The 52,291-nt window shown below is 60.0% G+C and carries 63 protein-coding genes, 2 tRNA genes and 1 pseudogene (2 of these 66 running past the window's edge); 42 read left to right on the top strand and 24 right to left on the bottom strand.

Translation table 11 applies throughout. The annotated features are described in order from the left end of the window. Both ACR3FC_RS04800 and ACR3FC_RS04795 read left to right on the top strand, forming a co-directional pair. Nucleotides 1–496: the 3' portion of a pirin family protein gene (locus ACR3FC_RS04800; protein ID WP_480476805.1), read on the top strand. Its footprint begins 497 nt before the window's first position; only the last 496 of its 993 coding nucleotides appear in the window; its start codon lies off the left edge, out of view; it ends in the stop codon at nucleotides 494–496. A 45-nt stretch (nucleotides 497–541) separates the two neighbouring features. Beyond that, nucleotides 542–1,516, top strand: coding sequence for a 2-dehydropantoate 2-reductase (locus tag ACR3FC_RS04795; RefSeq protein ID WP_480473643.1), 975 nt, complete (start codon nucleotides 542–544; stop codon nucleotides 1,514–1,516). A 9-nt stretch (nucleotides 1,517–1,525) separates the two neighbouring features. On the opposite strand, the gene ACR3FC_RS04790 is transcribed toward ACR3FC_RS04795, so the two are convergent. The 3 genes from ACR3FC_RS04790 to hrpB form a co-directional block, all read right to left on the bottom strand. Beyond that, nucleotides 1,526–3,004 carry an inorganic phosphate transporter gene (locus tag ACR3FC_RS04790; protein ID WP_480473642.1) on the bottom strand — a complete coding sequence of 493 codons (1,479 nt, stop codon included), beginning with the start codon at nucleotides 3,002–3,004 and terminating at the stop codon, nucleotides 1,526–1,528. A gap of 89 nt (nucleotides 3,005–3,093) precedes the next feature. After that, the gene (locus tag ACR3FC_RS04785) at nucleotides 3,094–3,552 is read right to left on the bottom strand and encodes an NUDIX hydrolase (protein WP_480473641.1); all 459 of its coding nucleotides are present in this window, start codon (nucleotides 3,550–3,552) and stop codon (nucleotides 3,094–3,096) included. A 192-nt stretch (nucleotides 3,553–3,744) separates the two neighbouring features. Further along, nucleotides 3,745–6,198: an ATP-dependent helicase HrpB gene (hrpB, locus tag ACR3FC_RS04780; protein ID WP_480473640.1), complete on the bottom strand. Its 2,454-nt coding sequence runs from the start codon at nucleotides 6,196–6,198 to the stop codon at nucleotides 3,745–3,747. Nucleotides 6,199–6,371: 173 nt separating this feature from the next. Here hrpB and meaB point away from each other — a divergent pair, with 173 nt between their 5' ends. From meaB to ACR3FC_RS04760, 4 genes are all read left to right on the top strand, one after another. Next, nucleotides 6,372–7,343, top strand: a complete 972-nt coding sequence (gene meaB, locus ACR3FC_RS04775; protein WP_480473639.1) for a methylmalonyl Co-A mutase-associated GTPase MeaB — start codon at nucleotides 6,372–6,374, stop codon at nucleotides 7,341–7,343. Between the two features lie 232 nt (nucleotides 7,344–7,575). After that, complete coding sequence (rpmB, locus tag ACR3FC_RS04770; protein WP_008756960.1) at nucleotides 7,576–7,863, top strand: 50S ribosomal protein L28; 288 nt, start codon at nucleotides 7,576–7,578, stop codon at nucleotides 7,861–7,863. A gap of 369 nt (nucleotides 7,864–8,232) precedes the next feature. Then, complete coding sequence (locus tag ACR3FC_RS04765) at nucleotides 8,233–8,622, top strand: hypothetical protein (RefSeq protein WP_480473638.1); 390 nt, start codon at nucleotides 8,233–8,235, stop codon at nucleotides 8,620–8,622. A gap of 38 nt (nucleotides 8,623–8,660) precedes the next feature. Beyond that, nucleotides 8,661–9,134 (top strand): copper chaperone PCu(A)C, encoded by a 474-nt coding sequence (locus tag ACR3FC_RS04760; RefSeq protein ID WP_480473637.1) that lies wholly within the window; start codon nucleotides 8,661–8,663, stop codon nucleotides 9,132–9,134. 92 nt (nucleotides 9,135–9,226) lie between these two features. Here ACR3FC_RS04760 and ACR3FC_RS04755 read toward each other — a convergent pair whose 3' ends face one another. Further along, nucleotides 9,227–9,835: an HdeD family acid-resistance protein gene (locus ACR3FC_RS04755; RefSeq protein ID WP_480473636.1), complete on the bottom strand. Its 609-nt coding sequence runs from the start codon at nucleotides 9,833–9,835 to the stop codon at nucleotides 9,227–9,229. 62 nt (nucleotides 9,836–9,897) lie between these two features. Beyond that, on the bottom strand, nucleotides 9,898–10,596 hold the full coding sequence (locus ACR3FC_RS04750; protein ID WP_480473635.1) for an NAD-dependent deacylase: 699 nt from the start codon (nucleotides 10,594–10,596) through the stop codon (nucleotides 9,898–9,900). Between the two features lie 27 nt (nucleotides 10,597–10,623). Here ACR3FC_RS04750 and ACR3FC_RS04745 point away from each other — a divergent pair, with 27 nt between their 5' ends. Then, nucleotides 10,624–11,067, top strand: coding sequence for a low molecular weight protein-tyrosine-phosphatase (locus tag ACR3FC_RS04745; protein ID WP_480473634.1), 444 nt, complete (start codon nucleotides 10,624–10,626; stop codon nucleotides 11,065–11,067). Here the strand turns inward: ACR3FC_RS04745 and ACR3FC_RS04740 are convergent. Beyond that, nucleotides 11,064–12,017 (bottom strand): LysR family transcriptional regulator, encoded by a 954-nt coding sequence (locus ACR3FC_RS04740; protein WP_480473633.1) that lies wholly within the window; start codon nucleotides 12,015–12,017, stop codon nucleotides 11,064–11,066. The two genes, ACR3FC_RS04745 and ACR3FC_RS04740, sit on opposite strands and share 4 nt — an antisense overlap. Nucleotides 12,018–12,082: 65 nt before the next feature. After that, complete coding sequence (locus ACR3FC_RS04735; RefSeq protein WP_480473632.1) at nucleotides 12,083–12,391, bottom strand: hypothetical protein; 309 nt, start codon at nucleotides 12,389–12,391, stop codon at nucleotides 12,083–12,085. A gap of 274 nt (nucleotides 12,392–12,665) precedes the next feature. Between ACR3FC_RS04735 and ACR3FC_RS04730 the strand changes: the two genes are divergently transcribed. Both ACR3FC_RS04730 and lepA read left to right on the top strand, forming a co-directional pair. Continuing rightward, nucleotides 12,666–13,196: a hypothetical protein gene (locus ACR3FC_RS04730; protein WP_480473631.1), complete on the top strand. Its 531-nt coding sequence runs from the start codon at nucleotides 12,666–12,668 to the stop codon at nucleotides 13,194–13,196. A 119-nt stretch (nucleotides 13,197–13,315) separates the two neighbouring features. Then, entirely contained in the window at nucleotides 13,316–15,115 is a 1,800-nt protein-coding gene (lepA, locus tag ACR3FC_RS04725; protein WP_480473630.1) for a translation elongation factor 4, read from the top strand. A 249-nt stretch (nucleotides 15,116–15,364) separates the two neighbouring features. Here lepA and ACR3FC_RS04720 read toward each other — a convergent pair whose 3' ends face one another. Further along, nucleotides 15,365–15,934 carry a hypothetical protein gene (locus ACR3FC_RS04720; RefSeq protein WP_480473629.1) on the bottom strand — a complete coding sequence of 190 codons (570 nt, stop codon included), beginning with the start codon at nucleotides 15,932–15,934 and terminating at the stop codon, nucleotides 15,365–15,367. A 516-nt stretch (nucleotides 15,935–16,450) separates the two neighbouring features. On the opposite strand from ACR3FC_RS04720, the gene ACR3FC_RS04715 reads away from it, so the two are divergent. Beyond that, nucleotides 16,451–16,804, top strand: coding sequence for a hypothetical protein (locus tag ACR3FC_RS04715; protein ID WP_480473628.1), 354 nt, complete (start codon nucleotides 16,451–16,453; stop codon nucleotides 16,802–16,804). Between the two features lie 116 nt (nucleotides 16,805–16,920). Here ACR3FC_RS04715 and ACR3FC_RS04710 read toward each other — a convergent pair whose 3' ends face one another. From ACR3FC_RS04710 to ACR3FC_RS04695, 4 genes are all read right to left on the bottom strand, one after another. Beyond that, on the bottom strand, nucleotides 16,921–17,643 hold the full coding sequence (locus ACR3FC_RS04710; RefSeq protein WP_480473627.1) for an SAM-dependent methyltransferase: 723 nt from the start codon (nucleotides 17,641–17,643) through the stop codon (nucleotides 16,921–16,923). Nucleotides 17,644–18,122: 479 nt separating this feature from the next. Continuing rightward, on the bottom strand, nucleotides 18,123–18,539 hold the full coding sequence (locus tag ACR3FC_RS04705; protein WP_480473626.1) for a type II toxin-antitoxin system Phd/YefM family antitoxin: 417 nt from the start codon (nucleotides 18,537–18,539) through the stop codon (nucleotides 18,123–18,125). 830 nt (nucleotides 18,540–19,369) lie between these two features. After that, nucleotides 19,370–19,507: an entericidin A/B family lipoprotein gene (locus ACR3FC_RS04700; protein ID WP_209505735.1), complete on the bottom strand. Its 138-nt coding sequence runs from the start codon at nucleotides 19,505–19,507 to the stop codon at nucleotides 19,370–19,372. Between the two features lie 60 nt (nucleotides 19,508–19,567). Further along, the gene (locus ACR3FC_RS04695) at nucleotides 19,568–19,909 is read right to left on the bottom strand and encodes an ArsR/SmtB family transcription factor (RefSeq protein ID WP_480473625.1); all 342 of its coding nucleotides are present in this window, start codon (nucleotides 19,907–19,909) and stop codon (nucleotides 19,568–19,570) included. 358 nt (nucleotides 19,910–20,267) lie between these two features. Here ACR3FC_RS04695 and ACR3FC_RS04690 point away from each other — a divergent pair, with 358 nt between their 5' ends. From ACR3FC_RS04690 to ACR3FC_RS04665, 6 genes are all read left to right on the top strand, one after another. Then, complete coding sequence (locus ACR3FC_RS04690; protein WP_480473624.1) at nucleotides 20,268–20,900, top strand: ATP-dependent Clp protease proteolytic subunit; 633 nt, start codon at nucleotides 20,268–20,270, stop codon at nucleotides 20,898–20,900. A gap of 132 nt (nucleotides 20,901–21,032) precedes the next feature. Further along, the gene (clpX, locus tag ACR3FC_RS04685) at nucleotides 21,033–22,301 is read left to right on the top strand and encodes an ATP-dependent Clp protease ATP-binding subunit ClpX (protein ID WP_480473623.1); all 1,269 of its coding nucleotides are present in this window, start codon (nucleotides 21,033–21,035) and stop codon (nucleotides 22,299–22,301) included. 192 nt (nucleotides 22,302–22,493) lie between these two features. Further along, entirely contained in the window at nucleotides 22,494–22,856 is a 363-nt protein-coding gene (locus tag ACR3FC_RS04680; RefSeq protein ID WP_480473622.1) for a RidA family protein, read from the top strand. An 80-nt stretch (nucleotides 22,857–22,936) separates the two neighbouring features. Further along, nucleotides 22,937–23,320, top strand: coding sequence for an NADH:ubiquinone oxidoreductase subunit NDUFA12 (locus ACR3FC_RS04675; protein ID WP_267364687.1), 384 nt, complete (start codon nucleotides 22,937–22,939; stop codon nucleotides 23,318–23,320). Between the two features lie 11 nt (nucleotides 23,321–23,331). Continuing rightward, nucleotides 23,332–23,784 (top strand): outer membrane lipid asymmetry maintenance protein MlaD, encoded by a 453-nt coding sequence (gene mlaD / locus ACR3FC_RS04670; RefSeq protein WP_267364689.1) that lies wholly within the window; start codon nucleotides 23,332–23,334, stop codon nucleotides 23,782–23,784. Next, nucleotides 23,781–24,152, top strand: a complete 372-nt coding sequence (locus tag ACR3FC_RS04665; protein WP_480473621.1) for a DUF2155 domain-containing protein — start codon at nucleotides 23,781–23,783, stop codon at nucleotides 24,150–24,152. The genes mlaD and ACR3FC_RS04665 overlap by 4 nt, the downstream gene beginning before the upstream one ends. On the opposite strand, the gene aat is transcribed toward ACR3FC_RS04665, so the two are convergent. From aat to ACR3FC_RS04645, 4 genes are all read right to left on the bottom strand, one after another. Beyond that, nucleotides 24,098–24,739 carry a leucyl/phenylalanyl-tRNA--protein transferase gene (aat, locus tag ACR3FC_RS04660; protein WP_245222579.1) on the bottom strand — a complete coding sequence of 214 codons (642 nt, stop codon included), beginning with the start codon at nucleotides 24,737–24,739 and terminating at the stop codon, nucleotides 24,098–24,100. The two genes, ACR3FC_RS04665 and aat, sit on opposite strands and share 55 nt — an antisense overlap. A 48-nt stretch (nucleotides 24,740–24,787) precedes the next feature. After that, entirely contained in the window at nucleotides 24,788–26,137 is a 1,350-nt protein-coding gene (gene accC, locus ACR3FC_RS04655) for an acetyl-CoA carboxylase biotin carboxylase subunit (protein ID WP_480473620.1), read from the bottom strand. 9 nt (nucleotides 26,138–26,146) lie between these two features. Then, nucleotides 26,147–26,641, bottom strand: coding sequence for an acetyl-CoA carboxylase biotin carboxyl carrier protein (gene accB / locus ACR3FC_RS04650; protein ID WP_480473619.1), 495 nt, complete (start codon nucleotides 26,639–26,641; stop codon nucleotides 26,147–26,149). A gap of 151 nt (nucleotides 26,642–26,792) precedes the next feature. Continuing rightward, nucleotides 26,793–27,329, bottom strand: a complete 537-nt coding sequence (locus ACR3FC_RS04645) for a LuxR C-terminal-related transcriptional regulator (protein ID WP_209505755.1) — start codon at nucleotides 27,327–27,329, stop codon at nucleotides 26,793–26,795. A 209-nt stretch (nucleotides 27,330–27,538) separates the two neighbouring features. Between ACR3FC_RS04645 and ACR3FC_RS04640 the strand changes: the two genes are divergently transcribed. The 5 genes from ACR3FC_RS04640 (at nucleotide 27,539) to ACR3FC_RS04620 (ending at nucleotide 33,439) form a co-directional block, all read left to right on the top strand. Next, nucleotides 27,539–28,831: a helix-turn-helix domain-containing protein gene (locus tag ACR3FC_RS04640; RefSeq protein WP_480473618.1), complete on the top strand. Its 1,293-nt coding sequence runs from the start codon at nucleotides 27,539–27,541 to the stop codon at nucleotides 28,829–28,831. Between the two features lie 77 nt (nucleotides 28,832–28,908). Beyond that, on the top strand, nucleotides 28,909–29,289 hold the full coding sequence (locus tag ACR3FC_RS04635; protein WP_480473617.1) for a response regulator transcription factor: 381 nt from the start codon (nucleotides 28,909–28,911) through the stop codon (nucleotides 29,287–29,289). Then, nucleotides 29,289–29,594: a hypothetical protein gene (locus tag ACR3FC_RS04630; protein ID WP_480473616.1), complete on the top strand. Its 306-nt coding sequence runs from the start codon at nucleotides 29,289–29,291 to the stop codon at nucleotides 29,592–29,594. Before ACR3FC_RS04635 ends, ACR3FC_RS04630 begins: the two co-directional genes overlap by 1 nt. After that, nucleotides 29,594–32,272, top strand: coding sequence for an ATP-binding protein (locus ACR3FC_RS04625; protein ID WP_480473615.1), 2,679 nt, complete (start codon nucleotides 29,594–29,596; stop codon nucleotides 32,270–32,272). The genes ACR3FC_RS04630 and ACR3FC_RS04625 overlap by 1 nt, the downstream gene beginning before the upstream one ends. Before the next feature lie 78 nt (nucleotides 32,273–32,350). Continuing rightward, nucleotides 32,351–33,439, top strand: a complete 1,089-nt coding sequence (locus ACR3FC_RS04620; protein ID WP_480473614.1) for a FliM/FliN family flagellar motor switch protein — start codon at nucleotides 32,351–32,353, stop codon at nucleotides 33,437–33,439. A 12-nt stretch (nucleotides 33,440–33,451) separates the two neighbouring features. Here the strand turns inward: ACR3FC_RS04620 and ACR3FC_RS04615 are convergent, their stop codons facing one another. Genes ACR3FC_RS04615 through ACR3FC_RS04600 form a run of 4 tightly spaced genes read right to left on the bottom strand, consistent with a single transcriptional unit; the run spans nucleotide 33,452 to nucleotide 35,653 of the window. Next, complete coding sequence (locus tag ACR3FC_RS04615) at nucleotides 33,452–33,883, bottom strand: protein tyrosine phosphatase family protein (protein ID WP_480473613.1); 432 nt, start codon at nucleotides 33,881–33,883, stop codon at nucleotides 33,452–33,454. Nucleotides 33,884–33,892: 9 nt separating this feature from the next. Further along, nucleotides 33,893–34,327: a DUF6691 family protein gene (locus ACR3FC_RS04610; RefSeq protein WP_267366618.1), complete on the bottom strand. Its 435-nt coding sequence runs from the start codon at nucleotides 34,325–34,327 to the stop codon at nucleotides 33,893–33,895. Further along, a complete protein-coding gene (locus ACR3FC_RS04605) occupies nucleotides 34,327–34,755 on the bottom strand; it encodes a YeeE/YedE family protein (RefSeq protein WP_267366620.1) in 429 nt (142 codons plus the stop codon). The genes ACR3FC_RS04610 and ACR3FC_RS04605 overlap by 1 nt, the downstream gene beginning before the upstream one ends. Nucleotides 34,756–34,789: 34 nt before the next feature. Further along, nucleotides 34,790–35,653: an MBL fold metallo-hydrolase gene (locus ACR3FC_RS04600; RefSeq protein ID WP_480473612.1), complete on the bottom strand. Its 864-nt coding sequence runs from the start codon at nucleotides 35,651–35,653 to the stop codon at nucleotides 34,790–34,792. A gap of 244 nt (nucleotides 35,654–35,897) precedes the next feature. Between ACR3FC_RS04600 and ACR3FC_RS04595 the strand changes: the two genes are divergently transcribed. Then, nucleotides 35,898–36,113 carry a hypothetical protein gene (locus tag ACR3FC_RS04595; RefSeq protein WP_480473611.1) on the top strand — a complete coding sequence of 72 codons (216 nt, stop codon included), beginning with the start codon at nucleotides 35,898–35,900 and terminating at the stop codon, nucleotides 36,111–36,113. Between the two features lie 9 nt (nucleotides 36,114–36,122). Here ACR3FC_RS04595 and ACR3FC_RS04590 read toward each other — a convergent pair whose 3' ends face one another. After that, nucleotides 36,123–36,341, bottom strand: a complete 219-nt coding sequence (locus tag ACR3FC_RS04590; protein ID WP_209505778.1) for a hypothetical protein — start codon at nucleotides 36,339–36,341, stop codon at nucleotides 36,123–36,125. 246 nt (nucleotides 36,342–36,587) lie between these two features. Here ACR3FC_RS04590 and ACR3FC_RS04585 point away from each other — a divergent pair, with 246 nt between their 5' ends. Next, a complete protein-coding gene (locus ACR3FC_RS04585; RefSeq protein WP_480473610.1) occupies nucleotides 36,588–36,851 on the top strand; it encodes a DUF2312 domain-containing protein in 264 nt (87 codons plus the stop codon). Nucleotides 36,852–37,172: 321 nt separating this feature from the next. Here the strand turns inward: ACR3FC_RS04585 and ACR3FC_RS04580 are convergent. Continuing rightward, nucleotides 37,173–37,247 (bottom strand) — tRNA-Thr (locus ACR3FC_RS04580). Between the two features lie 83 nt (nucleotides 37,248–37,330). Between ACR3FC_RS04580 and ACR3FC_RS04575 the strand changes: the two genes are divergently transcribed. The 16 genes from ACR3FC_RS04575 to ACR3FC_RS04500 all read left to right on the top strand — a co-directional run bounded on the left by ACR3FC_RS04575 (nucleotide 37,331) and on the right by ACR3FC_RS04500 (nucleotide 47,975). Beyond that, nucleotides 37,331–37,486: a hypothetical protein gene (locus ACR3FC_RS04575; RefSeq protein WP_209505784.1), complete on the top strand. Its 156-nt coding sequence runs from the start codon at nucleotides 37,331–37,333 to the stop codon at nucleotides 37,484–37,486. A gap of 6 nt (nucleotides 37,487–37,492) precedes the next feature. Continuing rightward, nucleotides 37,493–38,761 (top strand): UDP-N-acetylglucosamine 1-carboxyvinyltransferase, encoded by a 1,269-nt coding sequence (gene murA, locus ACR3FC_RS04570; RefSeq protein ID WP_480473609.1) that lies wholly within the window; start codon nucleotides 37,493–37,495, stop codon nucleotides 38,759–38,761. Then, complete coding sequence (locus tag ACR3FC_RS04565; protein ID WP_480473608.1) at nucleotides 38,758–39,234, top strand: DUF2948 family protein; 477 nt, start codon at nucleotides 38,758–38,760, stop codon at nucleotides 39,232–39,234. The genes murA and ACR3FC_RS04565 overlap by 4 nt, the downstream gene beginning before the upstream one ends. Further along, complete coding sequence (locus ACR3FC_RS04560; protein ID WP_480473607.1) at nucleotides 39,235–39,756, top strand: GNAT family N-acetyltransferase; 522 nt, start codon at nucleotides 39,235–39,237, stop codon at nucleotides 39,754–39,756. 61 nt (nucleotides 39,757–39,817) lie between these two features. Then, nucleotides 39,818–41,119: a histidinol dehydrogenase gene (gene hisD, locus ACR3FC_RS04555; protein ID WP_480473606.1), complete on the top strand. Its 1,302-nt coding sequence runs from the start codon at nucleotides 39,818–39,820 to the stop codon at nucleotides 41,117–41,119. Between the two features lie 98 nt (nucleotides 41,120–41,217). Further along, nucleotides 41,218–41,697: a UPF0262 family protein gene (locus ACR3FC_RS04550; RefSeq protein WP_171722821.1), complete on the top strand. Its 480-nt coding sequence runs from the start codon at nucleotides 41,218–41,220 to the stop codon at nucleotides 41,695–41,697. Between the two features lie 3 nt (nucleotides 41,698–41,700). Then, nucleotides 41,701–42,159: an arsenate-mycothiol transferase ArsC gene (locus tag ACR3FC_RS04545; protein WP_209505795.1), complete on the top strand. Its 459-nt coding sequence runs from the start codon at nucleotides 41,701–41,703 to the stop codon at nucleotides 42,157–42,159. Then, on the top strand, nucleotides 42,156–42,554 hold the full coding sequence (locus ACR3FC_RS04540) for a ketosteroid isomerase-related protein (protein ID WP_480473605.1): 399 nt from the start codon (nucleotides 42,156–42,158) through the stop codon (nucleotides 42,552–42,554). Before ACR3FC_RS04545 ends, ACR3FC_RS04540 begins: the two co-directional genes overlap by 4 nt. Then, nucleotides 42,547–43,140, top strand: coding sequence for a GNAT family N-acetyltransferase (locus ACR3FC_RS04535; RefSeq protein ID WP_480473603.1), 594 nt, complete (start codon nucleotides 42,547–42,549; stop codon nucleotides 43,138–43,140). The genes ACR3FC_RS04540 and ACR3FC_RS04535 overlap by 8 nt, the downstream gene beginning before the upstream one ends. 215 nt (nucleotides 43,141–43,355) lie before the next feature. Then, the gene (locus tag ACR3FC_RS04530) at nucleotides 43,356–44,693 is read left to right on the top strand and encodes a metal-dependent hydrolase family protein (RefSeq protein ID WP_171127174.1); all 1,338 of its coding nucleotides are present in this window, start codon (nucleotides 43,356–43,358) and stop codon (nucleotides 44,691–44,693) included. 154 nt (nucleotides 44,694–44,847) lie between these two features. After that, entirely contained in the window at nucleotides 44,848–45,723 is an 876-nt protein-coding gene (locus tag ACR3FC_RS04525; protein ID WP_480473602.1) for a carbon-nitrogen hydrolase family protein, read from the top strand. A 91-nt stretch (nucleotides 45,724–45,814) separates the two neighbouring features. Next, on the top strand, nucleotides 45,815–46,033 hold the full coding sequence (gene infA, locus ACR3FC_RS04520) for a translation initiation factor IF-1 (RefSeq protein WP_005978431.1): 219 nt from the start codon (nucleotides 45,815–45,817) through the stop codon (nucleotides 46,031–46,033). Nucleotides 46,034–46,044: 11 nt separating this feature from the next. Beyond that, entirely contained in the window at nucleotides 46,045–46,623 is a 579-nt protein-coding gene (locus tag ACR3FC_RS04515; RefSeq protein WP_480473601.1) for a Maf family protein, read from the top strand. Beyond that, nucleotides 46,620–47,642: a ribonuclease E/G gene (locus tag ACR3FC_RS04510; protein WP_480473600.1), complete on the top strand. Its 1,023-nt coding sequence runs from the start codon at nucleotides 46,620–46,622 to the stop codon at nucleotides 47,640–47,642. The genes ACR3FC_RS04515 and ACR3FC_RS04510 overlap by 4 nt, the downstream gene beginning before the upstream one ends. After that, entirely contained in the window at nucleotides 47,639–47,821 is a 183-nt protein-coding gene (locus ACR3FC_RS04505) for a DNA gyrase inhibitor YacG (protein ID WP_480473599.1), read from the top strand. The genes ACR3FC_RS04510 and ACR3FC_RS04505 overlap by 4 nt, the downstream gene beginning before the upstream one ends. Before the next feature lie 79 nt (nucleotides 47,822–47,900). Further along, nucleotides 47,901–47,975: transfer RNA gene (locus ACR3FC_RS04500), tRNA-Phe, on the top strand. 164 nt (nucleotides 47,976–48,139) lie between these two features. Here ACR3FC_RS04500 and ACR3FC_RS04495 read toward each other — a convergent pair. Beyond that, nucleotides 48,140–48,864, bottom strand: a protein-coding gene (locus tag ACR3FC_RS04495; RefSeq protein ID WP_480476803.1) for an IS5 family transposase whose coding sequence is annotated in 2 segments (ribosomal slippage) — nucleotides 48,140–48,591 and nucleotides 48,591–48,864 — 726 coding nt in all. Because the reading frame shifts where the segments join, the coding sequence is not laid out codon by codon here. Between the two features lie 128 nt (nucleotides 48,865–48,992). On the opposite strand from ACR3FC_RS04495, the pseudogene ACR3FC_RS04490 reads away from it, so the two are divergent. Further along, a pseudogene (locus tag ACR3FC_RS04490) lies at nucleotides 48,993–49,361 on the top strand (integrase core domain-containing protein); the annotation flags it as partial. A gap of 27 nt (nucleotides 49,362–49,388) precedes the next feature. Here the strand turns inward: ACR3FC_RS04490 and ACR3FC_RS04485 are convergent. After that, on the bottom strand, nucleotides 49,389–50,336 hold the full coding sequence (locus tag ACR3FC_RS04485) for a LysR family transcriptional regulator (RefSeq protein ID WP_480473598.1): 948 nt from the start codon (nucleotides 50,334–50,336) through the stop codon (nucleotides 49,389–49,391). Between the two features lie 128 nt (nucleotides 50,337–50,464). On the opposite strand from ACR3FC_RS04485, the gene ACR3FC_RS04480 reads away from it, so the two are divergent. Both ACR3FC_RS04480 and ACR3FC_RS04475 read left to right on the top strand, forming a co-directional pair. Continuing rightward, complete coding sequence (locus ACR3FC_RS04480; RefSeq protein ID WP_480473597.1) at nucleotides 50,465–51,469, top strand: TAXI family TRAP transporter solute-binding subunit; 1,005 nt, start codon at nucleotides 50,465–50,467, stop codon at nucleotides 51,467–51,469. An 89-nt stretch (nucleotides 51,470–51,558) separates the two neighbouring features. After that, nucleotides 51,559–52,291, top strand: partial view of a TRAP transporter permease gene (locus ACR3FC_RS04475; RefSeq protein WP_480473596.1) — the 5' portion only. Its footprint extends 1,481 nt past the window's final position; the window shows 733 of its 2,214 coding nt (coding positions 1–733); its start codon is at nucleotides 51,559–51,561; the stop codon falls past the right edge of the window.

Below are 52,291 nucleotides of genomic sequence, written 5' to 3'. Positions count from 1 at the left end.
CGCACGGCTGATCCTCGGCACTGCTTATGGCGAATCCAGCCCCGTGACGATGCTGTCCGAGACCTTTTATCTGGATGTTGAACTCGCCCCCGGCGCGACTTTCCCGCTGCCCGACGACCACGAGGATCGCGGTGTCTATGTCACGCAAGGATCAATCGAGATTGCTGGCGACACATTCGACGAAGGCCGCATGATGGTGTTCCGCCCCGGTGACAGGTTGTCGGCCCGAGCGGGTCCGCAGGGTGCGCGGCTGATGCTGCTGGGCGGCGCCACTTTGAACAAGGATCGCTATATCTGGTGGAATTTCGTCTCATCCTCGAAAGAAAAGATCGAGACGGCGATTCATGAGTGGAAAAGCGCCGATTGGGTCAATGGCGCCTTCCATCTTCCGGCAGGGGATAACCGCGAATTTATTGCCATTTCAGAACAGCTTGAGCGCACAAAGCCCCGGCTGGCCCGCCCGCGAGCGGCGTCAGGGGCGGGTGGGCTTGTGTAACCGTCCGTTTGCGGTGATCCTTTCTGGTATATCAGAGGGGGTATCATGAAACTTGTCATCGCAGGCGCGGGCAGCATCGGCTGCTACTGCGGCGGTTTACTGGCCCGCTCGGGGCATGCGGTGACCTTGCTGGGCCGTGCCCGTGTACTGGACCCCATTTGCGAACATGGGCTGACGGTCACGAATTACGATGGCCTCAATTACCATATTGCGGCGGAAGCCCTGACACTCAGCACGGATCCCGCCTGCCTGGATCAGGCCGAGCTGGTCATTGTCACCGTCAAATCCGGGGCAACGGCGGATATGGCCGGTCATATCGCGGACGCCGCTTGTTGGGACGCGCCCGTCCTGTCCTGGCAAAACGGGATCGAGAATGCGGCGACCCTGCGCAAGGCGCTTCCCGGTCGCGATGTGCGCGCGGGAATGGTCCCATTCAACGTGGTCCCGAACGGCCCCGCCACCTATCATCGGGCCACGTCGGGCGAAATTGTGATCCAGAACGGCCCCGGCGACCTGGCCACTGCCCTCAGCAGCCCGGACCTGCCCGTTATCGCAAGTGACCGGATCGAGGCGGTGCAATGGGGCAAGCTGGTAATCAACCTGAACAACGCGCTGAACGCGCTGTCAGGCCTGCCGCTTGTGGATCAGCTGCTCAGCCGTGACTGGCGCAACCTCATGGCCGACCAGATGGCCGAGGCGCTGTTGGTTCTCAAGGCGGCCGGGCATCCGGTGGCCTCGACAACGCCGCTTCCGGCGTGGCTGACGCCGCATATCCTGCGCCTGCCGACACCTCTGTTCAGCCGGATCGCGGCGCGGATGCTCACCATCGACCCCACCGCCCGGACCTCGATGGCATATGACCTGATGGCCGAGCGGCAAACGGAAATCGACAGCCTTCAGGGCCATATCATTCGGCTGGGACATGAAACCGGGGTGCCCACCCCCCTGTGCACAAAAGTGTCAGACCTGATCAAACACGCGCCTGATCATCCGCTGTCCCCGGAACAGATCAGGCTCTGATCCCGGTCGTCAGACGAGGCCGGTCAATATCCAGAAAATCACGGCCGACATGGCGGCGGCGGCGGGCACGGTCACGACCCAGGCTGCAATGATCGTCATGAAATGCGACCGCCGCACCAGCTTGCGCCGCCGGAATTCTTCGGGGGCCAGCTTCTGCGCTGTCGCGTTTCTCCCATTGTTCTGTTTCCGCCTGCGATCCGACTGCCATTCGCGATAGAACCCGACGCCAAAGATTGCGCCAACGGCGATATGCGTGGAACTGACCGGCAGGCCCAGCCAGCTGGCCACAATGACAGTGATCGCCGCCGACAGTGCGACGCAAAAGGCCCGCATCGGGTTCAGCTTGGTGATCTGGCTGCCGACCATCCGGATCAACTTGGGCCCGAACAGAAACAGGCCGAACGATATCCCGAACGCGCCGATGATCATCACCCATAACGGGATCGAAACCTTTTGGGCGAAATCTCCGAACTCAGCCGCGTGTACAATCGCCGCCAGAGGGCCGACCGCGTTGGCCACATCATTGGCGCCGTGGGCAAAACTCAGAAACGCGGCCGATATCACCAATGGCAAGCCGAACAGGGTTTTCAGCGACCGGGTCCGGTTCTCCATCCCCTCGGATTTGCGGCGTACCCAGGGAACCGTCAGCGCCCAGACCAGCACGCCGCTGCCCAGACCGATCAGCAGCGCCACCTCCAGTTCGATCTTCACGATCCGCTTCAGACCCTTGACCGACAGATAGGTGGCAAACGCTGCCGCCATCACCGCCACAAGGATCGGCACCCAACGCCGCGCGGCGGCGATCTTGTCGTCCTGATACTGGATCTTGGTCTTGATCAGCGCCAGGAACCCAGCCGCGATCACGCCGCCAAGAACCGGAGAGATCACCCAGCTGGCGGCAATCGCGCCCATCGTGCCCCAGCTCACCGCGCTCAGACCGGCAGCGGCAATCCCCGCGCCCATGACCCCGCCCACAACCGAATGCGTTGTCGACACTGGCGCACCGATCCAGGTCGCCAGATTGACCCACATGGCGGACGAGATCAGCGCCGCCATCATGGCCCAGATGAACACATTGGTGTTCTGCACCGAGGCCGGGTCGATGATCCCCTTCGAGATGGTCGAGACGACGTCGCCTCCCGCAAGCAAAGCGCCCGCGCTTTCGGCAACGGCGGCGATCACGATGGCACCGCCCATGGTCAGCGCGTTCGCACCCACCGCGGGACCCATGTTGTTGGCCACGTCATTGGCACCGATGTTGATCGCCATATAGGCTCCGAACGCGGCGGCAGCCACGACGATATAGGTGCCGTCGGCCCGACCGAACAGCACCGCCGCCATCAATCCGGCAAGCACCATGAACGCCAGTGCAATTCCCGGCGCCAGCAGCGGGCGGGCGACATGAAGATTGGCGATTTCTACGCGCGAGATGCGTTGCAGGTCGCTGTCAAGCGACTGCCAGCGCGGTTTTGAATTTGTGTCAGACATGGGCTTGGTCAAAGTTTCGCAGATCGCCCGCAGCTAACGGTTTCCCGGTTCAGGGGCAAGCGCGCAGCCATCAAATTGTTGCGAAACGGCTACATCTGTCGCAGCAGCGCCTGCAACTCGGGCTCCTGCACCCGTTTGGCGGCTTCTGCCGGTGAAAACCACTGACGTTTGCGCTTATCCACTTCGGGAAAATCATCGGCAAGTTCTCGCACGGAAACCCGGTAGACGCGGGTCAGGACCGACTGTGCCGATCCCCCCTTGAAGATCTTGTCATAGGTGAATTGGCCGATGGGCTCCTTGTCGACCGCTTCTGCACGCACGCCAGCCTCTTCCCACGCCTCCAGCAGGGCCGTCTCCAACCCGTCCAGACCATTGACAGGCCAGCCCTTCGGGATGATCCAGCGCCCGGTTTCGCGGCTGGTGATCAGCAGAACCTCGTCCTGATCCTCATGCCTGCGCGTGCACAGGGCCGCAAACTGCACCCTTTGGGGACGCAGGAACAACGGGCGTCCGACCTCTTCCCAGATATTTCGCAGCCAAGCACTCATGAGATGTTCTTCAAATCCTGTTTCTGTCTTCGAAACCTGTGTGACATAACAACAATAATGCCAGACTTCAATGAAATGTCCGCTTATTTCTGATTATGACCGGTTCTTCGGTCAATTTACTGTGATTTGTGAGATTTCGTGCAACAGCCCCGAAAGCCTGAGCCGCTTGCCGGAAGCAACGCGGCAATGGGTCTATTCCTGCCTGCGTTTGGCCCTCAGCGTCGGGTCGGCCTGTGTCGGGTCTTCGGGCCATGGATGTTTGGGGTATTGCGCCCGCATATCCTTGCGTACATCCGCATAAGACCCGGCCCAGAACCCCGGCAGATCGCGGGTAATCTGGATCGGGCGCTGCGCCGGGGACAGCAGCGTAATCTTCAGGGGCTGTCCGCCAACCACCGGATGCCGGGTCACTCCGAACAGCTCCTGCAACCGAACCGAGATTTCGGGGACCGCCGCGCCATAATCGATTGGTACCTTGCGCCCCAGGGGTGTTTCAAACGATCCTGGGGCGCGCCGGTCCAGTTCCTGGGACTGGGTCCAGTCCAGCCGCGCGCGCAAGGCGGGCAGCGGGTCGAACCGTTTCCAGTCCTCCGCGCTTTTGACACCGGACAGCATCGGCAACAGCCAGTCGTCCAGCTCGGCCATCAGACCCTCGACCGAAAAGTCGGGCAGGTCCACCCCGTCGGCGCGCACCAGTTCCACCCGCGCGGCCAGCCGTGCGGTGGCCCCGTCCAGCCGCAATCCCAGATCGCGCACCCCGTCCAGCATCGCACGCGCCACGGCGGCGTCCGGGACATCCTTCCAGATGCGGTCGTCCAGCGTGATCGCCCCAAACCGCTCCTGCTGTCGTGACACAACCCGCCGCTCACGTTTTGACCAGGCGCAAACCTCGGCCCAATGGATCTGGTCGGCGAACAGTTCGCGGATCTCGCGTTCCGAAATCTGGGTGGCCATCCGCACCTTTGCCTCGCGCGGGTTTCCATCGGTGTCGGTGACAACCAGAAAAGGCGCCGCCGCCAGCGAATCGCCGCTGTCCAGCACGACACCTTTGCCCCCCGACAACACATAACGCGGCGCATCGCCCTTGCGCCGCTGCCCGATACGGTCGGGATAGGCGAGGGCGGCCATGGCAGCAGCGCTCAGATCATCCGTCTTGCTTCCGGCCTGTTTCCTCAACCGTTTGGCCTCGGCATTGATCCGATCCACGGCGCCCATGTTCACCTGCCAGACCCGGTTGCGCTGAAAGGTGCGCACATCCCGCAGTGCCTCTTGCCGCAAGGCGATATCCACCGGCGCGCCGCGCAGGGGGTCGCGCTCGGCCATCAAGGCGGCCAAAGGCGCGGCACTCGGTCCGGCCCGCACCAGCATATGCCCCAGCCGGGGATGCAACGGCAGCGCCGCCAGCGCCCTCCCGTGTTCGGTGATCCGCCCCTTGCCGTCCAGCGCGCCCAGCATCGCCAGAAGGGCGCGCGCCTCGGCCATCGCGCCTTCGGGTGGCGGGGTCAGAAAGGCCAGATCGGCGGCATCCGCGCCCCACAGCGCCAGCTCCAGCGCCAGCCCGGTCAGATCGGCGGCTTCAATCTCGGCAGGCGGGTACGCGGCCAGCGCGCCATCCTCCCCCTTTGACCACAGCCGGTAACACAGCCCTTCTGCCACACGGCCCGCACGACCCGCGCGTTGCGTGGCCTCGGCCCGTGTAACCCGCTCGGTCACCAGCCGGGACATGCCCGAGCCCGGATCAAACCGTGCCCGCCGCGCTTGCCCCATATCCACCACCACCCGGATATCGGGGATCGTCAGCGAGGTTTCGGCAATCGACGTCGCCAGCACCACCTTGCGCCCGGTCTCAACCGGGGAAATCGCTGCGCGCTGGGCCGCAAAGGGCATGGCTCCGAACAGCGGGCGCACCGTGCAACTGGCGGGCAGGCGTCCGGTCAGGGCTGCTTCAGCCCGCCAGATTTCACCTTCACCGGGCAGAAACACCAAGATCCCGCCACCGATGGCGCGGGTCTCGCGCTCGGCCTCAACGACCAGATCGACCAATGCATCCAGCCGCCGTGCCTGAGGCCCCAAGGGCCGGTCCAGCCAGCGCATCTCGACAGGAAAACTCCGGCCTTCCGACGTAACCAGCGGCGCGGCCATCAGGCGCCCCACCGGGTCCGCGTCCAATGTGGCCGACATGGCCAGCAGAATCAGGTCGTCCCGCAGCGCGCCCGTGACCTCAAGGCACAGCGCCAACCCCAGATCCGCGTTTAGCGAGCGTTCGTGGAATTCATCAAAGATCACCGCCCCGATGCCCGGCAGGTCAGGGTCCGATTGCAGCATCCGGGTCAGAATGCCCTCGGTCACCACCTCGATCCTTGTGTCTTTTGACACTTTCGCATCGCCCCGCACGCGATAGCCAACACTCTGGCCCGCGCGCTCTCCCAGCGTCTCTGCCATCCGCTCTGCCGCGGCCCGTGCCGCCAGCCGCCGCGGCTCCAGCATCACGATCCTGCCGCCGCACAGACCCGCCTCCAGCATCGCCAGCGGAACCCGCGTGGTCTTGCCCGCACCGGGCGGTGCTTGCAGCACAGCACGGCCCTGCGCCCGCAGGGTGTCCAGCAGGCCGGGTATGGCATCGTCTATAGGCAGGCGTAGGGTCATCCGGCCTTTATCCGCGATCCCGCAGGTGGCGTCCAGTTTCCGCGCTCACATCAGTAAATCGCCCCGCACGAAATGACGCAGGCTGCGCGATCTTCGCATTTCCTGCCGCCTCCGGTCTGGACAAACACCCCCCAAGCACGGCAACTGTTCCTGCCTCTAGGAACGGGACAAGAATGCAGACAGACAGCCTGAGCGACAGAATTCTGAAGGGCGAGCGCCGGGCGCTGGCGCGTGCGATCACCCTTGTTGAAAGCAACCGCGCCGATCACCGGGCACAGGCCAGCGACCTTCTGGCACAGCTTGCCGGTTCGGGGCGTCAGGCGCTGCGCATCGGTCTGTCTGGCACGCCCGGCGTGGGCAAGTCCACCTTCATCGAAAGCTTTGGCATGATGCTGACCGGGCAGGGGCTGCGCGTCGCGGTTCTGGCGGTCGATCCCAGCTCGGCCCGCTCGGGCGGCTCGATCCTGGGCGACAAGACCCGGATGGAACGCCTGAGCCGCGAGCACAACGCCTTCATCCGGCCCTCTCCCAGCCAGAGCCACCTTGGCGGCGTCGCCCGCCGCACCCGCGAGGCCATCGCCCTGTGCGAGGCCGCAGGCTATGACGTGGTGTTGATCGAAACCGTGGGCGTGGGACAGTCGGAAACTGTGGTGTCCGAACTGTCAGACCTGTTCCTGCTGCTGCTGGCCCCGGCGGGTGGGGACGAGTTGCAGGGCGTCAAGCGCGGCATCATGGAAATGGCGGACATCATTCTGGTCAACAAGGCCGATGGCGACCTGAAAGCCACCGCCACCCGCACCTGCGCGGATTATGCCGGCGCACTGCGGCTGCTGCGCAAACGCCCGCAGGACCCCGAAGGCTTCCCCAAGGCAATGACCGTTTCCGCCGTCGAAGAACACGGGCTGGAACAGGCCTGGGACGAAATGCAAACCCTGACCCAATGGCGCCGCGACACCGGTATCTGGGAGGCAAACCGCGCTGCCCAGGCCCGCTACTGGTTCGATCAGGAGGTCCGCCACGCCCTTCTCGCCCGTCTCGATACACCGCAGGCCCGCGCCGAGATGGAGCGCCTGAATGACGAAGTCTCGCAGGGACGACTCAGCCCGGCGGTTGCTGCCGGACAACTTCTGGACACGCTCGGCTGAAGGGCCGTCATGGCCGCTTCACCTTTTGCCAAATACTCTCGCCAACGGCATGGCCCGTCCGGGCCATTCCTGCATGGCAGGCAAAATGAAAGATTTCGCTTAGCCCGTCTTGACCCTCCGCGCGATTCCCACTACACGCATCCAACCAGTTTTCGGGCGCGACTTCGGGTTGCGCCCCTTGTGATTTGGCCGCGGGTATCTAGCCCGGCCTCCAGAAACAAAGGAAGAAACCATGTCGCGCCGTTGCGAACTGACCGGAAAAGGCCCGATGACTGGCAACAATGTCAGCCACGCCAAAAACAGAACTCGTCGTCGTTTTCTGCCGAACCTGAACGACGTTACCCTGCAGTCCGAAACTCTGGGCCGTGGCGTCAAGCTGCGCATCTCGGCGGCTGCGCTGCGTTCGGTTGACCACCGCGGTGGTCTGGACGCGTTCCTGGCCAAAGCCAAGGACGATGAGCTGTCGGCAAATGCTCTGAAAGTGAAGAAAGAAATCGCCAAGGCGCAAGCTTCGGCCTAAGGTCTTTCACTTAACAGTATTTCAGGCCCTGCACCCTATCGGTGCGGGGCCTTTTCTGTTGGGCCAGTCCCTTTCGGCCTCCATTGTTTTCAATCTGGAACTAATTTTTCGCCATTGGTGAACTTCTTCACATACAGGTTTCCGAATCTGACCTAACGTCACTGTCATCCATCAGGCGGGGGCCACATTATGACGTTAAAAAGTTTTTATCTTTTCTTGTTTCTGGCCGCGGTATTCCGCAAGGCGATTGCAACCTGCACACGGATGCAGCGCTGGGTGAACCGGTCCCATACCAGCTTCACCGCAGACAGGGTGAAAAGACCCGGACTGGATTATTGAAAAACAGCTTCAAGCGCGACCCTTTGGCGCTTGAAGCTTTTCCCGTTGCTGACCTATAGCTGGGTCAGAATGAGACCTTCTGTTACCAGATTTCTGCCTTATGTGCTGACCCTTCTGCTGGTTCTGACCGGGCAGGGGCTGGCCATGTCGCGCGGTATGGACAAGGCGGTGGGTCAGATGGTGCTGTGTACGGGCACCGGCCCGGTTGTCGTCTATATGGACGAAAACGGGCAACCGACCGCCCCGCCGCATTACTGCCCGGACTACGCAATATCCTTGCTGGGGGCCGTTGCGGTTGCCGAACAGGCACTGCCAGCCGCGCCGGAACAGGCGCAACCAGCACCGCTGCGGCATCTGGGCAACCAGATCGCCCTTCCGGTTCCCGCAACCCCGGCCCGCGCGCCTCCTCTAAGCGTTTGAAACCCACCCTTTTCAAACCTTTATACAGGAGAGGCACGATGTCCCTCAAAACCACTCTGCTCGCAACCCTGGCCTCCGTGTCGTTGGCCATCCCCGCCTTTGCCGAAGGCACCATCACGGTTGACGACGCCTATGCCCGGTCCTCGGGCAAGACCGCCATCGCCGGTGCTGCGTTCATGATGATCCATAATCAGGGTGACGCGGATGACCGGCTGATCGGTGTAACCTCGGACGCGGCAGCGCGTGTTGAATTGCACACGCACCAGGTCGATGAAAACGGCGTGGCCAAGATGGTGCATGTCGAAGAAGGATTTGCCATTCCAGCCGGTGAAACCCACATGCTGAAACGCGGCGGCGACCATGTGATGTTCATGGGGCTGACGGCCCCGTTCGAACAGGACGCCAAGGTGCCGGTCACGCTGATCTTTGAAAAGGCAGGCGAGGTCGAGATCGAGATTCCCGTGGATCTGGAGCGTCAGGACAAAGGCGGCCACGGAACGCATTCGAACTAGGGCAACGCCTGTCTTCGGGCCGCGCGGCAGCCCTCATCCATGCGTCAGGCCGGGCTTTGCCCGGCCTGTTTTCCATGAGGCCGCGGATGGCGTTATTTGTTGATGGTTTTCAGGCCGACACGGTCGCCCGCCTGATGGAATCGCGAGGCCAGCCAGAACATGACAGCGGCCATGGCCAGCGCCGAGAATGCGATACCCCAGCCCAGCGCTACCAGCGCCACCGCAGGCCAGATCATCAGGACAAGCCCGACGACAAGCGCGACAAATCCCGATACGCGCATGGAGCCGCGTTGCGGGTCACTTGCATGCATCTGCCCGGCAGCCGCCAAGGATCCGATCCCGATGATCAGCGCCCATGCGCCCAACAGGAAAAACGCCAGTTTCACCGTGCCTTCCGGCCAGATCAGCAGGACAAGCCCGATCAGAAGCGCGCCGATCGCAGCACCTCCCAGCACCCCGCGACGGCCAACACCCAAAAGCGTCAACCCACCGTCGAGGATCAGCAATACACCGACCAGCCGCAGCAGCAGCGCGATGCTGCCCGATGGCCAGAACAGGGCCGCGATGCCCACAAGCCCGGCCAGCACCCCGCGCAGCAGAAAAGTCCACCACAGGCTGGAAAGCTGTTCCCCCAGCATGTCGCGCCCGGCCATGTTGCCGTCATCCAGGATTTCACCGGTGCGGGGGTCTTGATCAGTCATGGGGCATCCTCCAGTCGTTATCGCAGATAGTGTACACAAATTAAGCCAGCGTTGTCTGTAGCTTAAGAATATCCCGCAAGAAGCTGCCCGACCCATCGCGGAACCGTTTCGGATGCCCTGCCGACAATGCGCTCGTCAAAGCCCGACGGCCCGGGCGTCGGCTCCAGATTGATCTCGACCGTCCGCGCACCCGCCGCCTGCGCCTCGTGGACAAAGGCCGCCGCCGGATAGACCTGACCCGAGGTGCCGATGGCGGCAAAGATCGACGCGCTGGCAAGGTGGTCGTAGATGTCGTCCATGTAATAAGGCATCTCGCCGAACCAGACCACATCGGGCCGGGCGGTGGGCTGGCCGCAGGCGGGGCAGGGCTCGGCGACGGCCATCTCAGGCGGGGCGGGCCAGCGATGATCGCACCCGGAACACAGGGCACCCGCCAATGTGCCATGCATGTGGATGACACCCGTCGCACCGCCCGCTTCATGCAGGCTGTCTACGTTCTGGGTCACGATCACGACCTCTGCGGGCCAGCCCTGCTGCAACCGGGCCAGCGCCATGTGGGCCGCGTTGGGCTGCACGGCGGCGGCCTGAACGCGGCGTGCATTGTAAAACCCCTGCACCAAGGCGGGATCGCGGGCAAAGCCCTCGGGTGTGGCCACATCCTCAATCCGGTGCTGTGCCCACAGCCCGCCTTCGTCGCGGAAGGTGCTCAGCCCGCTTTCAACAGAAATCCCGGCCCCGGTCAGAATGACGATCTTTCCCATATCCCCTCCGCGCGTTACACCTTGGCCATGACACACCGTATCCTCTTTGTCTGCCTGGGCAATATCTGCCGCTCTCCCGCAGCCGAGGGCGTCTTTCGCGCCCGCGCACCGCATCATGCAACCGACAGTGCCGGAACCATGGGCTGGCACGCGGGCAATCCGCCCTATGGCCCGATGCAGAAGGCTGCAAACTGCAGAGGCATTGACCTCGGCGACCTGCGCGCGCGCCAGTTCACCGTCGCGGATTTCGACCGGTTCGACCTGATCATCGGCATGGATGCCCAAAACATCGCTGATATTGAAGACCTGCGCCCGTCGGGCAACGGCACGCCGGTTCGCCTGCTGACGGATTTCGCCCCTCAGACCGGTGCCGATCACGTACCCGATCCGTATTACACGCGGGATTTCGACGGCGCGCTGGACCTGATCGAAGCGGCGGTCGAGGGGCTTGCCGCCCATCTGGACACCTAGCCGCCGGTCACCCGCAACTGGCCGCTCAGCCAGGGCAGCTTGGCAACCGCCGGGTCCACGATCTGGTTCTGCATCAGACGCCGGGTCATGCCCGCAACCTCCTGCGGGACCTGATCGGACCACTCGGTGCGCGCCAGCAACGATATGTTGCGCGAGAATTCCCCGAACGGGGCAGGGTGCGCCTCCAGCCCCTCATGGAACCGCGCCGCGCGCATGAAGCCCAGCGGCGTGGTGATCGCCCAGCCCAGACCCCGCGCCACCATGGCCATCAGCGCCATGTGCGAGCCGATCTCGAACCGTTCCTCGAACACCTGCGAGCGGCGCGCCAGATGCGCCTCGATCTGGCGGCTGATCAGCTGTTCGCGGGCATAGCGCAGAAACGGCAGCCGCTCCTGCACGGCCTCGACGCCCCCCGATCCCTGTGGGGCCACCAGAATGAACGGATCGTGGACCAGCGGGTATTCGACCACCCCCTCCAGCACTTCGCCGCTGTGGGCGGTGACCGCCATATGCAGGCGCTGCTCGGCCAGGGCCTCGAACAGATCAAGGCTCGACAGGGTGATCAGCTTGAATTTCGACCGGGTCAGGCTGTCGGCCAGCAAGGTGGCCAGCCGCGGCGTCAGATCATTGTCGAAATCGTCGATCAGCCCGATCGACAGCGTGGTCAGATGCCCCAGATCCATGACCGACAGCTCACTCTGGGCCATGTGCAGCTCGGCCAGAACCGCCTCGGCCCGCGCAAGGAAACTGCGCCCCGCCTGCGTCAGCCGCATCGGTCGCCGCCCGTGATCGACCAATTCGGTCCCCAGCGCGTTTTCCAGATTGCGCAATTGCTGCGATACGGATGGCTGGCTGAGCCCCGTGATCTCGGCAGCCTGTGCCACCGATCCCGTCCGCGCCAAAGCCTCGAACACTTCAAGGCCCCGCAGGGTCAGCCCTTTCATTACCATGCAATACACCTTTCGCTGCGCCTTTCTGGGGCGCAGCGTGGATCAGGTCAAGCATTCTGAACGGGTTAGCTGCAGATCGCCTGCGCCATCTGGCCAAAGTTCTGGTACCGATCCCACAGCGCATCATCGCGCGCGGATTTCGACATCTTCAGCACCTGCGCCTGATGGGGGTCCTTGAACCATTTCGCCACGGTCTTCTGATCACTGCGCGTCAACGCCTGATCCGCCACGCGCTGAATGCAGCTGCACCGGTCCCGCGTCGCGGCCGAGCGGTCCGACGCCATGCACGCCTGCCTGATCTGCGCCGCATCCGCGACCTGAGCCACCGCCGTCAGCGATGCCGCACAAAATGCGATAATGAGGAACTGTTTCATACTCGAGCCTCGTTTTTGCCTGCCCGGACGGGTCTGACGCCCCTCTCGGTCTGCGGCGGAGTATGAATCAAACGGGCGCGCGGATCAATCATACGTTGCGAAAAAGTGATTACACGGTCCGGAAACGATGCATCCCCACCACCCCCGTAGGCCGGGCTTCAGCCCGGCTTTTGCCAACGGCAATCGAATTCGTTGCGCTCTGCGATCCAACTTGATCACCAGTTTCACGCATGTAGGGTGCTTCGGTGAATATCCTAAGAACGCGGAAAGATATATGAAACTGCGGATACCTGCCTACCTGCTTGTTGCGACGCTGATGTCTGTGATCGGAACGGTAGAGCACACCTTCGCTCAAGATCGGTCAGATGAACTAAATAGGCCCGTCAGAGTTCTTGTGGTGGGAATTACTAATCAGCTTCTTCAGGAAGTGAAGGTCTTAGATGCGGACAAGAAAATTGATTTCAGCTTTCCGTCGAGCAATCTGTCAGATTTTGACATGCTTCTTGCACTCGTGGATGAGTTTGAGGAAGCAAGCGAGTTGAAAATAGCCACCGAATTGGGCGTGGAGGAATCGTTTGTTGTGAATGAGGGTGAGGCACCCTTCTCAATTGAAGTAAGTGTGCGTTTTGTTGAAAGAGTTCGACCATTCGACCTGATCGCAGTTGATCGCCGCCAGTTCTACGCAAGAGATATTTCTTGCCACAGCGTTTTTCTCAAAGATCTCATCTTGTCTCCGGATTTTTCTCAAACAGTACAAAGAGAAAGTCACTACAAGCTGACTGAGGATTGTGCGCCGGCCTCATAGTTGTCCGGTTGGTGCAAGTGGACGGATACTCGGAACATCTATCATTGATCAATTGTGGGATCGAACACACTGTTATCCCACCTTGACCAACCCACGATTCCTCTACATATCCCCACTCCATGACAGACCTCGCTCATATCCGCAATTTCTCCATCGTCGCGCATATCGACCATGGCAAATCCACCCTTGCTGACCGGCTCATCCAAGAGACCGGAACGGTCAAGGATCGCGACATGAAGGAACAGCTGCTCGACAGCATGGATATCGAGCGTGAGCGTGGCATCACCATCAAGGCCAACACAGTCCGCATCGACTATACCGCCGACAATGGCGAGAAATACGTGCTGAACCTGATCGACACGCCCGGCCACGTAGACTTTGCCTATGAGGTCAGCCGGTCGATGCGCGCGGTCGAGGGCTCGCTGCTGGTCGTGGACAGCACCCAGGGGGTCGAGGCGCAGACGCTGGCCAACGTCTATCAGGCCATCGACGCGGATCATGAGATCGTGCCGGTCCTGAACAAGATCGACCTGCCCGCGTCCGATTGTGACCGCGTGGCCGAACAGATCGAGGACGTGATCGGCATCGACGCCAGCGACGCCATCCGGGTCAGCGCCAAGACCGGGCAGGGCATCCACGAGACGCTGGAAGCGATCGTGCACAAACTGCCCGCGCCGCAGGGCAATCTGGACGCGCCGCTCAAGGCGATGCTGGTGGATTCGTGGTACGACGCCTATCTGGGCGTCATCGTTTTGGTCCGCATCATGGACGGCACGCTGAAAAAGGGGATGCGGGTCAAGTTCATGTCGAACGGCACTCTGCACCATGTCGACCGCGTCGGTGTCTTCCGCCCGGAAATGCAGATGATCGACAGTCTCGGCCCGGGTGAGATCGGGTTTCTCACCGCCTCGATCAAGCAGGTCCGCGACACCCGCGTCGGCGACACCATCACCAATGACCGGGGTGGCGCCGAAGTCGCCCTGCCGGGCTTCAAACCCGCACAGCCGGTGGTGTTCTGTGGCCTCTTCCCGGTGGATTCATCCGAATTCGAAGACCTGCGCGACGCGATCGAGAAGCTCGCGCTGAACGACGCCTCATTCTCGTATGAAATGGAAACCTCCGCCGCGCTTGGCTTTGGCTTCCGCTGCGGCTTCCTTGGCCTGCTGCACCTCGAGGTCATCCGCGACCGGATCGAGCGTGAATACGATATCGACCTCATCACCACCGCGCCCAGCGTGATCTATCACGTCTACATGAAAGACGGCGTGATGATCGAGCTGCACAACCCCGCCGACATGCCCGACCTGTCCAAGGTCGACCATCTTGAGGAACCGCGCATCAAGGCGACCATTCTGGTGCCCGACGAATATCTCGGCGACGTGCTGAAACTCTGCCAGGACCGCCGCGGCATCCAGATGGACCTGACCTATGCGGGCCAGCGCGCCATGGTCGTCTATGACCTGCCCCTGAACGAGGTCGTCTTTGACTTCTACGACCGCCTGAAATCGGTGACCAAGGGCTATGCCAGCTTCGACTACCAGATGACCGGCTACCGTCAGGACGCGCTGGTCAAGATGTCGATCCTTGTGAATGACGAACCGGTCGACGCGCTGTCGACCATGGTTCACCGCGACCGGGCCGAGATGCGGGGCCGCGCGATGTGCGAAAAGCTCAAGGACCTGATCCCGCGCCACATGTTCAAAATCCCGATCCAGGCCGCCATCGGAGGCAAGGTCATCGCCCGCGAGACCCTGTCCGCCCTGCGCAAGGACGTGACCGCGAAATGTTATGGCGGGGATGCCACCCGGAAACGCAAACTGCTGGACAAGCAGAAGGCGGGCAAGAAAAAGATGCGCCAGTTCGGGAAAGTCGATATCCCGCAGGAGGCGTTTATTTCAGCACTAAAAATGGACAGCTAAGGCTGTCCATTTTTAGTGACGGTGGGCGAAAGCGGTTGGCGCAGCCAACCGGCGTGCCCACACGGTGGGTTGGGAGAGCATTCTCGTTCGGCCAAAAAATGTCACCAACAGGTTTCCGGTTGAGAAAACATGGATCACGAGTTATCTTTTGGTTGGTGGCCTGCTAGATTGTGGGGTGGAATCCACATCTAGCAGGACCGCTGGGAGCAGGCATCGCCCGCTAGGTAACCTCCTTGTGGAAGGGAGGGCCTATTCTCTATCCGAAACCATTGCCAATATCACGTTGGCTAGTTTTCTGGCTTCTGGTTCTGAGAGGTCAAAGGGAATACCACTGATCTTGACGATGACATCTTTTCTAATTGGTATGGGAAGATCGAGACTGGCGATGTTTTCATTTTGATTGTTGTTGAAATTTTCTGTTCCGGGATCCCTTGATGAATGGCCCGAACCAGACCCTCTTTCATTATTATCGGTTCGAATTTCGCGTGGCTTGCGCCCAGAGCTCTTAACTTTGAATCCGGATGGATTTTCTACATACTTGAGAAAGTCGTCAATTGCTGAAGCTGCCCTAGATTTATATGTCTTGAGACTATCAGGCGTATAGTTTCTACCTTCCAGATTCTCAAATCTAATTCCGACTTCATCCATGGAAATGCTGCGTAGGTCACTGCGCTCGGTGCCTTCCAAAACACCCAATATTTTGTTGCAAGCTGCGCGCCTGGCCGCAACTGTTGCTTTGGGCATCAGTCCTTTATCGCTGAGATAGAGTAAAAAGTTATCTAGTTCAGCAGCAGAGTATTTGTTTCTCGATTCGTTCATAGTCAGGCTCCTTACCGCCAGAAATACTCTGGACAAGTTGATGCGTCAACAGAAATTTCTAGGATTTCTATCTTTCTGTTGCTGCTTCGTTCGCAGCTATGATGATGCTTTTGCCGCGAATTGAAGTGCTATGTTCTCGTGTCCAAGTGCCGATCCATCAACCCACCTGCCCGGCGGCACCGCCGGGCCGCGTCATGCTGAAAGCTTGCCTCCGGCATAACCCGCCCGTCGAACCGAAGGTTCGCCTTTGGCGAAACTAACCAAAGGTTTGTCGCCGGCAAAACGGGCGGCGCGTTTGCGCCCCTCTTCGGTTCCATCGACCACTCCGTAGGGCGGGCTTCAGCCCGCCAATCCGCCACTCGCCCATATCCCCGCCCCCAAACCAACGCACATGGATCGGCTGTGTCCGGTGGCGGGCTGAAGCCCGCCCTACGGGGTGGTGTTCAAATTTCGGGAAAATGGCAAACAGTGATACACTCCCGGCATTCCAATCAATTGATAAACGGAGGGATTGCCATGGACGCGCAACTTCGGGCGCAATACGCCATCAGCCGGTTTCAAGACTACCACGTCATCATGCGCACCACGCTGTTCTGCTTTGTCGGTATCGCCGCCATCATCAGCTTTGCGCCCGACGGTTATGCGCTGGCTCAGGCCATTCTGGTCATCGCCACAACCGCCTACGGCATTCTGGCGGGCGGGGCCACTTTGGATGATCTGGTCAATCTGCGTTCTGATATCGACGGGGAATTCGCCAATACCCATTATGCCAAGGGGTTGCAGAACAGGAACACAAAAGGGTTGAAGCTGGTCTCTCACGCGCTGATTGGCCTGACCGGGCTGGTCCTGCTGATCGCAGCTTTTGCCTAGACCGTCGCGACATCCGTAGGGCGGGGTTGGTTTGGCGGTTGTATCTGCGCTTGCGCCGTGTGGGCTCTGGCCGTTCGCGGCCCTCGGGTCTGCGGGTCAACCGCCGAAACCACACCTCACCCGCGCGGCACCAAATGCAACCATTGCATCGGAAAACCGCGCCCTTCGGACAGGATCGGCCATTTGAAATCATCCCCCAACCGGATAATCTCATCCATCTCGGACGTGTCGCGCACGCTTCCGTCCACATAGGCGACATCAAAATACCCGGCGCAGAACGCTTCGATCGCTTTCAGTTTCGCATCGCCATCCTCCACCATCTGGGGGTGCAGTTCGATCAGAAACTCCGATCTGCGGAAATGCGTCAGAAAATCTTCGGTCAACAGGCTGAATTCGACACCCTCGATATCGATCAGAAAGAAGATGTCCGCCGGGTCGGGGGCCACGCTTGCGATATTTGCAACCGTGTCCGTCAGCGCATCCCCAAATACCGTCACGCGGTCGCCCACGCCGTTATGTTCCGCCGTTTCGCGGATGACTTCCCGGCCTTTTGCCGAAACCTCAAAGCACACGCTTTTTTCGAACTGCCCCGCGGCCACCAGCCCGACGCCCCAAAAGCCGTCCGCCGCCCCGATATCCACCAGCACCGGCTTGTCCGAGTTGCTCAGCACCTTCAGGTTCTGCTGCTCATACAGGCCAAAGATTTTCGTGGCCGTATCCGAATGCCCGCCCCAGAATGCGTTTTCGACAAAGCGAAACCCCTTCATCGGCCCGCACAGCACCTGTCCGCGGCTTTGTTCCAGCACGAACAGTGAAAACTCGTTGCGGAACTTGCGCACAACGCTCTTGAACTCTCGATGTTGTCGTTTTGGAAATCGCATGTTCTGTCTGGGGCTTTTCAAGTTGGATCGGACGCCCCGGATGAGGGCAGTTGCCTGAAATCCCTGTTTAAGTTGTGGCGCGCGGTGTTGGAAGGAAAAACGCAATGCGCAATACCCGGCAGGATGGGGTTTTCTTCTTGTCCACCTTTCCCGCGCATGAACCCTTGATGAAGTTTCCTTCAGACAAGTTGTAACCGCCGCGCGCGCATCCAATCTCAGTCACAGGCCAGCACGGCCCGCACCCCAAAGAAGGGTGCCGATCATCAGATCAGAGATTTCCGTAGCCTGCACACCGGGACTGTTTTCGACCCCGTTCCGGCCCGTCAGGTGAACCGAAGCGTTTCCGGCCCGGTCGGGTTGTTAAGGGGTATAAGCCGCCGTTGCTCACGGATTTCGGCGGAGGGGGTGTTGGTATCACCGCCGGGCCGGAACGCTTCTCAGAAACGGAACCAGCGTCTCCAGAGTGAGGAGACAGGCCGGGCGGCCAGTTCACCGCCTGCGACAGGATCCAGACCGCCCCGCGCAAGAATGCGGCGTTCCTCGGCGCGGGTCATCTGGATCTCGCGGACCTTCAGCGCGGCCTCGCGCGCGGTGACATAGCGGCCGTCCGGTCCCGGTTCCATGCCGGGGATGTTGCGCCCCTTCGACCACATCCCGCGCAGCCCCGACAGCGGGTGCTTCCATCCGATCTCGTCGTCATCCTGCAACTGCCAGATCCGGTTGGCCTCGGTCATCGAGACCAGCGCGGCCAGCGGCTTGCCGTGCCGGGTCAGGATGATCACCTCGCGCGGGTCCTGGGCGCGGGTGATCAACGGCCCCAGATGGGCGCGGGCATAGGAAATGGTGCAGCGCATCGGCGAATCTCCGTCTGTACGATTCGTAAGATTGGAGGTCCGAGCGTTGTACAAATCGCACAATTTTGGCCTAACGGTCCGCACGGAGCGTTTTGCACCCGCAGCATCGCGGGAATTTCGGGCGCCGGGGTCACGTCCGGTTTTTTCCGCCCTCAACCCTTCACGGGATCGGGGATTCTCGGGTTATCCACAAAACTCTCCCGCCGGATATCAACATCTTATCCCCGTCTAATTTTCATGCTGCAGTGCTATTTTCTTGTCGGATGCAGGGCGTGGTGCAACAGTCATCTCACCGCACAGGGTCTTCGGAACCGGGGCGGGACGCAAAGGCCAAGGGGGTCTGAGCAGAGGAAGGCGGATCTTAGGATTTGCATTTAACTGCAAAGGCTTACCGGTTGGTGATCAGCCAGATGTGGGTCTCGGACCCAGGTCGGGTGGCCATCTTCTCAAACGGCCAATGCATGTCGCGATGGACCTTAGGGGACAAAGCGGCGGCTGCAGTCTCTCAGGGGGCTGGGGCGACTGGATCGGAGTGCTCCTCGGGGTGCGTCGACCCGGTAAGGCGTCAGGGCGTATCCGTAAGGGTACATGCAAAGACCGCGTCTGCGCACCTGACGCCTTTTCTTATGCCGAAATTCGGTTTCATACAGGCTGCCACTCACCCCTGCCGAACGGGAACGGGGCTCTTCTGCGTGCGCGAAAGAGCCCCGATTTAGTGTCAGATATGCAATGCCGCGTCTATGCACCTGTAGGGCTAGACTACTGCGTGTGGGCGCAATCTTCAACCATATATTGCGTTAATGTCCGGCTCGCCCGCAAGATAAGCGCGTTTACAGGCTTTCCTGCACGTCCGAAGCTGCGTTCTGGATTGCATCCCCGGCCTTTTCGATATCTTTACCCGCGCCTTTGGCGGTTTCGCAGGCGGTGAGTGCAAACAGGCTCAGGCCAATCAGAATTACGCGGATCATGTGTGTCTCCTCAGTGCTCGATACGGATTCGGTAGCACCTTTCTCGACACCAAGCCAGAGCTAGCCTTTGTCCTCACCGCAGAACAGCTCGTACACCACTTCAAGCATCCGGCGCGGGCGGTCATCGGCCAACCTGTAGAAGATGGTTTTGCCCTCTCTGCGCGGTATCACAAGCCCCTCCAGACGCAGGCGGGAAAGCTGTTGCGAAACAGCGGCTTGTCTGGCGGACAACAGCTCTTCCAACTCGGTGACAGATTTCTCACCGGAGACCAGGTGACACAGGATCATCAGTCGGCCTTCGTGACTGATTGCCTTGAGGAAGTTGGACGCGCGTGTCGCATTATCGACCATACGATCCAGGTCGTGTTGCGACATGTCCTGGGACAGCTGTGGAAGTGCCATCGAATGTGTTCCTTGTGAACCCGTTGACCGGGCGTAGTTTCCGTTACGTAAAGCTCGTCGCCTGCGAGCCCCTTCAGTACATGTTTCGATCAATTATTGCTATATGTATGAATCAAAAAACCGTGATCAGAAAAGGGGAACCCGCAGCCGTTTTTCCCGCAGCCCCTTGTGCAGGGCGCAATCACGGATGTGGTGGTACTGCGAGGCAGCGGCAGGTGTGGCATTCTTATTGGCGTTGGTCCACATTCGTTCTGTGTTCTCACCGACACCCCTTGCAGCCCCCCGGAGCCAACACTAAGACTCAGGTAACACTTGTTGGGATAATGTCCCGAGCCACAGCAAAACAGGCAGGTTGCGAATGTTCGATCCCGTAGATACCTACATGAATACGCTTGTCCCCATGGTCGTTGAGCAGACCAGCCGGGGCGAGCGCGCTTACGATATTTTCTCCCGCCTGCTGAAAGAGCGGATCATTTTCATCAACGGCCCGATACACGATGGCATGAGCCATCTGATCGTGGCCCAGCTGCTGCACCTTGAAGCGGAAAACCCCAAAAAGGAAATCTCGATCTACATCAACTCGCCCGGTGGCGTTGTGACCAGCGGTTTGTCGATTTACGATACAATGCAGTATATCAAGCCGAAATGTTCCACTTTGGTGATCGGTCAGGCCGCCTCGATGGGATCGGTTCTGCTGGCCGGTGGCGAGAAAGGGATGCGCTTTTCGCTGCCCAACAGCCGGATCATGGTGCACCAGCCCAGCGGCGGATATCAGGGCCAGGCCAGTGATATCATGATCCACGCGGCCGAGACGCAAAAACTCAAGGATCGCCTTTATGATATCTATGTACGTCATACCGGGCAGACGAAAAAAGCAGTTGAAAAAGCGCTGGACCGTGACAATTTCATGAGCCCGGAAGAGGCCAAGGAATGGGGCCACATCGACGAGATCGTGGAAAACCGCGCAAAAACGGACGCGGATGAGGTCTGAGTTCCGGAGCCTGCGTCACCGGCGCAGGAACCATTTTGAGATTGTAGCGGCCAAAACGCTGGCCTAAGCTGCACGAACAGGCGAAAACGCATCCCCGCCGGGGGTGCTGGGATGAGGCCCGAAAGGTAGATCATGGCGACGAATTCAGGCGGTGACGGGAAAAACACGCTCTACTGCAGCTTCTGCGGCAAAAGCCAGCATGAGGTGCGTAAGCTGATCGCAGGCCCGACCGTTTTCATCTGTGATGAATGTGTCGAACTTTGCATGGACATCATCCGCGAAGAGACCAAGGCCAGCGGGCTGAAGTCTTCGGACGGCGTTCCGACGCCCAAGGATATCTGTGAGGTGCTGGACGATTACGTGATCGGCCAGTCCACCGCAAAACGGGTCCTGTCGGTTGCGGTCCACAACCACTACAAACGTCTGAACCACGCCCAGAAGGCGGGTAATGATATCGAACTGGCGAAATCCAATATTCTGCTGATCGGCCCCACCGGCTGTGGCAAGACGCTGCTTGCGCAGACACTGGCCCGGATACTGGATGTTCCCTTTACCATGGCGGATGCCACCACGCTGACCGAAGCCGGTTACGTGGGCGAGGATGTTGAAAACATCATTCTCAAGCTTTTGCAGGCCAGCGAATACAATGTCGAACGCGCGCAGCGCGGCATCGTCTATATCGACGAAGTCGACAAGATCACCCGCAAATCCGAGAATCCGTCGATCACGCGCGACGTGTCCGGTGAGGGCGTGCAGCAGGCTCTGCTGAAACTGATGGAAGGCACCGTGGCCAGCGTTCCGCCGCAGGGCGGCCGCAAACACCCGCAGCAGGAATTCCTGCAGGTGGACACCACGAACATCCTTTTCATCTGTGGCGGCGCTTTTGCGGGTCTGGACAGGATCATTGCACAACGCGGCAAGGGCTCGGCCATGGGTTTTGGCGCCGATGTGCGTGACAATGACGAGCGCGGCGTGGGCGAGATCTTCAAGGATCTGGAACCTGAAGATCTGCTGAAATTTGGCCTGATCCCCGAATTCGTCGGTCGTCTGCCGGTTCTGGCAACGCTGGAGGATTTGGACGAGGAAGCACTGGTCACCATCCTGACCAAGCCGAAGAACGCCCTGGTCAAGCAATACCAGCGCCTGTTCGAGCTGGAAGATGTTGAGCTGGGCTTCACCGATGACGCGCTGAAGGCGATTGCCAAGAAAGCCATCGAGCGCAAAACCGGTGCGCGCGGCCTGCGGTCAATTCTCGAGGATATCCTGCTGGACACCATGTTCGAACTGCCGGGCATGAAAAATGTCAGCGAGGTTGTGGTGAACGAAGAGGCGGTGATGTCCGACGCGCAGCCGCTGTTCATCTATGCCGATGCGGCCAAGGAATCGGCCTCGGCTGGTTGAGGCCGGTCATTTCGCGGCGGCGGGACTTCAGTTGAACAGGTTCAGGGGGCTCTGCCCCCGCTGCCCTTCGGGCATCTCTCCCGGGGTATTTATAGCCAGATGAAGCTGGGGATCCGTCGCTCGCTCGCGAAGGCATGCGCGGTCAGGCGGCGGGAGCTTAAGTAAGCTTTCGAACAACAAAGGTGACGGGTTATGACAGTGAAGCGCATTTCTTCGGGCGGTGAGTTTGAGGCGAAAGTCGGCTATTGCCGTGCGGTGGTTGCGGGCGGCTGGGTTCATGTCGCCGGGACCGTCGGGCAGGGCGAGGACGTGGTGGCGCAATGCCGGTCTGCGCTGGATGTCATCGGCAAGGCACTGGCTGAGGCGGGCGCAGGTTTTGAAGATGTGGTTCGGGTCACCTACATGTTGCCGGACCGCAATGAGTTCGCGCCGTGCTGGCCGGTTCTGGCCGAGACGTTTGGCGCCAATCCACCGGCTGCGACGATGATCGAATGCGGTTTGATTGATCCGAAGTACCGGATCGAGATCGAAGTGACCGCCATCCTGCCGCAGTGACACTGGAAGCCCAAGGGGCACTGGACCTTGGCGAGCCTTTGGTCCATACCTTCTCTCGACCGAAATGCCGGAGGCAGCCGATGGGAATCCTGAACAGTCTTTTACGAGCCGTGACCTGGTGGAACGGTTCAACACTGAACACGCAGCTTTATACGGCGCGCAAGGGTGTGAAAGTGGGCGAAGACAATGAAGGCAATGTGTTTTATCGCACCGCCGACGACAGCAGGCGCTGGGTGATTTTCAATGGCGAGGCCGAAGCCAGCCGGGTTGACCCCGAATGGCACGGCTGGTTGCACCGCACCTGGGACGAACCCCCGACCGACAAACCGCTGCCGCACAAAGCCTGGGAAAAACCGCATCAGGAGAACCTGACAGGTACGGCGCTGGCCTATGCGCCTGCCGGGTCGCTGCGGCGGGCCAAGCCGGTTGAGCGCAGGGATTACGAGGCCTGGAGCCCGGAATAAACGAGGCGAAGATGTCGACCCATAACTGGACCGAAGTTCTTGTCGGAGGCGTCGTTTTGGCCGGTGCCATTGCGTTTGGCGTCTATGCCAGCCAATCAACCGGCCTGTCGCAAGGTGCTGCGGGCTATGAGCTGGGCGCTTCGTTCCGGTCGCTGGAAGGGGTCGGCGTTGGCACGGATGTCCGTCTTGCCGGGGTGAAAATCGGCACCGTTACCGGGGTCAAGCTGAACCCGGACACCTATCGTGCCGACACGACTTTCTCTGTTGCGGAAGGCGTTCTTGTGCCCGATGACAGCGCCATCGTGATCTCGTCCGAAGGGCTGTTGGGTGGAAACTTTGTCGAAGTCATGCCTGGCGGTTCACCCTTCTTTTTTGAACCCGGAGATGAGATTCAGGATACCCAGGGTGCGGTCAGCCTGATCTCGCTGCTGGTCAAGTTCGTAGCCGGAGATGGCAGCGAATGATGCGCGCCGCCCTGTTTGCCCTGTTGCTGGCTGGTGGAACCGGTGCCGCGGCGCAGCAGAAAGTCAACTCTGGCCCCGGCGCCATGCTGCGGGGGCTCGACAAAGTCAGTGGCCAGACGGTTGATATCGAATTGCAGACAGGTCAGACCGAAGCTGTTTTCGGGCTGGATGTGGCGCTGGGGGATTGCCGATATCCGGTGGATAACCCGACAGGCGATGCCTTTGCCTATCTGACCATTTGGGAAACGGGCAAAGCGGATCAGCTGTTTGACGGCTGGATGATTGCGACCTCTCCGGCGCTGAATGCGCTGGATCACGCGCGGTATGACGTTTGGGTCATCCGCTGTATCACGCCTTCTGCGGACTGAGTGATCGGCGCGGCAAAGTCAGCGCTCTGGTTCAGGGCTTCTTCCAGTTCTTTCTTGTAGGCACCACGCGGGATTTCGATCGCCCCAAGGGACGCCAGATGCGCGGTAAGGAACTGCGTGTCAAACAGGTGAAAGCCGGTTTGCCGCAGCCGGTCCACAAGATAGGCGAGCGCGATTTTCGAGGCGTCCGTGCGGCGCGAAAACATGCTTTCGCCAAAGAACGCGGCCCCCAGCGTCACGCCATAAACGCCGCCCACCAGTGCCGCTCCGTCCCAGACTTCCAGAGAATGCGCATGACCGGACTGGTGCAGCTGGCGATAAAGGGCGTGCAGTTCCGCGTTGATCCAGGTGTCGGATCGGTCGGCGCACCCATCAACAACGCCGGAAAAATCCCGGTTGATTGAAATCTCGAACCCGCAGTTCCGGATGCGGCGGGCCAGACTGCGCGAGATGTGGAACCCGTCCAGCGGAAATATCCCGCGAAACTTGGGGTCAACCCAGAACAGTTCAGGATCGTCGCGGTGTTCGGCCATCGGGAAGATACCGATGGAATACCCGTGCAACAGCAGTTCGGGGGTCAGGCTCATGCCGGTGATAGGGCGACCAGAGGGCGCGGGCCCTCTGGCACATGGCCCTTATTTTTCCATGTTCTCCGCAAGCCAGCGCTCCAGCCAGTGGATGTTGTACTCGCCGCTGTGCAGATCGGGCTCCTGCAACAGGGCGTGGAACAGGGGCACGGTGGTGTCGATGCCGTCTACGATCAGCTCTCCCAAAGCCCGCTTCAGGCGCGCCAGCGCTTCGTTGCGGTCGCGGCCGTGCACGATCAGCTTGGCAATCAACGAGTCGTAATAAGGCGGGATCGAATAGCCGTCATAAAGCGCCGAATCCATCCGCACGCCCAGACCGCCCGGCGCGTGATAGGCCGTGATCTTGCCCGGGCAGGGTGAAAACTTCGGCAGCTTCTCTGCGTTGATCCGGACCTCGATGGCGTGACCGTTGATCTTCAGATCGTCCTGACCGAATGACATCGGCTCACCTGCGGCGACAAGAATTTGTTCGCGCACCAGATCGACGTCAAAGATGCCCTCGGTCACCGGGTGTTCCACCTGCAGGCGTGTGTTCATCTCGATGAAATAGAACTCTCCCTTTTCATACAGGAACTCGATGGTGCCTGCGCCGATATAGTTGATCTTGGCCACCGCGTCGGCGCAGATCTTGCCGATCCGGGCACGCTCTTCGGCGGTGATGCAGGGGCCGGGGGCCTCTTCAAAGACCTTCTGGTGACGGCGCTGCAACGAACAATCGCGCTCGCCCAGATGCACCGCATTGCCCTTGCCGTCGCCAAAGACCTGAATCTCGATATGGCGCGGCGTGGTCAGGTATTTCTCGATATAGACCTCGTCATTGCCAAAGGCGGCCTTGCCTTCGGCGCGTGCGGTCATAAAGGCGCTTTCCATCTCGTCCGCGTTCATCGCGACTTTCATGCCGCGCCCACCGCCGCCAGCGGTGGCTTTGATGATGACGGGATAACCGAATTCCTCACCGATGCGTTTGGCGTCGGCCAGCGTGGGAACGCCACCGTCCGACCCCGGAACACAAGGCACACCCAGCGCCTTCATTGTGTCCTTGGCGGTGATCTTGTCGCCCATGACGCGGATATGTTCCGCGGTGGGACCGATGAACGTGATGCCATGATCTTCGACGATCTGCACGAACTCGGCGTTTTCGGACAAAAAGCCATAGCCGGGATGGATCGCCTGCGCGCCGGTGATCTCACAGGCCGAGATGATGGCGGGCACCGACAGATAGCTTTGCGGGCTGGGCGGGGGGCCGATGCACACCGATTCGTCCGCCATGCGCACATGCATCGCGTCGCTGTCGGCGGTGGAGTGGACGGCAACCGTCTTTATCCCCATCTCGCGTGCGGCGCGGATGACGCGCAGGGCGATCTCGCCTCGGTTGGCTATCAGGATCTTGTCGAACATGGGCCCGCCTTACTCGATGATGACCAGAGGGGTGCCGAACTCAACAGCGTCGCCATCGCCCACCAGCACGCGCTTGATGGTGCCTGATTTGGGGGCGTGGATGTGGTTCATGGTCTTCATCGCTTCGACGATCAGCAGCGTGTCGCCTTCGGACACTGTCGCGCCGACGGAAATGAAAGCGGGCGCTCCGGGTTCCGGCTGCATATAGACCGTGCCCACCATAGGCGAGGTGACAGCGCCCGGATGGCTGGCCGGATCTTCGGCGGCAGCAGGGGCCGCCGCGGGGGCCGCAGCCGGTGCCGCTACGGGGGCGGGCGCTGCTGCAGGAACAGCCATCTGAACCGGAGCGGCCACGGTCTGTGTCATACGGCTGACGCGCACGTTCAGGCTGTCTTCTTCGCCATATTCGCGTTTGACCTGCAACTCGGTCAGATCGTTTTCGCGCAGCAACTCGGCCAGAGCCTTGATGAATGCCACATCCGCTTCGTGTTTGGTGTCTGTCATGAGTATCCTCGACGGTTCCCCTTTGGCCCGTCTGTTTCTTGCGGGCTCTGATCAAATTACGCAGGGTTATAGGCTAAGCGGCGGTGCATGAAAAGCGCCGACTCGCACCATCTGGCATGCGTTTCACGCGTAATTTAAAGGGTCGGACAGGTCACAGGGGCATCCCCGATAATTTGGCGACCAGTTCAGACAGCTTTCGTGCGCCGAATTTTTCAAGCAAACGGGCGCGGTAAGCTTCGATTGTGCGGTAACTCAGTCCCAGCTCTGCTCCGATCTCCTTGGCCGACAGGCCACGGCAGGACAGGATGGCCACTTCGCGTTCACGGATGGTCAGTTCAACCAGCGGTCGTTCCTCGGATATGTCGGAAAAGCTCCAGATGCCGTGGCGGAACGGGTCGTCGGGCGTCAGCGACCGGCCCCGGGCGCGGCACCAGAACAGGTCCCCGCTGCGGCGGCGCATGACACGCTCATCCGTGTAGTACCCGGTGCCGCGCATCACCTGCAGGCTGCGCTCACCGATCCTCTCCCAATCAGCGACCGAAGGGTAAAGGTGCAACAGCGGCATGTTGCGATAGTCGTTTTCTTCTCCGCCAAAGGTGCGGGCAAATTGCAGGTTGCAGCGCCGGATGATCCGGTTTTCCAGCTCAACAAGCCCGATCGGCGCATATTCAAAGGCGGGGTCGCTCATGCGTGTATGGTGCCGGGAAAGCGCGCGGAAATGAAGGGGGGATGCGATGTCTTGCGCCAGATTGACGCCCGAAACAGATGCTGTGGTCTGCGCCAGTTTGTGAAAGTTGTAAATGCCGGTTGAAAAGAAATGATTAACCTACAGAAACAGATGTTATAATCTGAAAACGAATGTGAATTCCGCCGGATCTGAATTCAGGGAAAGTAAGCATGCGCGACACGTTGACAGGCAGCCGCATTCGCGAAAGACGCCAGATTGCCGGGCTGCGGCAGGCCGAACTGGCGCGGCAGGCCGGCGTATCGGCGTCTTATCTGAACCTGATCGAACATAATCGCCGCAGGATCGGGGGCAAGTTGCTGGTCGATATCGCGGCGGCGCTGGGCGTTGAACCTTCGGTCCTGACACAAGGGATCGAGGCAACTCTGGTTTCCGCCCTGCGTGAAGCGGCCGAGGAAGCGGTCGGGCAACAGGCCGAGGTTGACGGGCTTGAGGAGTTTGCCGGTCGTTTTCCCGGCTGGGCCGGTGTTCTGGCGCAGATGCATCGCCGTGTCGTGTCTTTGGAGCGGAACGTCGAAACCCTGTCCGACCGCCTTACGCACGACCCGCAACTGGCCGCGTCGATGCACGAGGTTCTGTCAACCGCCGCCGCGATACGCTCGACCGCCGCGATCCTTGCGGATACCCAAGATATCGAGGCCGAATGGCGCGAGCGTTTCCACAAGAACCTGCATCAGGATGCCGAACGGCTGGCAGGCAGTTCCAAGGCGCTGGTGACCTTCCTCGACGAAAGCGACTCGGCGGTTGATCCACGTGCCGTTCCCCTGGAAGAGGTCGAAGCCTTCTTTGAAACCCGCGGCTACACGATTTCCGAACTGGAAGACGGTGGCGATGTGGACGCGGTTGACCTGAGCGGGCTCAATACCTCGGCGGCGCGCACCGTCGCGCGCGAAGTTCTCAGAATTTATCGCGCAGACGCGCAGGCCCTGCCGCTAGAGGCTGTCAAAGCGGTTGTTCAACAGGGTGATCCGAACCCCATCGAACTGGCGCAGCGGTTCTCGGTTGATTTTGCCACTGTCCTCAGGCGGCTGGCCTTTCTGCCGGATGGCATCCTGTCACAACCGGTTGGCATGGTGCTGTGCGACGCGTCCGGAAGTATCCTGTTTCTCAAACCGATTCAGGGGTTTACCTTGCCCCGGCATGGCGATGTCTGCCCGCTTTGGCCGCTGTTCACAGCCCTCAGCCGTCCGCTGGTGCCGGTGCGCAAGCAGGTCGTCCTGACCGGCAGGTCCTCGGCCCTTTTCGACTGCGTTGCCTATGCCTGGCCGCATGCAGTGTCGGGATACGATCAGGACCCGGCCTATCGCTCGGTCATGGTGGTGCGCCCGGTCAGGGACCCGTCAGACGCGGTGCCGGTCACTCAGGTGGGGCCGAATTGCCGTGTCTGCCCAAACCGCGATTGCAAAGCGCGGCGCGAGCCGTCGATTTTGAGCGAAGGTTTTTGACACGTTCATGACAGACCGCTTAATCTGGCGGGAACCGGTCCCGGGTTGGAAGGCCGGGTATGGGAGGAATTGAACATATGAGCCGAAAGGTTCTGCTGATTGAGGACGAACCGAACATCGCCGAGGCTATCCGGTTCCTGCTGTCGCGCGAGGGATGGCAGGTCGAAACGCATGGCGATGGAACGGATGCGGTTCAGGTGATCCAGGGGGCGCAGCCCGATCTGGTCATTCTGGATGTCATGCTGCCGGGCAAGAACGGTATGGATATCCTTCGGGAACTCAGAAAAATGGAGGAACTGGCAGGCTTGCCGGTTCTGATGCTGACCGCACGGGGTCAGTCGCGCGACCGGGAAATGGCCGAAAACGCAGGCGTCAGCCGCTTCATGACTAAACCGTTTTCCAATGCCGAAGTTCTGACGGCCGTGCGTGATCTTCACGCGCAGGCGACGCGCATTTGATGTCCGGCGAGGGCAACAAGACCAAACCACCGGGCGCACGCCCTTCGCTTTTTCTGGAACGTCAAAGCTATCGCCGTCACAGGTTGACGGATGCTGCCCGGATTTTGCCCTTTCTGGGCGCGGCGCTGCTGGCCCTTCCGTTGCTGTGGCCGGATCGGTCTGGCGGGGATGCGGCTGTGCCCTTGTCTTCGGCGATGTATTACATATTCCTCTGCTGGGGCGCGCTGATCCTGGCCGGGTTTGTCTTTGGGCTGGCCGCCCGCCGCATGGCCGTGCGTGAAGGATCGGACACGGGCGCTGAGTGATGGCCACCATAAATATTCTGATTCTGGTTTGCCTTGGCTATGTCGTGTTCCTGTTCGCGGTGGCCTTCGCCGCGGATCGCATGGCTGCGGCCGGGCGTGGCAAATGGTTGCGTTCGCCCGTGATCTACACGCTGTCCCTGTCGATCTATTGCACTGCCTGGACGTTTTATGGCGCGGTGGGCAACGCCGCGCGGTCGGGGCTGGAGTTTGTCACCATCTACCTCGGTCCGACGCTGGTGATGGTCGGCTGGTGGTGGGGGCTGCGCAAGCTGGTGCGCGTCGGGCGCAGCCAGCGGGTCACCTCGATCGCCGACCTGCTGTCGTCCCGGTATGGCAAGTCGAACACGCTGGCGGTCTGCGTGACCATTCTGGCGGTGCTGGGCGGCACGCCCTATATCGCACTGCAACTGCAATCGATTACCCTGTCCTTCTCGATCTTTGCCGAGGCTGATCCGTCAGGCCTCTACCGTGAAGGGTCCAGCGTGTTTTGGGTCGCGGCTGGTCTGGCCGTGTTTGCCATCCTGTTCGGCACCCGCAATCTGGACGTGAACGAACGTCATCATGGCGTGGTCACGGCCATCGCGGTCGAGGCCGTTGTCAAACTGTTTGCGCTGATCGCCGTGGGCGTTTTCGTGGTGTGGGGGATCGCGGGCGGCATTGGCCCGATGATGGACCGGATCGATGCCTCGGAAATCGGCCAGTGGAACGTCGATGCCGGGCGTTGGACGACGTTCATCTTTCTGTCGGCCGCCGCCTTTATCTGCCTGCCCCGGATGTTTCAGGTGATGGTGGTGGAAAACGATGACGAAGGCCATCTCAGAACCGCTGCCTGGGCTTTCCCGCTCTACCTGCTGTTCATGAGCCTGTTTGTCGTGCCCATAGCCGTGGTCGGTCTGGACCTGCTGCCTCAGGGCGCCAACCCCGATCTGTTCGTTCTGACCGTGCCGCTGTCCCAAGGCAATGACTGGCTGGCAATGCTGTCCTTCATCGGCGGGTTTTCCTCGGCAACCTCGATGGTTATCGTCAGTGCGATGGCCCTTTCGACGATGGTGTCCAACCATGTGGTCATGCCCATCTGGCTGAACACGCAGGAAGGCACCGGCTCGGTATCCGGCGATGTGCGCAACATTGTCCTGATGGCACGCCGTGTTTCCATTGCCGCCATAATCGCGCTGGGCTTTTTCTACTACCGGCTGTCCGGGGGCGGTGCCGCGCTGGCCTCGATCGGGTTGATCGCCTTTGCCGGTATCTCGCAGATTCTGCCAGCGCTGGTTGGGGGGCTGTTCTGGCGCAGGGCGACCCGGACCGGGGCGCTGGTCGGGCTGACCGTTGGCTTTGTGCTGTGGATATACACCCTGCTGCTGCCGGGAATGGGCGGCGCGTGGATGCCCGAAACCGTGCTGCAAAACGGCTTGTTCGGCCTTGGCTGGCTGCGCCCTCATGCCCTGTTCGGGATCGAGGGGATCGATCCGATGGTGCATACGGTGATGTGGTCCTTGTCCCTGAACACGCTTGCCTTCTGCGTCGCGTCCCTGCTCAGCTTTCCCAGCCCGTTGGAACGGTTGCAAGGGGCGCAGTTCGTCAACGTCTTCGATCACTCGGTCGCGCCGCGCGGTTGGTCCGGGTCAGTGGCGCAAAGCGAAGACCTGATGATCATGACGCAGCGCATTCTGGGCACCGGCCCCACACAGGAATTCTTTCAGGCCGAGGCGCAAAAACAGGGTGGCCGTTCGCACCTGCCGGAACCGACGCCGGGCTTTCTCAACCGTCTGGAACGCGAGCTCAGCGGCTCGGTCGGCGCGGCCATGGCCCATGCGATGATCGGCCAGATCGTGGGCGGATCGTCGGTCTCGGTCGAGGATCTGCTGGCCGTGGCCGACGAATCCGCGCAGTTGCTGGAATATTCCGGCCAGCTCGAGGAAAAGTCCTCCGAACTCAGCCGAACCGCACGCCAGCTGCGCGAGGCTAACGCCAAGCTCACCCAGATTTCCGAACAGAAGGACAGCTTTCTGAGTCAGGTCAGTCATGAATTGCGCACGCCGATGACCTCGATCCGGGCGTTTTCGGAAATCATGCGCGACACCGATGGCCTCAGCCGCCAGGAGCAGACCCGCTATGCCGCGATCATTCATGACGAAGCCCTGCGCCTGACCCGGCTGCTCGATGATCTGCTGGATCTGAGCGTGCTTGAAAACGGGCAGGTCAGCCTCAATCTCAGTGATGACAGCCTGCGCTCGGTTCTGGACCGCGCCGTGCCCAGCGCTCTGGCCGGGGCGGACCGGAAGATCACCGTCCGCCGGACCCGCGCGGCCGAACGTATCTTTCTGCATACGGATCTGGATCGGTTGGGGCAGGTGTTCATCAACCTGATCTCGAACGCGCAGAAATACTGTGACGCGGACGATCCGGTGCTGGTCATTTCCGCCCATGATGTCGGCGGGCGGGTCATCGTCGACTTCATCGACAATGGCAGCGGCATCCCACCGGGTGCGCGCTCGATGGTGTTTGAAAAATTTGCCCGCGTGGGCGGCGACAAAGCTGGTGGAGCGGGGCTTGGTCTGGCCATCTGCCGCGAAATCATGCAGCGGCTGGGGGGTGAGATTACCTATCTGCCGGGGCAGGGCGGCGCGGCCTTCCGGATCAGCCTGCCACAGGCCTATCAGCAGGCGGCGCAGTGACGCGGCCATAAAGGACTTGGTAACGCCCGAGGGTGTAAACCGGTTGCCAGGTGCTGGAACAATTGGTGATCGGGCGTCATGTCACAAGATGTCAATGCCGCGTTGGCGCGCAAACTGTCCGTCGGACAAAAGGATCTGGGGGATCGCCCGCGTTCGGTTCTGCGGGCGCTGCGCCTTGGGTTCGCGCGGGCTGCGGGCGACCGGCTGAACCTGCCGCTGGCGGTTATCGGGGCAAAACAATCCAGCCAGTCGCAGGACGTGCCGGGGGACGCGGCGGGGCAGGATTGGCTGCTGCTGGTGTTTGACGGCCCTGAAGGCCGCGCCGCGGCCTGTCTGAACCCGAATGTGGTCTCGGCCATTGTTCAGGCCCAGACCATTGGTCAGGTTCTGCCCGGTGACCCCGGCGCACGCACGTTCACGGATACGGACGCCGCCATCGTGGCTCCCTTGATCGAAGCCGCGTTGACCGGTTCCGCCGCGTTGTTCGACGCCTCATCGGATCAGATTTGCCTTGCGGGGCTGGAATATTCTTTTCGCGCCAAGGATTTGCGCACCCTGTCGCTGGCGATGACGGAAGAGGTGTATCGCATTTTCGAACTGACCGTCGATCTGGCGAACGGAGAGCAGCAGGGCCGCATCTCGGTTTTTCTGCCAGAACATCCTGCAGTCTCGGATGTGGCAGAAGATACCGGGGAAAAGGCTGATCTGCGCATGGATCAGTGTTCGGGCGTGATGCGGGCGGAACTGACCGCCGCGCTGTGCCGCATGCCGCTGCCCCTGTCCGACCTGTCCGACCTGCGGATCGGGGACATTCTGCCGTTGCGCGGGGCGCGTCTGGACCGGACCGAGGTTCTGACGATCGACCGGACACGCGCCGGTATCGGTCGCCTTGGGCAATGCGGTGGTCTCCGGGCCGTGCGGCTGAATGAAACCGCTGCATTGCCAGCCCTGACTGGTTCTGACGCGCAGGACTTCATCGCCAGCAAAAGTGGAACACCACCGCAAGATCACCCGGTTGAACCGGCTGCGCATGATATGCACGCCCAGACCGTCCCGGCCGGGGTGTCAGATCTGACAGATAGCGATCTGATCGTGAACGATTCAGAACGGATGGTCGCGGAAATTACGCAGCTGGCGGGGCTGGCGCCCCCGGAGTCCGCCAGCTAGGTTAAGGGGCACTTAGCCGCCATTGTCGCGCATCTGGTCCAGCATGGGGCGCAGATTGTCCAACTGATACCCGGCTTTGCCGGTCGCACTCAGGATGTCGTCCGTGCTCATGTGGTCGCACTGGCCCAGCGCCCAGACAACCGAACACCGCGTGCCCGAGGCACAATAGGCCAGAACAGGGCCACTGCCGTTTTCCGCCATGTCGCGCTGCCGCTTCACGTTCTCAGGTGTCATCGTCTGGTGGGTCAGCTCCAGCACCTCATATTCCATACCGGCGGCCCGCACCGCTTCGCCGATCGCGTCGGATTGCATGGCCGGGGGAACTTCGGCATTGGGCCGGTTGCAGATCACCTTGGCAAAGCCAGCCTCGGCGATGGCCGGAACATCCTCGACCGTGATCTGCGGCGAGACAGCATAGCGGGGGGTAATCTGACGAATCTCCATGCCAATTCCTTAGGCCGCGTTTGCCGCCCTGTCCAGTTGCGCGCCCAGGGGTGGTGCCACGAACATCCCGGCCGCCATTGCAACCAGAAAGACCAGCCCGCCCAGCCCGCCATAGCTCAGCGAGGCCATTGCCGGTCCGGGGCACAGCCCGGCCAGTCCCCAGCCCATCCCGAACAGAACCGAACCCACGATCAGCCTGCGATCAACCTCGGGCTTTGCAGGGGGTGGAAAGGCTCCGCCGGTCAGGGCGTTTTGCCGTCCGGTTGTCATCCGCCACGCCACAAGCATCGGCAGGATGGCACCGGCCATCACAAAGGCCAACGTCGGATCCCAGTTGCCAAACACATCCAGCCAGCCCTGAACTTTTGTGGTGTCTGTCATGCCTGAAATCAGCAACCCGGCGCCGAACAGCGATCCGGCGATCAATGAAATGAAAAGGCGCATCAGATCACTCCCAACACATGACGCAGCAGCACAAGGGTGACGCCCCCGGCAAGGATATAGAAAACGGTGGCCACGATGCCGCGCAGCGAGAACCGAGAGATCCCGCACACCCCGTGCCCCGAGGTACAGCCATTGGCGATCCGTGTACCGATACCGACCAGCAGCCCGGCCAGAATGACAACACCCAGATTGCTGGTAAGATGCGTCTGAGCCTCGGGCAGGATCAACGGGCGCAGAAGAAGGGGCATTCCGACAAGCCCCGCAATAAAGGCCAGCTTTTCGGCCATGCTCCCCTTGGCGCTGCCATCGACAAGGCCGCCCAGAATGCCGCTTGCGCCCATGATCCTGCCATTGCCCAGCAGGTAAACCGCCCCGGCCAGACCGATCACCAGACCGCCGCACAGCCCCCAGATCCACTCTATATTCATGTGGGAATTCCCTTTGTGATTTGTTGTTCCCGCGTCACAGCTTGTTGACCGGCAGTTTCAGGAAAACATCGCCCTGTTCATCCGCCGGAGGCATCTGACCGGCCCGCATGTTGACCTGCAAAGACGGCAGGATCAGCCGCGGCATGGCCAGCGTGGCGTCCCGCGCGTCGCGCATCTCCACGAATTCTTCGATGCTGCGCCCCTGTCCGATATGGACGTTCAGCGCCTTTTGTTCACCTACCGTTGTCTCCCACGCGTATTCGTCGCGGCCCGGAGCCTTGTAATCATGCCCGACATAGATGCGGGTGTTGTCCGGCAGCGACAGTATCTTCTGGATCGACTGGAACAGCGTAGCCGACGATCCTCCGGGGAAATCACAACGTGCGGTACCAAAATCGGGCATGAACAGTGTGTCACCGACAAATGCGGCGTCGCCAATCACATAGGTCATGCAAGCCGGTGTGTGACCCGGCGTATGCAGCACGTCGCCCCGCATCTGGCCGATGTGAAAACTGTCGCCTTCCTTGAACAGCGCATCAAACTGGCTGCCATCGCGCTGAAACTCGGTTCCTTCGTTGAAAACCTTGCCGAACGTGTCCTGCACGGTGACGATCTGATCGCCAATCCCGATCTTGCCGCCCAGCTCCTGTTGCAGATAGGGGGCCGCCGACAGGTGATCGGCATGGACATGGCTTTCCAGAATCCACTCGACCTTAAGGTCCTGCGCGCGCACAAAATCGATGATCTTGTCCGCCGAGGTTGTCGACGTCCGCCCCGAGGCATGGTCGAAATCCAGCACGCTGTCGATGATGGCGCAGGCCCGCCCCTGAGGTTCATGAACCACATAGGAAACCGTGAAGGTCTGCTCGTCAAAAAACGCTTTCACTTTCGGTGTCATGATCTTCTCCGTTTCGGTCACGCATATCATATATGTGAATTGGAATGTGATGCAATATCGAACCTGCATTTGATGCCGGTCAAAGCAACCGCTGAAATCCTGGCTTAATCTTTAGCCTATCCGCGTCAGATTGCCGAAACTTCGACCATGGCAGGCAATTTCCCGCACAAGGTTACGATATTATCTGCGGGTCGCAATCCCGTTACGTATATTGGGGATACTGGCGCCACTTGGGAGGATGGTTATGACACCGACTGGTCTTTATTCCGAAGCCGAGCAGCTTGAACGTAAGCTTGTAAACGCGGGTCTGGAAACGCGTTTGGCGCTTCAGCCGAGTGTAAGTAAGGTTGTTGACCGAATGCGGCAGCAGGGGATGGAGGTGCCTTCGCGCTTGCGTCGTCTGGATGCGGCCTTGTGCGAAGACGCGATTGAAGCGCAGTTTGATAACTTGCCGGTGTGAACCGGGTGGTCATCCAAGGGATATCCCGAGGATGACCAGCATCAATCCAAGCACGGACAGAAACAGCGAGGCCAGGTTCCAGGGCAGGACCCCCTGAACCACCGCGCGCAGCTCGTCATCCGACAGACCGGCCTTGCGTGCCCGCATCACGCGAAGAATGCACCAGACCAGACCGGCAAGCCCGGCCACAGACAGGGCCGCACCGCCCCAGGTGATGAATTCAAACATGGTTCCCCGCATATCCTCGTGAACTGATCACGCGCTTAACGGATCGGTTGGGGTCATACAAGTGCGCCGGCCCAATGGGTGCTTGCGACCCGGGCGGCAGCACTGTATCCGGCATTCCACACCAGGGTTTCAGCCTCTGGAACAGGCGCGTCAGGCAGGTGCCCCCGATGATCGGGCCACCGCCGTTCACTGCCAACAACAGGCTGTCCACTTCTGGTTGCAGGTCCATAACCGGGAACAAAAAAGATGAGCATGTCTGAAGAAGCAGAAGCAAATTACAAGGTCACCGCGGGCGAGCTGCGCCAGTTTGTGGATCGTATCGAGCGCCTTGAGATGGAAAAGAAAGACATCGCCGACCAGATCAAAGAGGTCTACGCCGAAAGCAAGTCGCGCGGTTATGACGTAAAGGCCCTGCGCAGCATCATTTCCCTCAGAAAAAGGGACAAGGATGACATCGCCGAGCAAGAGGCCGTTATCGAAATGTACAAAGAAGCGCTGGGCATGACCTAAGCCCGACCGCCACGAAACACGCTCCGCCGCAGTCCATCCCCTGGTCTGCGTAGCGGAGAAATATCAGGGTCAGACTCCCCTGTTCCGGGGCCTTCAACCGCAGCTATCATTTCATTTTGCGTGGTCGGTTTCGTCCGACGCCAAGTGATCAGAGCCGTCGCGCGATCCCGCAGGCACTGCACTTGACGCCTCCGGGCTGTATCGAACCGCCCATAAGCCAAACTCGAACCACTAAAGTCTCTGACGCGCCAATGGCCAAAGACGCCGGAACGCCCAAACCCTTCCGGATGAAAGCGTGCTTTTTCACAGGAAAATGAAGGATGGTGCTGCTGGAGAGAATTGAACTCTCGACCTCTCCCTTACCAAGGGAGTGCTCTACCTCTGAGCTACAGCAGCGCTGTGGGCGGGTGATTAGACTCAAACGAAACGCGGCGCAAGGGTGTCTGGACGGTTTTTTTCGCCTCCTGTAGAGAAAGATCATGACGGATAAAAATTCACCCAAAAAACAAGGTAAACCCGGCGATGCGCGCGAGGCGCGGCTGAAGGCGGCGCTCAAGGCCAACATGGCGCGTCGCAAGGCGCAGGCCAAGGCGCGCGCGGCCGCGGGGGACAAGCCTGACAAGGACGAGGGATAAGAGCAGATGGATTCGATTCTGGTAACGGGCAACGGCCCGCTGAACGGTCAGATACCGATTGCGGGGGCCAAGAATGCGTGCCTGACGCTGATGCCCGCAACATTGTTAAGCGAAGAACCGCTGACGCTGACCAATGCGCCGCGGCTGAGCGATATCAAGACCATGACCGCGCTGCTGCAATCGCTGGGGGCCGAGGTGTCGTCGCTGCAAGACGGTCAGGTGATTGCAATGTCCAGCCACAGCCTGACCAGCCAGACCGCCGATTATGACATCGTGCGCAAGATGCGTGCGTCTAATCTTGTGCTGGGCCCCTTGCTGGCGCGGTTCGGGCAGGCGGTCGTGTCACTGCCGGGCGGTTGTGCGATCGGTGCCCGTCCGATGGACCTGCATGTCGAAGGGCTCGAGGCGCTGGGCGCCGAGATTGAGCTGAAGGACGGCTATCTGCACGCCAAGGCTCCGGGTGGTCTGAAAGGGGCCGTGCATCAGATGCGCTTTGCCTCTGTCGGAGCAACAGAAAACATCGTCATGGCCGCCACGCTGGCCAAGGGCACCACGGTGCTCAAGAACGCCGCGCGCGAACCCGAGATCGTCGATCTGGTTGAATGCCTGCGCAAGATGGGTGCCCAGATCTCTGGTGAAGGCAGCTCGACCATCGAAATTCAGGGCGTCGACCGGCTGCACGGGGCCACCCATCAGGTTGTCACCGACCGGATCGAGCTGGGCACCTATATGCTGGCCCCGGCGATTTGCGGTGGCGAGGTCGAACTGCTGGGCGGTCGCATGTCACTGGTCGAATCCTTTGCGGCCAAACTGGATGCGGCAGGCGTCAGCGTTTCGGAAACCGCAGGCGGTCTGAAAGTGGCGCGCAAAAACGGGCGTGTGCGCGCGGTGGATGTGGTGACCGAACCTTTCCCCGGCTTCCCGACCGACCTGCAGGCGCAGATGATGGCGCTGATGTGTACGGCCGAGGGCACCTCGGTTCTCGAAGAACGCATTTTCGAAAACCGCTTCATGCACGCCCCCGAACTGGTGCGCATGGGCGCGCAGATCGAGGTGCATGGCGGCACCGCCACGGTGACCGGGGTCGAGCGTCTGAAAGGCGCGCCGGTGATGGCGACCGACCTGCGGGCTTCGGTCTCGCTGATCCTTGCCGGATTGGCGGCAGAAGGGGAAACAACGGTCAGCCGGGTCTATCATCTGGACCGCGGATATGAACATGTGGTGCGCAAGCTGGAAGGTGTGGGCGCAAAGATTGAACGGATCAAGGGCCAATGACAGACGCAAGTTTTGAAGACGGGCGCGAGGCGCCGCTAAATCTTGGGGCCGAGGATGCAGATGACCTTCAGGTGATCTCGACCCTCGCGCAAGATGCCGTGTTTCCGGTGACCGAGATGAAGTGGCAACCGGCGCAGCGCCGCTTTGGCTTGCTGCTGAACCGCTTTCGCTGGGAAGACAAGGATGCCGCCGCCCGCCGCGACCGCCCGTTTGAACGGGTGCAGTCGGTGCTGGTCTTCGGTTCGGTTCTCTCGGTGTCCAGTCAGGGCATTGATCGCGGTGACACCGACATGATCATGTCACTGCTGTCGGTCGTTTTCGAACCCGGCGAGGATGGCGCGGGCCATGTCCTGCTGACGCTGGCCGGTGACGGCGCGATCCGCCTGACGGTCGAGGCGCTGGATGCCACCCTCAAGGACGTCACGCGCCCTTATCAGGCCCCCTCCGGTCAGGCCCCGTATCATCCCGAATAGATGCAGAACAAGCGCGGCATATCTCAGGCGTTTTCGAAGGTGCCCGAAGGTGTCACTCTGCGTCGCGCCACCGTTTTCGACGTTTTCGACATCAGTCGGGTTCTGATCCGTTCGATCACGCAGCTCTGCGGGGCCGATCATCAGGGTGACCCGCAGGCCATCGCGCAATGGGCCGATAACAAGGACCCGGCCTCGATCCGGGGCTGGATCAAACCTGGATCGCAGATCTGGCTGGCTGAACGGGCCGGGCAGGTGGCCGCCGTAGGCGGTTTGTTGGAAACCGGAGAGATCACTCTGCTTTACATCGACCCGGATCATAAGGGCTGTGGTCTGGGGGCGGCGGTTTTGAATCGGCTGGAACGGGAACTGCTCGCGGCGGGATGTTCCTCAGCCTCGCTTGAGGCAACAAAAACCGCGCAGGATTTCTATCTGCGCCACGGCTGGCAGGCTACCGGCCGGTGCTGCGGCCACGGGGATCTGTCCTGCTTTGCCATGCACAAATCGCTGCACCCCGTGGGCTGAGGGTTGAGGCCGCGCGCTCCGGGCGATATGTCCCAATGCGCAACGCCCGGAGTGCCAGATCATGCCCGTTTTCCTTGATACCACATCGCCCGATTTCGAACCCGCCTTCCGGACCCTGCTCTCGGCCAAGCGCGAGGACAGCCCGGATGTGGATGCGGTTGTGGCGCAGATCATCGACGACGTACGCAACCGGGGTGACGCGGCGGTGATCGAACTGACGGCCAAATTCGACCGGCTGACGCTGACGCCCGAAACGCTGGCCTTCAGCGCGCAGGAGATCGCAGAAGCGGTGGCGCTGGTCGGGGCCGAAGATCGCACGGCGCTGGAACTGGCGGCTTCCCGCATCCGGGCCTATCACGAAAGGCAGATGCCCGAGGATCAGGAATGGACGGATGCGACGGGCGCAACACTCGGCTGGCGCTGGTCTGCTGTTTCGGCCGCAGGGCTTTACGTGCCGGGTGGGCTGGCCTCGTACCCGTCATCGGTGCTGATGAACGCGATCCCAGCCAAGGTGGCCGGTGTGGAACGGCTGGCCATCGTGGTGCCCACCCCGGACGGACAGGTGAACCCGCTGGTGCTGCTGGCAGCAAAACTGTCTGGTGTGGATGAGGTTTATCGCATCGGTGGCGCGCAGGCCGTGGCGGCGCTGGCCTATGGTACCGACACCATCGCGCCGGTCGACAAGATCACCGGGCCAGGCAACGCCTTTGTCGCCGCCGCCAAGCGGCGCGTCTTTGGCAAGGTCGGCATCGACATGATTGCCGGCCCCTCGGAAATTCTGGTCATCGCCGACAAGAACAACGACCCTGACTGGATCGCGCTGGACCTGCTCAGCCAGGCCGAGCATGACGAAAGCGCGCAGTCGATCCTGATCACCGATGACGCCGCATTCGGCCAATCCGTCGCGCAGGCGGTCGAAAAACGGCTGGAAACCCTGCAACGCCGCGCCATCGCTGGGGCCAGTTGGCGTGACTACGGCGCGGTGATCACCGTGCGCAACCTGGACGAGGCCGCCGCCCTGTCCAACCGCATTGCCCCGGAACATCTGGAACTTTGCGTGGCCGACCCGCGCGCGCTGAGCGAAAAAACCATCCACGCCGGAGCCATCTTTCTGGGTCAGTACACACCCGAAGCCATCGGCGACTACGTCGGCGGTCCCAACCACGTGTTGCCCACCGCCCGCTCGGCACGGTTTTCGTCTGGCCTCAGCGTGATGGATTTCCTCAAACGCACCACGCTTAGCCAGATGACCCCCGAAGCCCTGCGTGCCATCGGCCCTGCTGCCGAACAGCTGGCGCAATCGGAAAGCCTCGAGGCGCATGGCCTCTCGGTCACCGCGCGCCTGAACCGCCTGAATGGCTGAAATGACGCAAAGACCGGGCGCATATGGCGTTTCTGTGCGTTGCTCGCCGAATATCATTGTTATAGGTCTGTGCTGACGCAAGGAATGTGACTGTAAAGATGACCCGCATCTCGCATATCGAACTGGATGATAGAAATCTGCCGCCGCCAACGCCCGAGATCGAGCAGGAGCGCAAGGTCGCCATCTATGATCTGCTTGAAGAAAACAGCTTCTCGCTGCCCAAACGCGACGACCGCGTTGTGCCCGAAGGCCCCTATCGCCTTCAGCTTTCGATCCGCGACAAACGGCTTGTCTTCGACATTGAAACCGAGGCCAACGAAAAAGCGGCCGAGTTTCATCTGTCGCTCGGCCCCTTCAGGCAGGTGGTCAAGGATTACTTCCAGATCTGCGAAAGCTATTTTGACGCGGTGAAATCGCTGCCGCCCAGCCAGATCGAAACCATCGACATGGCCCGCCGGGGTATCCACAACGAAGGCAGCCGCGTGTTGCAGGAACGACTGGAAGGCAAGGCAGATGTCGACACCGACACCGCCCGTCGCCTGTTCACGCTGATCTGCGTTCTGCATTTTGGGGGCTGACGCGTGAAGCCTCTGCCGCAGTCGGTCTTGTTCTGTTGCGACCACAACGCGGTTCGGTCCCCGATGGCTGAGGGGCTGATGAAGAAATTCTATGGCACCGGCACCTATGTTCAGTCCGCCGGTGTGCATAACGATCTGGAAATTGACGGCTTCAGCATCGCGGTCTGCCACGAGGTGGGCGTGGAACTGTCCCGCCACCGGTCGCGCTCCTTTGACGAGATGCAGGAATGGGGCGATGACCTCAGCTCGTTCGATCTGGTCGTGGCGCTTTCACCCGCCAGCCAGCGTCAGGCGCTGGAACTGACCCGTGTTTTCCACCTCGATGTCGATTATTGGCCAATAATGGACCCTACCGGGATGGGCGAGACCCGCGAACAAAAGCTACACCACTACCGACAGACCCGCGACCAGATCATTCAGCATCTGAAAGACCGCTGGGGCGAACCTACGGAGGGGACATGAACCAGACCGTCAAAACCTATTTCGATGCCTTCAACGCCGGTGACGTCGATGGCATGCTGGCCTGCCTGTCCGATGACGTGGCCCATCACGTGAACGAAGGTCAGATTCGCGTCGGCAAGGACAAGTTCGCGGCCTTTTGCGCCCATATGAACCGCTGCTACCGCGAAAACCTGACCGACATCGTCGTGTTCGATGCCCAAGGCGGTACCCGCGCCGCGGCCGAGTTCATCGTCAACGGCACCTATCTGGAAACCGACGAGGGCCTGCCCGACGCGCACGGCCAGACCTATCGCCTGCCTGCCGGGTCGTTCTTTGATCTCAGGGACGGCAAGATCACCCGCGTCACCACCTTCTACAACCTTGCAGACTGGACCAAACAGGTCTCGAATGGCTGACGTCAGTGACGTCCGCCCCCTGACCGGAGCGGCACTCGGGGCCGCTCTGGACGATGTCGCCCGCCTGCGGATCAGGGTGTTTCACGCCTGGCCCTACCTCTATGACGGCGATCTGGAATACGAACGCAAATACTTGCAATCCTACCGCGACAGCGACAAGGCCATCGTGGTCGGCGCTTTCGACGGCGACCGCCTGATCGGCGCCTCGACCGGCGCGCCGCTGACCGATCACGCCGACGATTTCGCCGCGGCCTTCGCAGACACCGGGCTCGATCTTTCGCAGATCTTCTATTGCGCTGAATCCATCCTGCTGCCGGACTATCGCGGGCAGGGTGTCGGCCACACATTCTTCGACACGCGCGAGGGGCACGCCCGCGAACTGGGCTTTGCCAAATGCGCCTTTTGCAGCGTGCAGCGCCCCACTGACCACCCGCTGCGCCCCGACCACTACCGCCCGCTGGACACCTTCTGGCGCGCCCGCGGATACAAGCCCTTACCCGGCGCAATCGCCCAATTCTCGTGGAAGGATATAGGGGAGGAGGGAGAAACGCCGAAGCCGTTGCAGTTCTGGATCAGGGATTTGTAGGGTTCGGGTTGGGGGCGGCGCAGCAGGGTTTTTCTGTGTGTTGCCGGAAGTGAATGGAGGCCAGCAAAGCTGCCATTCGCTGCAGGTGCAGTGTTGATCATTTTAAATGGCAGCAGTGCGGACAAAGCCGACCTTGGAGAAAAGCGAGATAATGCTTGAAAAAACTCGCTTCCGCTGGGATGGTTTATCCGACAGAATTTCCTGAGGAATTTCGAATGCATTTTCCCAAACTTGCCGCGGTTTCGTCGATTGCTCTTGCAATAACCAGTTCGCAAGCGATCGCTCAGGACCGGGGACCGATACTGTTCACAAACGTCAACGTGTTTGACGGTGTAAATGAGGAATTGATTGAAAATGCCAATGTCGTTGTAACCGACAATCTGATTACAGAAGTTTCCTTAGAACCCCTTTCAGTCGCTAATGGTATCGTCATCGACGGCGGTGGACGCACGTTGATGCCTGGCCTGATCGACGTACACTGGCACACGCTTTACTGCTGCAATCCGCAGAGCGTGGTTGTGACCGGCGATATTCTTGAGGTCGCGGTGCGGGGTGCCATCGGGTCCGAAGGCACATTAATGCGCGGCTTCACTACGGTGCGCGACGTTGGCGGCAATTCATTTGCCATAAAACGGATGATTGACGCAGGCGAGATCGAAGGCCCTCGTATCCTGCCGTCCGGCCCGCCCGTGACACAAACCGGCGGCCACTTTGACTATCGCCCCTACCAAGCGGTTCCGACGAACGGCGCGGATTCGCAATGGTACTGGTACAGCGTTGGTTTGATGGCGCAGGCTGATGGTGTTCCGGAAGTGGTCAAACGCGCGCGTGAGATCATGCGCATGGGCGCGACCCAGCTTAAAATTTCCACCGGCGGCGGGGTGTCATCTACCTATGACCCTCTGGATGTACGCCAATACACCAAGGCCGAAATCGAGGCATTCGTAGAGGTGGCTGACACCTACAACACCTATGTTGCATCTCATGTCTTCACGGACGAGGCAGTGGAGATAGCCGTTGCCGCTGGCGTTAAGTCCATCGAGCATGGCTTCTTGATGAGCCGCGAAACGATGGAACTGATGCGCGACAACGACGTGTGGTTGTCAGTGCAGCCTCTTCTGGATGACGAGGATGGCTTTTCTTTCGACGACCCTGTTAGCCAGCAGAAATGGATCGACGTCACCAACGGTACAGATTTCACCTACAAAACGGCGAAAGAAGTTGGCGTGAAAGTCGCTTTCGGCACCGACATCCTGTTCGATCCCAAACTGGCCGAACGTCAAGGCGCGTTCCTTGCCAAGTTGCAGCGCTGGTACACGCCATACGAGGTGCTGAAAATGGCGACTTCAACCAATGCTGAACTGCTCAAACTCTCAGGCCCGCGCCACCCCTATCAACAAGGCGATTTGGGTGTAATCGCAAAGGGCGCTTATGCCGACTTAATCCTTGTGGACGGCAATCCGCTGCAAGATATCGACCTGATCGCAGACCCGCATGAGAATTTCGATTTGATCATGAAAGACGGCAAAGTCTACAAGAACACGCTGGACTGAGTTCCAGATGAAGTCCTTTGCTCAAAGCCAACTTTGTAACAACTGCTTTGGGCTCTTCCCCCCCCTTCACCCATCCCCAGAATCAGATTGATCTGTACACGCGGCGGCTCTCACGGTTTAGTGCCTCGACGCATCGGCTCAGGGGATCCCATCAATGAAAGTCGCAACCGCAGCGTATAATCTCTACTGGCTCGACAGCTGGGCGCAGTACGAGGACAAGCTGGACCGTTGGGTTGCCGAAGCTGCCGGGCAGGGGGCCGGGCTGCTGGTGTTCCCCGAATACGGCGCGATGGAGGTGTCGACGCTCGATGGTGCCGACGTGGCGGGTGATCTCGAACGCTCGATCCGCGCGGTTTCGGACCGGTTCGAGGATGTACAAAATTTGCACTCGCGCCTCGCAAGTGCGTACAAAACGTACATTCTGGGCGCATCGGCCCCGATTGTGGATGGGTCCGGCCGCCCGGTGAACCGCGCCGCGTTCTACGCCCCGGACGGTGGCCGCGACCATCAGGACAAGCAGATCATGACCCGCTTTGAACGCGAGGACTGGGACATTGCGCCGGGTGGTCCACTCAAGCTGTTCGACACCGCACTGGGTAAAATCGGTGTTCTGATCTGCTATGACAGCGAGTTTCCCCTGCTGGGCCGCGCACTTAGCCACGCGGATATGATCCTTGTACCGTCCTGCACCGAAGCGCTGTCAGGGTATTGGCGTGTTCGCATCGGGGCAATGTCAAGAGCATTGGAAAATCAATGTGTTACAGTCATGTCATCCCTGGTCGGAGCCAACGGCTGGTCCGTAGCTGTGGACATGAACACCGGCATGGGCGGCGTTTTCGGCCCGCCGGACAAGGGGTTCCCAGCCACCGGAGTGCTGGCCGAGGGCACTCTGAATCAGCCCGGCTGGACCTATGCGGATGTCGACCTGTCTGCCATCGCAGAGGTTCGCGCCGATGGGCACGTGCTGAACCGGACCCATTGGCCAGAGCAGGACGCCCGAGTCGAAACGGTCACATTATCCACCCTTTAGATGAATCCGCCCTTGAAATAAGGGAAAAATAGGCTCATTTAAGCGCACATCCCCGCAGATTCTGCGGGCGCAACCTAATGATGGAGACAACATGGCCAAGGAAGATACGCTCGAATTTCCCGGTGTCGTGAAGGAACTCCTGCCTAATGCGACGTTTCGGGTCGAGCTGGAAAACGGCCATGAAATCATCGCACATACGGCAGGAAAGATGCGCAAGAACCGCATCCGTGTTCTGGCCGGCGACAAGGTTCAGGTCGAGATGACCCCCTATGATCTGACCAAGGGTCGGATCAACTACCGCTTCAAATAACGCCTGCCGAGATGGCGTTTATCCTGGGATCGGGCAGCCCAAGGCGGCTGGACCTGCTGGCGCAGCTTGGCGTGCAGCCCGACGCCATCCGCCCCCCTGACATCGACGAAACACCGCTGAAGGGTGAGCTTCCTGTTCCGTATTGCAGTCGCATTACGCGTGAAAAAGTAAAGGCTGTTCAATCGGATAGCGGTGACATCACGCTTTGCGCGGACACGACAGTTGCACTGGGGCGGCGTATTCTGGGCAAGCCCCAGGATGAGGGGCAAGCCGCAGAGTTCCTGTACGCTCTGTCCGGTCGCCGTCACCGGGTGATCACTTCGGTCGCCGTTCGGCGCGGGGATCGCATCCTGCAACGTGATGTCGTCTCGCAGGTCAAGGTCAAACGCCTGTCTGACGTTGAAATCAACGCTTATCTGGCGACCGGTGATTGGCAGGGCAAAGCCGGGGCCTATGCGATCCAGGGCCCTGCTGGCGCATTCATCCCATGGATTTCGGGCTCGTTCACTGGCATCGTGGGGCTGCCCCTGTCCGAGACCGCCGCCTTGCTGCAAGGGATCGGCTACCCACTATATAGCGAGGCATCATGAAGGGTCGAACCATCGTTCTAGACCATATCCAAGACCGCGAGGCCGCGGCATTGATGGTCGACGGAAAGCTTGATGATCTCCTGATCGCCGCCGACGCGCCGGCACCCGGCACCATTTATCGCGCCCGTGCCGATCGACCGGTCAAGGGGCAGGGTGGTATGTTCCTGACCACACCCGACGGCCCGGCTTTTCTTCGACAGGTCAAAGGGTTGGCGCCGGGTGCCACGCTTTTGGTGCAGGTGGGCGGATATGCCGAGCCCGGCAAGGCCATCCCTGTAACCAACCGCATCCTGTTCAAGAGCCGCTTTGCCATTGTCACACCCGACGCACCGGGCCTGAACATCTCGCGCAGCATCAAGGATGAAGACAAGCGGGATCAACTGCTTGAAATCGCTCATGAACAAATGGGCGACAGCCCCTACGGGTTGATCCTCCGCTCCTGCTGCATGGATGCGGATGCCGGTGATATTGCCGACGACATTTCGGCCATGCTTGCGCAAGCTGAACAAGTGATGACGGACGAAGGGTTCGACGTCGAACTGCTGAGCGAAGGTGACAGCCCGCATATCCTGGCATGGCGCGACTGGACCGATCCTGCCGAGGTTGTGACGAAAACCGGCAGTTTTGAAACCCATGGTGTGCTGGACGCGCTGGATGTCGCCCGTGGCATTTCCGAACCTCTCCCCGGAGGCGGATATCTTTTTATCGAACCGACCCGCGCATTGGTGGCCGTAGACGTGAACACAGGCGCGGATACGTCGCTGGCGGCAGGAACAAAAGCCAACTTCGCTTGTGCCAAAGCCTTGCCACGTGCATTGCGTGTGCGCGGGCTGGCGGGGCAGATCACACTGGATCTGGCTCCGATGCCCAAGAAAGACCGCCGAGGGTTCGAATCCGCCCTGCGTGCGGCCTTTAAGTCGGACCCGGACGAGACGATACTGGCGGGATGGACACCTCTGGGGCATTTCGAGTTGCAGCGCAAACGCAGCCGGTTACCTGTCGCAGAGATCCTGAAATGAGCTGTCCGATCTGCGGAGAAGAAACGCAAAAGAAGTTCCGCCCGTTCTGTTCGAAACGCTGCGCAGACATTGATCTGGCCAAGTGGCTGAACGGCTCTTACGCGGTCCCGTCTCAGCGCGAAGACGACCCTGAGACCGAGGCCGATGCGGACGAACGCAATACAATGCGACCGCACTGAAAAAATGTAAAAAAGCCTCTGGACACTGCCGGTAGCAAGTCATAGAACGCCTCCACCCAACGACAAACGTCGTTCCCGTGCCCGGGTAGCTCAGGGGTAGAGCAGTGGATTGAAAATCCTCGTGTCGGTGGTTCGATTCCGCCCCCGGGCACCACTCTTAGATCCAGAGATATCTAAGAATGTACAAAAAGCATTGATTTATCAATGTCTAGCGCTAATGCTGTGTCCAATGCAGTCCAAAATGATCCTGCTTAAATCAGTTTAGATGGGGGTACTATTGGGAGTATTTTTTGTGAGGATGTTATTTTGCCGCTTAGGTCATGTTGACAAATGGCGAAACCAAAGCCGGATGGACGTTATATCGATGAATCCCAGGAAGCTTTCTGCGGTCTTGTCGTAGCGGGTTGCAACACGCCGAGCGTTCTTGAGCTTGTTGAAGCAGCGCTCGACCCGATTTCGCAGACGATAAAGTGAGCGGTCGACGCCAACGCGCATCTTTCTGGTTTTCCGCATGGGAATCTGGGTCATCACATCTCGATCATTCATCTTTTTGCGTATTTTGTCAGCATCATAGCCGCGATCTGCTAATAACACGCGCGGCTGAGGCAGGTTGTCTGCCATGACCAAATCGAAACCACGATAGTCAGATGTCTGGACCGGTGTGATCTCGGTCCTCATAGGCAAGCCGTGTGCGTTTACGAGAAGGTGGATCTTGGTCGTGAAGCCACCTCTCGAACGGCCAAAACCCTGTCGCGGAGTCCCCCTTTTGCACCCGCTGCCTGATGATGGGCGCGGATTACGGTGCTATCGATCATTTGCAGGGCGTCTGGCACTGATCCACTTCGGTTCAAGGCGTCCATAATCTCTTCCCATAACCCCGCCAGTGTCCAGCGCCGAAACTGTCGGTAGACGCTGAACCACTTGCCGAACTCTTCCGGCAGGTCGCGCCACGGAGCCCCTGTCCTGGAAATCCAGAAAATCCCATCAAGAACAAGGCGGTGGTTGATAGGCTTGCGTCCATTCGGGGCGCGGACAGCCAAGATGAACCGCTCAAAGAACGCCCATTACTCGTCCGACATCAGGTCTCGTGCCAAGCTGGTCTCCGTCGTAGATACCAGCTTGAATCATGCCCGCCGACAGATGTGGATCCCTTTTGTCAACATGACCTAGCATTGTCAGTGATAATGGAACAGAGTTCACCAGCCGGGCGATCCTGAAATGGGCGAACGAAAACGGCGTGGACTGGCACTACATCGATCCTGGCAAACCCCAGCAGAATGCCTTCATCGAGTCGTTCAATGGCAGCCTGCGCGACGAGCTGCTGAATGAAGAGATGTTCGAAAGTCTGGACGATGCCCGGCGCAAGCTGGTGCTATGGCGGTACGATTACAACAACGTCAGGCCACACTCATCGCTAGGAAACCAAACACCCGCAGAAGCGCGCCGGACGCTTGAGCAATTTGAGGGCTCCGCGCCCGGCGCGCTTGCCCAGACCGAAACCGAGGAATATGAAAGCCAGACCCGCAGACTCACGTTGTGAATGAGGGAGCCTCGGGGGGCAGGTCAGTTAATCTATCCCCACTACAATAGGTTTGGCTTTCACCTCTTCCAACATCGACAAAACTTCGGCTTTCCAACCCGCTTTGATCTTCAAAGCCAATTGAGACGGTGGTCGGTGGTCGGGCACAAGGGTTGCATACTCGTATCTTAGCGGTTTTTCGAACGGTAAGAATACAACCTTTCCATTAGACAGGTTCAGCTCTTGTTCAGTGGCAACGGTCAATGGGTCCATGATAGAATAACACTGTCCTGAACTCACAAAGGGTATCAAGGGAAGAAAGTACTGACAGGTCACCGTTGGATTGTAATTCGCGGATACATCCTGAAACTCTTGCCTAATTTTGCGCTGAAACGGGTGCGCGGCATGCAATCCCCCCATCGGGGCTCCGTCAAGATCGGAAATGGAAACGGTCATGCGCGAAGCAAGCGGGCTGTCACGATCAACGGCGCAAAAACAATCTGCCTGGATCAGTTCTGTTGAATACTGAGGCTCTTTCCCGGCCGAATACTCGAAGTCTGCGAAGCCGAAATCAATATTCTGCGTGCCCGCTAGCTCCATGATCTGAGGCGAACTGCGCGTAGATAATGTGATACGTATCTCGGGGTTCTCGCCGACCGATTGGCTGATGAAACGCGGGAAAAGAAAGGCGGACGGGCCTGGCATTGTCGCGATATTCAGGCTGCCGGAATGCCCCTTGATCAATCCTTCCATCGTGCTGGAAATTGTCGCAAGGCGGTCCAGAATGCCTGCGGTTTCGGCCAAAAGGTAATGTGCTTCGGGGACAGGTACCAATCGCCGTCCCTTTCGCTCGAACAGTGTCAGGCCAAGGGTCTTTTCAAGATTTTTCAAGGCCAGACTGATCGCAGGCTGGGTGCGGTTCAGTTTCCTGGCGGTTTGAGAGATGGAGCCGGTCTCCATCACCTCACGGAAAACGGTCAGCTGCGTAAGGTTCATGAGTCATGTATAAGCTAAACTATAGTTTTGTGAAATATAATAAATTTGTCTTTATGCAATTTGCCTCTACGCTTGCAGGATCGAAATTCGGCCAAACCGAATCTGACCATCCAAAAAGGGAGATGATGATGAAATTTGTGAAATACTTGACCGGACTGGCTCTGGCGGGCGCGCTTGCCGCCCCTGCGTTGGCGCAGGACCCAACGTTTTTCCGCATCGGGACCGGTGGTGCAGGCGGAACCTACTTCCCTATCGGAGGTACCATCGCAAACGGTATCTCCGCCCCTCCGGGCTCGCGCCCCTGTGAAGAAGGCGGCCAGTGCGGTGTTCCGGGCCTGATTGCAATCGCACAATCCACCACCGCTTCGGTCTTCAACAACGCCGCTGTTCAGAACGGAGAGCTTGAGGCCGGTCTGGCCGCTGCAGACGTCACCCGTTCGATGTATCTGGGGGAAGGCAAGTTCGAAGGCAAGCCGCATCCCAAGCTGCGCATTGTGGCAAACTTGTTCCCGGAGGATCTGCATCTGGTTCTGCCTGCAGGACAGACGATCAATGATCTGGGCGATCTGGAAGGCAAGCGTGTAGGTATCGCGCAAGCCGGTTCCGGTACACAAGTTGCTGTGCTGCAGATGCTGGATGCCTGGGGCGTAAACCGGGACAATATGGATGAGGCCGAGCTGAACAACAGCCAGAGCGCAGAGCGTTTGGCGGATGGTCAACTGGACGCCTATTTCTATGCCGCAGGTTGGCCCGTTGCGGCGATGGTTCAACTGTCATCGACCAAGGGCATGAACTTGCATTCCTTCAGCGACGAAGATCTTGCGAAGATCAACGAGATCATCCCGGCCTATATCCCCTCGGTCATTCCGGGTGGCGTCTATGAAGGGATCGACACCGAAACCAAGACCCCTGCGGTTAGCGCGATGCTGGTTGTCTCTTCGGACCTGTCCGAAGATCTGGTCTATCAGCTGACCAAGGCGCTTTGGAATGACAACACGCGCAAACTGCTGGACAACGGCCATGCCAAAGGCAAGCAAATCACACCTGATACGGCACTGGACGGCGTAGAGGCACTGGGTGTTCCGCTGCACCCGGGGGCCGAGAAGTTCTACAAAGAAGCAGGTCTACTTTAACCTACCACTCACAAAACTGACCTGCAGATGCGATGCCTCAATGGGGGCATCGCACTGTCAAAATGCACCAATATGACAGGGAGGCCATCATGTCCGAGACCCAGCAACCTGATGACCGCGAACTGACGGCCGAAGAACTGGCCGCAATTGAGGAACAGTTCGACGAAGGTGCCGCTGTACGTGAAGTTTCGCCCACCACGGGCAAGGTATTGCGCGTCGTCGCCCTGATCTTTGCGTTCTACGAGTTTTTCACCGCTGGGTTCGGCCTGCCTGCGGACCATTGGCACATGGGTATCTACTTGGCCCTGCTGTTCATCCTGGTTTATGCCACCATCCCTATTATCGGCGCCAAGAGCCTTTATGCACTCAAGGTCAGCCGGTTTCGCATTGGGAATGTCCCTCTTTACGATTTGGTTTTCATGGCGCTTGGTATCGTTGCTGCGCTTTATGTTGGCGTTGCATGGCGCGGCATTCCCTTTCTTGGGATCGAGGAACAGACATTCCGCATGGGTAACCCCAACACCTACGATGTGATATTGGGTGTGATCATCATCCTGCTGGTACTGGACATCGCGCGCCGCACTTTGGGCTGGGTGCTGCCGCTGATCATCTGCGTCTTTATCTCATACGCCCTGCTTGGGCCGTACTTCCCCGGCTTGTTGCAGCATCCCGGTGTAAACTTCAAAACCTTCGTGTCGTCGATGTACTTTCCGCAGGAAGGCATCTATGGCGTCACGCTTTGGGTCGTTTCGACCATCGTCTTCCATTTCGTTTTGTTTGGTGTGATCGCGCAGCGCACCGGGTTGGGAAAGTTGTTTATCG

The sequence above is a fragment of the Ruegeria sp. AF3 genome (genome assembly GCF_056536285.1).
This window is presented reverse-complemented; position numbering and strand designations above follow the sequence as displayed.

What these genes read in the sequence shown, in the direction of transcription:
- accC (WP_480473620.1), bottom strand. Translation starts at nt 26,137, where the DNA reads ATGTTCGACAAGATCCTGATAGCCAACCGAGGCGAGATCGCCCTGCGC.
- ACR3FC_RS04575 (WP_209505784.1), top strand. Translation starts at nt 37,331, where the DNA reads ATGACGGATAAAAATTCACCCAAAAAACAAGGTAAACCCGGCGATGCG.
- accB (WP_480473619.1), bottom strand. Translation starts at nt 26,641, where the DNA reads ATGACAGACACCAAACACGAAGCGGATGTGGCATTCATCAAGGCTCTG.
- ACR3FC_RS04750 (WP_480473635.1), bottom strand. Translation starts at nt 10,596, where the DNA reads ATGGGAAAGATCGTCATTCTGACCGGGGCCGGGATTTCTGTTGAAAGC.
- ACR3FC_RS04610 (WP_267366618.1), bottom strand. Translation starts at nt 34,327, where the DNA reads ATGCGCCTTTTCATTTCATTGATCGCCGGATCGCTGTTCGGCGCCGGG.
- ACR3FC_RS04515 (WP_480473601.1), top strand. Translation starts at nt 46,045, where the DNA reads ATGGCGTTTATCCTGGGATCGGGCAGCCCAAGGCGGCTGGACCTGCTG.
- ACR3FC_RS04530 (WP_171127174.1), top strand. Translation starts at nt 43,356, where the DNA reads ATGCATTTTCCCAAACTTGCCGCGGTTTCGTCGATTGCTCTTGCAATA.
- ACR3FC_RS04665 (WP_480473621.1), top strand. Translation starts at nt 23,781, where the DNA reads ATGATGCGCGCCGCCCTGTTTGCCCTGTTGCTGGCTGGTGGAACCGGT.
- ACR3FC_RS04540 (WP_480473605.1), top strand. Translation starts at nt 42,156, where the DNA reads ATGAACCAGACCGTCAAAACCTATTTCGATGCCTTCAACGCCGGTGAC.
- ACR3FC_RS04785 (WP_480473641.1), bottom strand. Translation starts at nt 3,552, where the DNA reads ATGAGTGCTTGGCTGCGAAATATCTGGGAAGAGGTCGGACGCCCGTTG.
- ACR3FC_RS04790 (WP_480473642.1), bottom strand. Translation starts at nt 3,004, where the DNA reads ATGTCTGACACAAATTCAAAACCGCGCTGGCAGTCGCTTGACAGCGAC.
- ACR3FC_RS04595 (WP_480473611.1), top strand. Translation starts at nt 35,898, where the DNA reads ATGACACCGACTGGTCTTTATTCCGAAGCCGAGCAGCTTGAACGTAAG.
- ACR3FC_RS04755 (WP_480473636.1), bottom strand. Translation starts at nt 9,835, where the DNA reads ATGACTGATCAAGACCCCCGCACCGGTGAAATCCTGGATGACGGCAAC.
- mlaD (WP_267364689.1), top strand. Translation starts at nt 23,332, where the DNA reads ATGTCGACCCATAACTGGACCGAAGTTCTTGTCGGAGGCGTCGTTTTG.
- lepA (WP_480473630.1), top strand. Translation starts at nt 13,316, where the DNA reads ATGACAGACCTCGCTCATATCCGCAATTTCTCCATCGTCGCGCATATC.
- ACR3FC_RS04605 (WP_267366620.1), bottom strand. Translation starts at nt 34,755, where the DNA reads ATGAATATAGAGTGGATCTGGGGGCTGTGCGGCGGTCTGGTGATCGGT.
- infA (WP_005978431.1), top strand. Translation starts at nt 45,815, where the DNA reads ATGGCCAAGGAAGATACGCTCGAATTTCCCGGTGTCGTGAAGGAACTC.
- ACR3FC_RS04740 (WP_480473633.1), bottom strand. Translation starts at nt 12,017, where the DNA reads ATGGTAATGAAAGGGCTGACCCTGCGGGGCCTTGAAGTGTTCGAGGCT.
- ACR3FC_RS04615 (WP_480473613.1), bottom strand. Translation starts at nt 33,883, where the DNA reads ATGGAGATTCGTCAGATTACCCCCCGCTATGCTGTCTCGCCGCAGATC.
- ACR3FC_RS04705 (WP_480473626.1), bottom strand. Translation starts at nt 18,539, where the DNA reads ATGCGCTGCACCATTTCCTATGCCCGCGCCCATCTGGGGCCGTTGATC.
- ACR3FC_RS04600 (WP_480473612.1), bottom strand. Translation starts at nt 35,653, where the DNA reads ATGACACCGAAAGTGAAAGCGTTTTTTGACGAGCAGACCTTCACGGTT.
- ACR3FC_RS04695 (WP_480473625.1), bottom strand. Translation starts at nt 19,909, where the DNA reads ATGGCACTTCCACAGCTGTCCCAGGACATGTCGCAACACGACCTGGAT.
- ACR3FC_RS04560 (WP_480473607.1), top strand. Translation starts at nt 39,235, where the DNA reads ATGCAGAACAAGCGCGGCATATCTCAGGCGTTTTCGAAGGTGCCCGAA.
- ACR3FC_RS04630 (WP_480473616.1), top strand. Translation starts at nt 29,289, where the DNA reads ATGTCCGGCGAGGGCAACAAGACCAAACCACCGGGCGCACGCCCTTCG.
- ACR3FC_RS04535 (WP_480473603.1), top strand. Translation starts at nt 42,547, where the DNA reads ATGGCTGACGTCAGTGACGTCCGCCCCCTGACCGGAGCGGCACTCGGG.
- ACR3FC_RS04510 (WP_480473600.1), top strand. Translation starts at nt 46,620, where the DNA reads ATGAAGGGTCGAACCATCGTTCTAGACCATATCCAAGACCGCGAGGCC.
- ACR3FC_RS04690 (WP_480473624.1), top strand. Translation starts at nt 20,268, where the DNA reads ATGTTCGATCCCGTAGATACCTACATGAATACGCTTGTCCCCATGGTC.
- hrpB (WP_480473640.1), bottom strand. Translation starts at nt 6,198, where the DNA reads ATGACCCTACGCCTGCCTATAGACGATGCCATACCCGGCCTGCTGGAC.
- ACR3FC_RS04675 (WP_267364687.1), top strand. Translation starts at nt 22,937, where the DNA reads ATGGGAATCCTGAACAGTCTTTTACGAGCCGTGACCTGGTGGAACGGT.
- ACR3FC_RS04715 (WP_480473628.1), top strand. Translation starts at nt 16,451, where the DNA reads ATGGACGCGCAACTTCGGGCGCAATACGCCATCAGCCGGTTTCAAGAC.
- ACR3FC_RS04505 (WP_480473599.1), top strand. Translation starts at nt 47,639, where the DNA reads ATGAGCTGTCCGATCTGCGGAGAAGAAACGCAAAAGAAGTTCCGCCCG.
- aat (WP_245222579.1), bottom strand. Translation starts at nt 24,739, where the DNA reads ATGAGCCTGACCCCCGAACTGCTGTTGCACGGGTATTCCATCGGTATC.
- murA (WP_480473609.1), top strand. Translation starts at nt 37,493, where the DNA reads ATGGATTCGATTCTGGTAACGGGCAACGGCCCGCTGAACGGTCAGATA.
- rpmB (WP_008756960.1), top strand. Translation starts at nt 7,576, where the DNA reads ATGTCGCGCCGTTGCGAACTGACCGGAAAAGGCCCGATGACTGGCAAC.
- ACR3FC_RS04720 (WP_480473629.1), bottom strand. Translation starts at nt 15,934, where the DNA reads ATGAACGAATCGAGAAACAAATACTCTGCTGCTGAACTAGATAACTTT.
- ACR3FC_RS04480 (WP_480473597.1), top strand. Translation starts at nt 50,465, where the DNA reads ATGAAATTTGTGAAATACTTGACCGGACTGGCTCTGGCGGGCGCGCTT.
- ACR3FC_RS04730 (WP_480473631.1), top strand. Translation starts at nt 12,666, where the DNA reads ATGAAACTGCGGATACCTGCCTACCTGCTTGTTGCGACGCTGATGTCT.
- ACR3FC_RS04795 (WP_480473643.1), top strand. Translation starts at nt 542, where the DNA reads ATGAAACTTGTCATCGCAGGCGCGGGCAGCATCGGCTGCTACTGCGGC.
- hisD (WP_480473606.1), top strand. Translation starts at nt 39,818, where the DNA reads ATGCCCGTTTTCCTTGATACCACATCGCCCGATTTCGAACCCGCCTTC.
- ACR3FC_RS04645 (WP_209505755.1), bottom strand. Translation starts at nt 27,329, where the DNA reads ATGAGCGACCCCGCCTTTGAATATGCGCCGATCGGGCTTGTTGAGCTG.
- ACR3FC_RS04680 (WP_480473622.1), top strand. Translation starts at nt 22,494, where the DNA reads ATGACAGTGAAGCGCATTTCTTCGGGCGGTGAGTTTGAGGCGAAAGTC.
- ACR3FC_RS04760 (WP_480473637.1), top strand. Translation starts at nt 8,661, where the DNA reads ATGTCCCTCAAAACCACTCTGCTCGCAACCCTGGCCTCCGTGTCGTTG.
- ACR3FC_RS04735 (WP_480473632.1), bottom strand. Translation starts at nt 12,391, where the DNA reads ATGAAACAGTTCCTCATTATCGCATTTTGTGCGGCATCGCTGACGGCG.
- ACR3FC_RS04700 (WP_209505735.1), bottom strand. Translation starts at nt 19,507, where the DNA reads ATGATCCGCGTAATTCTGATTGGCCTGAGCCTGTTTGCACTCACCGCC.
- ACR3FC_RS04525 (WP_480473602.1), top strand. Translation starts at nt 44,848, where the DNA reads ATGAAAGTCGCAACCGCAGCGTATAATCTCTACTGGCTCGACAGCTGG.
- ACR3FC_RS04625 (WP_480473615.1), top strand. Translation starts at nt 29,594, where the DNA reads ATGGCCACCATAAATATTCTGATTCTGGTTTGCCTTGGCTATGTCGTG.
- ACR3FC_RS04745 (WP_480473634.1), top strand. Translation starts at nt 10,624, where the DNA reads ATGACACACCGTATCCTCTTTGTCTGCCTGGGCAATATCTGCCGCTCT.
- ACR3FC_RS04635 (WP_480473617.1), top strand. Translation starts at nt 28,909, where the DNA reads ATGAGCCGAAAGGTTCTGCTGATTGAGGACGAACCGAACATCGCCGAG.
- ACR3FC_RS04585 (WP_480473610.1), top strand. Translation starts at nt 36,588, where the DNA reads ATGAGCATGTCTGAAGAAGCAGAAGCAAATTACAAGGTCACCGCGGGC.
- ACR3FC_RS04640 (WP_480473618.1), top strand. Translation starts at nt 27,539, where the DNA reads ATGCGCGACACGTTGACAGGCAGCCGCATTCGCGAAAGACGCCAGATT.
- ACR3FC_RS04485 (WP_480473598.1), bottom strand. Translation starts at nt 50,336, where the DNA reads ATGAACCTTACGCAGCTGACCGTTTTCCGTGAGGTGATGGAGACCGGC.
- ACR3FC_RS04550 (WP_171722821.1), top strand. Translation starts at nt 41,218, where the DNA reads ATGACCCGCATCTCGCATATCGAACTGGATGATAGAAATCTGCCGCCG.
- ACR3FC_RS04620 (WP_480473614.1), top strand. Translation starts at nt 32,351, where the DNA reads ATGTCACAAGATGTCAATGCCGCGTTGGCGCGCAAACTGTCCGTCGGA.
- meaB (WP_480473639.1), top strand. Translation starts at nt 6,372, where the DNA reads ATGCAGACAGACAGCCTGAGCGACAGAATTCTGAAGGGCGAGCGCCGG.
- ACR3FC_RS04565 (WP_480473608.1), top strand. Translation starts at nt 38,758, where the DNA reads ATGACAGACGCAAGTTTTGAAGACGGGCGCGAGGCGCCGCTAAATCTT.
- ACR3FC_RS04590 (WP_209505778.1), bottom strand. Translation starts at nt 36,341, where the DNA reads ATGTTTGAATTCATCACCTGGGGCGGTGCGGCCCTGTCTGTGGCCGGG.
- clpX (WP_480473623.1), top strand. Translation starts at nt 21,033, where the DNA reads ATGGCGACGAATTCAGGCGGTGACGGGAAAAACACGCTCTACTGCAGC.